This window comes from Pseudomonas sp. Irchel 3E19, assembly GCF_900187585.1.
GTDB classification, from domain to species: Bacteria; Pseudomonadota; Gammaproteobacteria; order Pseudomonadales; family Pseudomonadaceae; genus Aquipseudomonas; species Aquipseudomonas baetica.
This window is the reverse complement of sequence record NZ_FYDT01000030.1, coordinates 1-55,947: the sequence shown is the minus strand read 5'-3', so window position 1 is coordinate 55,947 and position 55,947 is coordinate 1. Positions and strand designations below refer to the sequence as shown.

The following is a 55,947-nucleotide window of genomic DNA, read 5'->3' as shown; positions in this document are numbered from 1 at the left end:
CATCAACATTCCGCCAAGTACCACGCCCCAGTTCTGGCCTAGCGTGCGGAATACTTCTTTCATGCTCGGGCGATGTTTGCGTGCGGCGAACTCTTCGGTTTCCGCCAGATTCCGCCGCAGGAAAAAGATGAACGGCACGATCATGCAACCGACGAAAAACGGAATGCGCCAGCCCCAATCGGCAATCACGTCCGGCGCCATCCACGCGTTCAGGGCGTAGCCCAAGCCTGCCGCGACAATGATCGCCACTTGCTGGCTGGCGGACTGCCAAGCGGTGAAGAAACCTTTGCGACCCGGTGTGGCGATCTCGGCGAGATACACCGAAACGCCGCCCAGTTCTGCACCGGCCGAGAAGCCTTGCAGCAAGCGCCCGATCAACACCAGCGCCGGGGCGAACAAGCCGATGGACTCGTAACCGGGCACCAGCACAATCAATATCGTACCGCTGGCCATGATCGACAGGGTGACGATCAAACCCTTGCGACGACCGACGTCATCGATGTACGCACCGAGCACGATGGCGCCCAGCGGACGCATCAAAAAGCCTGCGCCGAATACGGCAAAAGTCATCATCAGGGAGGCGAACTCGCTGCTCGCCGGAAAGAACACCGCCGCGATTTGCGTGGCGTAGAAACCGAACAGGAAGAAGTCGAACTGTTCGAGGAAGTTGCCCGAGGTCACCCGGAAAATGGCGCCGGCCCGCGAGCCGCCGTGTGGGATTGAGGCTGTCATAGAAAAGTACTCCACCGCTTTTATGACGTGCGCTAAGGGAGGGCGGCGCACGGTTTTTATTGAGGTGGATGGTGGCGCAGATGTAACAATCTGTTAATTGCATTGTTGGCATGGATTGATGCCAGAAGCGGATCAATCAGCAAGCCCGCTGAACCCTCGTGGGAGCTGGCTTGCCAGCGACGGCGGTAGTTCAGGCAATAAACCTGCTGGAGGTGCCGTCGCCTTCGCGGGCAAGCCCGCTCCCACGGGTTTTGGCAGGGTTCATAGAATCCAGGCGCAGCCACGACCCCTGTGGGAGCGAGCTTGCTCGCGAAAGCGGCGCGTCAGGCGACGCGAATGCTGGATGTGCCGGCCTCATCACGAGCAGGTTCATTCTCACGGGTATCCGTTTCTGGCAGCGGGGTCAACAGCGGCGGCAGCGGGCAATCGAGCAAATCCGCCAATGCGCGAAACAGTTCCGCTTCTGCCACGCTGATCACACCATCGTGCATCACGCATCGGGTCATGGCGTTGAGCAGGGTGGGGCGTTCCTCTGGCATCAGGTGGCGCAGGCGTTTGATGGCCGCTTCCAGCCCCGCCAGATCCTCCAGTTCAACCGGCAGTTCTTCCGGCTGTTCGAAAGGTAAGCCTTCCCAGGCAAAATCCAGCGCCAGCAGCGCCGCCTGCTGATTCTGCTGACCTGCGCGAGCCAATGCGTTCAATAAAACCATGAGCTGTTCGGCGCACTGGAACAGGCCGAATTTGAATTGCACTGGAGATGCGCCTTCGACATTGCGTTCAACGATGCGCAACAGCGTCCACTCCAACAACTCGGTTTCGTTATCGGCTTCGATCAGCAGATTCAGAGTGCGCTTGACCTTGGCAAAAGGCTTTTTATCCAACTGTCGCAGGCTTGGAATGGCCAGATCCAGCAAGGGCAGGCGCAGGCCGGGATTGAGCAATGACAGGGGTTCACGCAGCAGATTCAAAGCGTCGAACACAGCGCCGTCGACCTCCGACTGCAGAGCGTCAAGTTGAACGCCCAGCACAGACACCGAACGTGACAGCAGCAGCCCATAAACAATGGCTTGGGCGCCCTCGAGGCTGCGGGCCGCAACTCTGAGCGGTTGTGGAATGTCTTCCAGCACGCGACGCGCTTCAATCAGGTGTTCTGTTTGTGGAGCGCCGATGGCGGACACCGATAGCTGGGCCGCATTCAAGTCGTAGAGCACCGCCGTGGCCGCGGCGGGGATGCCACCGAAAGCATCGGGTACGGGCATTTTGGCGGTGGATTGCGTATCAATTGACGGTGCCGCAATTTTGATGAAGGTGCCATCCCATTGCGCATCGACCCGGCGGATCCGCTCACTCAGATCCGGATGCGAAGCCATCAAGTCAAAACTTGAAGTGCCTGACCCGAAATACAGGTGACTGAATTCGGCAGCGTGGGCAGCGTTGATTGTCGCCCCTAACTCATAACCGCCAATTTTCTTCAGCGCCCCGGCAATGCTTTGCGGGTTGCGGGTGTATTGCACCGCCGTCGCATCAGCCAGAAACTCTCGCTGCCGACCGATCGCAGCCTTGATCAGATTGCCGAAATACGTCCCCGCGAACCCGACAATGCACAACACAAAACCGATCATCATCGTGACCGCAACAAACTTATTGCGACGTGCGGGCGTTTTACCGACACCTTCCCCGCCGCGCAGGATAACGCTGCCAGCCAGACCGACTACCAGAATCCCGTGGACGATGGCGACCAGGCGTGTGTTCAGACGCATGTCACCGTTGTAGATGTGGCTGAACTCATGGGCGATCACCCCTTGCAGCTCTTCACGCGTAAGCAGATTGATCGCACCCTGGGTCACGCCGATGACGGCATCCTGGGGCGTGAGTCCGGCAGCGAAGGCGTTGATCCCCAGGTCAGGCAGCAGGTACACCGAGGGAACAGCGGTACCGGAGGCGATGGCCATTTCTTCCACCACGTTAAGTAACCGCTGCTCTTCCAGTGTTTGCGCGCTGTGGTTGATCAGGCGCCCGTCGAGGCGCCGCGCAATCGCCTTGCCGCCAGCGGACAGCTCCGCATGTTTCGACAGACTGCCCAGCAGCACGATGCTGACGATCACTGCCGACACGGTTGCGAACAATTCCCAACTGAGTTTCAGATCCATCAGGATCTCACCGTCGTCACCCTTGACTGGAATGGTCATCAGCACGCAAGTCACAACGATCAGACTGAGCACCGCAAGCGCCATCAAAAAGATAAGCAGCAAGGTGCGGCGCCTGGCTTGGCGCTGTTGTTCAAAAAAATTCATGTCGCCATCCGTTGGCCAGGGTTAGAACGAGACTTTTGGCGCTTCCTGAATCGCCGCGCTGTCGGCAAATGTCAGCGGGGATGCGTCGGCGCCATGCCCAAACAGGGGCGCGAACAACGCAGCCGGAAAGCTTTGCTTGAGGGTGTTGTAGGTCATCACCGCATCGTTGTAGGCCTGGCGGGAGAAGCTGACTTTGTTTTCGGTGCTGCTCAGTTCTTCACTCAGTTGCTGCATGTTTTGCGAGGCTTTGAGATCCGGATAGGCTTCAACCGTTACGTTTAACCGGCCCATTGCATTGCTCAGTGCGCTGTCGGCCTGACCCAGTTGTGCCATGTTCTGCGCATTGCCCGGCTGCGCCTGCGCAGCCTGAAGCCCGGCGATTGCGTTGTTGCGCGCAGCAATCACGGCCTCGAGGGTTTCACGTTCATGGGCCATGTAGCCCTTGGCGGTGGCGACCAGATTGGGGATCAGGTCGTAGCGACGTTTGAGTTGTACTTCGAGTTGCGCGAAGGCGTTTTTGATCTGGTTACGTCGGGCGACGAGGCGGTTGAAGACGCTGATGGCGTAGAGGGCGAGGAGCCCGCCAACGACCAGGAGGATGACGAGGGTGCTGTTCACGGTGATCTCCTTGTTCACACGGCGGAATGGGGCGCGGCATGTTAGCGCAAAATGCGTGGCGCTGATTGTGAGACGGTCCCTTGAACACAACAAAACCACTGAGCATTCTCGCGCGCCAAGGCAGATGTTGAATGTGCCGGCCCCATCGCTGGCAAGCCAGCTCCCACAAGTTTTTGCGGCGTGCGTTTATTTCTGACACACCCTCTAACCCCTGTGGGAGCTGGCTTGCCAGCGATGGCGGCATTCGTGGCGCCTACAATCTCCCGGCCCGTTCAGGCGAAAAACAAGGAATGTTTTCAGAACCCGGTAGTCGGAGTTCAGGTAGCACACATCTCAGGAGGTTCACCGATGAACAGCAAAACCCTAATCGCCAGCCTGGCCCTGGTCGCCGGCATTGCCGGGATCAGCCCACTTGTTCAAGCGGCGCAAACCTCAAGCGAACCGGCCGTCCAATCCCCGACCAGCGACCGTGAGTTGAAGGTCAATGATCGTGCTCCCGACGTTTATCAGCGCAGCGACAAGGCGTTGAAAAACTGGAAGCAGAAAGGCTTGAAAGCACCGATCGAACAGGCGCAGTGGGTGCAGATCAACGATCAGTACGTGATGGTGATGATCACCAACGGGACGATTGTCGAGATGCAACCGGTCGAGCGTTAACTTCGCGATTCAAAGCCCTGCGCCTTTACGTGCGCAGGGCTGTGCCCCCCAACCGATACTGATTATTCCCACTGCGTTTAGCCTCATACATCGCCAGATCGGCAATGTGCAGCAGCCGATCCATGGTCGGTGCATGATCGGGGAACACCGCCACCCCAAGGCTGGTGCCGATGTGGCGCTGGTCGTTGCCGATACTGATTGGCGGCGACAGTTCGATGAAAATCTTTTGGCAGATGCTGCGCGCTTCGTCCTGCAGATTGAGGTTCGGTGCCAGGCCTTGCAGGATCACCACGAATTCGTCGCCGCCAATCCGCGCGACGGTGTCGGTGGCGCGCAGGATACGTTTGAGGCGAGTGGCGGTGGTGATCAACACGCGGTCGCCGGCGGCGTGGCCGTAGTGGTCGTTGATGTTTTTGAAACCGTTCAGGTCGACGAACACCAGCGCCATTCGGGTATTGGTTTGTCGCGCCTGATCCAGTGCCTTCGAATGTGTAATGTTAAAAATTTCGGGGGATGGAATACTTCCAGAGCAGGGTGAGGCAATCTGCCATTCTGCTTCTGCTAGAGTGTCCCCTTTTTTCCAGTGAGGTGGCCATGAAGGCAAAGGGTGTGTGGGGATTCGCTATCGCTGGACTGGTCGGCATAGCTGGCTTGATCGGGGCGCCTATTGCAGATTCGCTTGTCAAGGAAGGAAAACTGCCTGATTGGATTTCACCCAAGCTAGTCGAGTTTGTCGCTTGGCTCTCGGCTGATGTACCTGTTCCTGTATGGTTGCTTGTCTTGATTCTTGTGGGCATCGTTGGGGCCGCATGTTTGTTTATCAGATTTCAGTCGGTAGTTACACGAAAGCAAAGTGCTTCTATTTCTGAAATGGGTATCGACTTGGACTCTTTCAAACAGCGTTGTATTGAACTTGGCAACAGGAATGTAGACCTCGTCCGGCAGGTTGATATTCTGACAGAAGAAATCGAGACTAAAAGTGCTGCTCTGGGGCTAAGTGATCGTACAGTATTGGTCTTCCTCGCGAGTCTGGAAAATAAACGCGTACCCGCAACGATGGAAGCTTTGTTAGATACTGGTTTGGATCGGTTAGTGATCAATGCCGGGCTTGATAAATTGATTGAGCGTCAGTTTGTGAAGAAACACTTAGCTTACTCGGCGTGGATTTATCATCTAACTCCAGCGGGTCGTGTTTATTATCTGGAGCATGTGCGTGCTGAGTTGACCGTAAGCTGATAAATCAGCCTGCATGCCACTTCTTCGCGGAAAAAGCAAGTTGCATGCTCGCAAATCTCTCTACTTTAGAACATGCAATAGAACGCCTCACTTACGAGTATTCTGTAGCTGAGTAGGCTAATACATTGCTTTGCCTTGAGCGGGCTTTTCTTTTTCTGTCAGTTCTTGAAGCCCGGTAGACTATTCGCACGGCAATAGTCACCGACAGTGCGTGTCACACCATCTGCTGAATCATCCTCGCCATTCTCTGGGTAGAAAAGTAAGTCGCTTCCTGCTGGATGGGGAACAATCTTGTTGAAGTGATCGACAAGTTCGCCCCGTTCATCCTCGGTCTTTGCGTCTTCAATCGACTGAATCAGAGACGTGAATTCCTGTTCGGTGTAGTCAGCCAGCTGGCTCTTCAATTCCATCACTCTACTCCCCTGTGAATGTCGATATGGCGTCTTGGGGTGACGACATTGATGTTGTCGGTATCGTAAACGGCACCACCATCCTTGATTAGTTCGATGTGGTGTAGCTCGAATGCGATTCGTTTTCCTGCATGTCCAGCCCTCGGTGTGACAGGTGCCATACCATTTAACATGCCTTTAAGATTGCGTTCGTTGAATTGCTGACTTAGCTCTGGATCTTTGGCTACAAGCTCCCAGAAGGTTTGTCGGAAAGCGTCGAAGTCCTTAAATTCCCGCCCCCGCAGTTGGTCTGCAATCTGTGAGGGAACAGGTACGCCAAGTCCTACACTAGCACCCGCAAGCCAGATTCCTACTACGTCCTGCCCTTGGCCTGTAACAGTGCCTGGCTTTCGACGGACGTTCATTACGATGTAAAGCGGCTGCACTCCCGAGTCAGCAGGGAATACCAGAATGAAGTCTTTGTACTCGGGCGGGTGGGTCGGGTTGACGATGATGCTATCCGCTTTTTCGGACGGCGGATAAATCCAGATCTGCGGGGCTTGAGGTGCAGCCTCTAACGGTGGGATTCCTGAAGCGCTGGACGGGTCAACGGCTGGCGTCCATATCAGGGTTACACCATCACCAAAGTCTGCCACCTGTTGAGAACCTTGCTCAACGAATTGCACCACCGGAATCATCTCCCAGTCAGTGCGGCTCTGGGTGTTGTACCCGTACCCCTTTAATGTGCCACCGGCCTGTTGTTCGACGTGAATCCGAAGCCGTGTGCGACCTTGCTTAAGGGATTGAAGTTGTTCGTCTGTGTACAGGCTGCTATCACCCAGACTGGAAGGCCACAGCAGCGCAACAAAGCCAGCTAACGCACCGGCAGCAACACCAGTAGTGATAACCGCGCCAGTTGCTCCAGTAGCACCCACGCCCGTTGCAACACTTCCGCCAGCAACAGCAGCACCACTAGCCACACCGGCAGTACAGAGACCACCACACGACGCGCCAGCAGTTGCGGCGGCCCCGCCTAACAGGAGAGTTCCAAGCGTTGCCGGTATTGCACCGCTCACTTTCTTTAGGGGAATGTTCCCCTGTGCGTCCGTCTCACGGCCACCGAGGATGGCAAGCTCGCCGTAGCTGCTCACTTTCTCGACAGGGATAAACCCGGCTGGCTTCTTATGGTCAATCACGCCGTCTGGAAGATCGCAGCTCTTGGCGAACACGCATCCCAAGCTCTTTGGCTTGGCATCATCTTTGGAGGGGAGGTCTTTGTACTCAGCCCAATGCTGAGCGTGAATATCAACAGGTTCAACACCACTGTTGCGGTAGCCCTTCGGTGGATTGGGTACATAACCAGACATGCAGCTTCCTTTCGTCCGTGTGGAATCCAGCCTTTGGCTGGGGCAGAACGACGTTACCGGTTAGCTCAGTCACTGGCTGTAGGACAAATACCAAAAGCCTTGCTGGTTATCCGTGTTCCGTGTTGTTTGCTGGTGGCGAAGGATAGCCGGTTAGGGCGGGGCTTTGAATGGTGGCTATTGGCTTGGTTGAAGAAGGTTTGGCGGGCGATTAGCAACCGGAATCATGGCATACGGCTACTCTGGTAACATCCGGCGTATCAGGCGACTAGGGTGAAGATATGCAGCAAAGCGGCACGAAGCAGAAACCGAAATTCCAGCTATTGAAAACACTCGGGGCATGGGCGCTAGTTCCCGGCCTAGGAGTTCCAGCTACCAAGCTCGTTGAAAGCTACTACGATGTGTCTTTTTTCAGTCCTGCAATTTCAGGGCTGTGGAACGGGATAAAGAACGTTGGCAGTTGGTTTGTGAGGGACGTTTCTCTCCCTTTCTGGGTGGTGATGCTCATGGTCGTATTGATTGTGTTGCTGATGGTGCCTGTTGCGGCGCTGGTGTATGCCCGGTATGAGAAGGTTGAGCCTGCGGCTGCGGATGGCGCGCCCTTAACGGATGACCAAAACCTTGTATTCCTCGTCGTGGGGAATGCGATCCAACAGGGTCTTCAGTTTGGATTCGAGGAAGTGCTAGATCACTCTGGGCTCTCCAGAATCGCAACGCAGAATGCTTTAGACCATCTTGCAAGCGTGAACCTGATTCGCCCCGTCCGGAGCCGTTATGGGGGTAACTATGCTGATCTCACTCCGCTAGGCCGTGGATATTTTCTTGAGCTGGAGGCTCTTGGCAAGCCCTAACTAGTTTGGGTCATATAGAAAAAGGTTGCGATCAAGGCTTGATGGGCATGCAGGTTGGCGGCAAGCGTAAGTTGCGGGTGCCGGCACATCTTGGCTATGGCGAGCGAAGCATGGGCAAGATCCCGCCGAATTCGAATCTGGTCTTTGAGATCGAGTTGCTGGAGGTTTTGACGCGGGAGGATTGAGGCGAAATGTGTGTTTATTGAATGCTTTCAGGGCTCAGGGCAATGGATGTCGAACACATGATTTATCGCGCCGCCGAATGGTTGACCACCCGCCAGTCAACCGGTCGCCGGACGATTTCCGGTTTCCGGTTCGTTGTTGAAGTCCTCCAGCGAATTGTTGCATTCGCTGGAGAACGTCGAGATTTATCTCAGGGCTCACACGCCGTTTATCCTGGCAGATGTTGCCCATCTGCCACAGCGTCACAGCCTGACGCACTGCTAATACTGAACGACGGAATTCGCCCATTCAGGGAAGGGCGGTAGCGCCAGGTGAGCTGTGTCAGGTCGATGTCATTGGCAAGGATTTGGTTGACGGTGGCCGCGGCAATACTCATCGCCAGGCTCTGTCCGGGACATTGATGCCGCCCGCTGCCAAAACTGAAGCTGCGGCGATTCGGTCGTTCCAGCAGAAACCGGTCAGGTTGTTCATTCAATAAGGGATCGCGGTTGGCCGAGGCCAGCAGCACCAGTATCACATCGCCGGCCTCAACGCGGACACCGTCGATTTCGCAGGATTGCGCCGCAAAACGCCGGGTGTTCTGCACTGAAGGGTCGAAGCGCTGAACTTCAGCCAGCAGCGCGTCCATCGATGCATCGCGCAATGACGGCTGGCGTTGCAGTGCGATCAATGCATGACCAATCAGGCCGGCAGTGGCTTCATGGGTCTGCGAGCAGAGGCCGATCAGGTTGGCGATGAGGGTTTCCTCGTCGCCTGTAAACCGCTTCCGGATACCCCTCAGCAAAGCGCTTTCAGGCTCAGCGAGCAACTCAATGAAACAACCGCGCAACTGTTCCGCCGCCGCGTGGGCCGCCGCCAGTTGCAGGTCGTTGCTCAAGGGCGACAGGCACGCTACGAATTCTGCGGTCAACTCGCTGATCGCTCGGCCTTGCGCCGGAGTGAAGCCGAGCAACGCGGCGACCACGCACACCGGGCCGCGAAACATTGCCTTATATAAGCCGTGGGCATCTGCGCTGATCAGGCGCGCGGCCACCAGCGCGTTAACGGCGTCGACATCGATCCGTTCCAACTCGGGCTCGACCGCTGAGCGCGGGCAGCGCTGACGCTCACCGTCATTCATCCGCATCAACAGCCCGAACACCTTGCCCGCCGTACCCTCGGCAATTGCGTTGGGCACCGGTTCCTGTACCGGACGCACTCGGCAATCGGCATGTGCCAACACCGCACACACCGCGCGGGCGCTGCTGGCGATCCACAATTTCAATCCGTGATGGAAGGTCAGCCCACCTTCGGCGCGCAATGTGGCGTAGTAGGGGTAGGGGTAGGGGTAGGGGTAGGGGTCGGCATGGGTCGCAGCGATGATGGGGTCCATGGTTCACAGCCTTGTCGGTGGGAAAGTCATGCGAGTATCTTCAGTCCAAGGCGGCGATGATTCGTCGGGGAGCGAAATATGCACGCAGAAGATCAAGACATTGGCGTCTCGCAGGTGGCCGCCGCCATCGCGGAGCCAGCACGGACCAAAATGCTCTGCTCACTGATGGACGGCCACGCCCGCACCAGCACTGAACTGGCAGCCATTGCTGAAGTCAGCGCCTCCACTGCGAGCGCGCATCTGGCCAGGCTCAAGGATCTGGCGCTGGTGCGTGTGCATGTGCAGGGGCGCCATCGTTATCACAGCCTCGCCGACCAACGCGTGGCCCAGGCGCTGGAAGCCTTGATGGTGATCAGCCAAAGCGCCGCGCCCACCTTCAAACCGCACACGCCGGATCGCCTGCAATTCGCCCGCACCTGTTACGACCATATGGCCGGGACGCTGGCGGTGTTGCTGCACGATCGCCTGATCGAGGCGGGATGGCTGGTGCAGATTGACGAGCAGGCATATCGCTTGAGCGACAGTGGTGAGGCTTTGTTTGAGGGGTTGGGGGTTGAGGTCGCGAGTTTGTCGACGCAGCGTCGGCGGTTCGCCTGCCCGTGCCTGGACTGGAGCATGCGCCGGCCGCATCTGGGTGGGTCGCTGGGGGCCGCGCTGTTGCAGACGGCGTTGAAGAGCAAGTGGGTAACGCAGGATCTGGACAGTCGGGCGTTGGGGTTGACGGCTTTGGGGCATAAGGAGATTGCAGGGCGATTGGGTGTTGAGTTGCCGATGGAGGCAAAGATCAAAAGATCGCAGCCTTCGGCACCTACAGGAGGTGTGTACACCCGATAAATTCCGACCCTGCCGAATCCATGCAGGAGCTGCTGAAGGCTGCGATCGCTTGATCTTGAGCGTCTGGCCGACGAGGGGCGCATTTGCCACCTTGTGTCGCTGCGGTCGGCCCTATACTGTATGTACAAACAGTATAGGGTTCGCGCCATGCAAATCATCGACAAGCTCAGCATCCTCGCCGACGCCGCCAAATACGACGCGTCCTGCGCCAGCAGCGGGGCGCCCAAGCGCAGCTCCGAGGGCAAGAGCGGTCTGGGCTCGACTGACGGCATGGGCATTTGCCACAGCTATACGCCGGACGGGCGTTGTGTCTCGTTGTTGAAGGTTTTGCTGACCAATTTCTGTCTCTACGATTGCCAATACTGCGTCAACCGCCGTTCCAGCGACGTGCCGCGGGCACGGTTCACGCCTGAAGAAGTGGTCAGCCTGACCCTGGACTTCTACCGCCGAAACTGTGTCAGCGGGCTGTTTCTCAGCTCGGGGATCATCCGTTCGGCGGACTACACCATGGAGCAACTGGTACGCGTGGCGAAGTTGCTGCGCGAAGAGCATGAGTTTCGTGGCTATATCCACCTCAAAACCATTCCCGAAGCCGATCCGGCCCTGATCGAAGAAGCGGGGCGATACGCCGATCGCTTGAGCGTGAACATCGAATTGCCCACCGATGCCAGCCTGCAAACCCTGGCGCCGGAGAAGCAGATCGGCTCGATCAAGCAGGCCATGAACACCATCTATACCGGTGTGCAAACGGTACTCAACGAACCTCGTTCGGCGAAGTTCGCCCCGGCCGGGCAGAGTACTCAGATGATTGTCGGCGCCGATGATACCGACGACAGCACGATTCTCCACAGCGCCCAGAGCCTGTACGGCAATTTCCGCCTGCGCCGGGTCTATTACTCGGCGTTCAGCCCGATCCCCGACAGCCCGAAAAGCGTACCGCTGGCCGCGCCGCCGCTGATGCGCGAACACCGCTTGTATCAGGCCGATTTCCTGTTGCGCAGTTACGGCTACAGCGCCGGTGAGCTGCTCAAGGGGCCGGGCAATCTGGCGCTGGATATCGACCCGAAACTGGCGTGGGCGCTGCAGAATCGCGAGGTCTTCCCGCTGGATCTGAACCGCGCCGAGCCCGCACTGATCGCCCGCATCCCCGGCATTGGCCTGCGCACCACCGAACGTCTGGTGGAACTGCGTCGGCAGCGGCGGATCCGCTACGAAGATGTCGCGCGCATGCGCTGCGTGCTGGCCAAGGCCAAGCCGTTCATTATCACCAGCGACTACCATCCGCAGCAGGCCGAGGTCACCAGCCACATGCTCTATCAGCAATTGCGCGACCGGCCGCAGCCGCAGCAAATGGGGTTGTGGGGATGATCAATCTGGATTGCGACGACCTGTTCGACACCTGGCGCCAGCAGGCGCGCTGGTTGCTGAGTCATGAGATCGATCCCAGTCTGGTGAGTTGGGCCGCGGAGGGCGTCGGCGACCTGTTTGCCAGCGATGTTTCGGTGCCCGAGGGCCAGGGACCGTTTCAGGCCCGCATCCCTCGCGCGCTGCTCGACACACTGGAGCAAGCCTCGCGTTATCGCGGCGATCAGCGCTGGAGTCTGCTGTACGAGGTGTTGTGGCGGGTCAGTCACGGCGACCGTACGGCGATGATGGCCGGGGACAAACTGGGCAGCGAGTTGCAACGTCGGATCAAGCAAGTGCACCGCGAAGCCCACCATTTGCATGCGTTCGTGCGTTTCATCGAACGGCCGAAAGATTTGCCGGGTCCACAATACGTGGCGTGGCACGAACCGGCTCACGACATTCTGCACAGCGCCAGTGAGCATTTCATCGGGCGGATGGGACAGCATCGCTGGCTGATCGCCACACCGCGTGACGGCGTCTATTACGACGGCGAACAACTGGTACACCAGCGCCAATGCCCGGTGGAGTGGCAGCAACTGGCGCAGAACGTCGACGATCCCCATGGTGATCTGTGGCTGACCTATTACAGCCATATCTTTAATCCGGCGCGATTGAACGAGAAGGTCATGCAGGGGCATTTGCCGGTACGGTTCTGGAAGAATTTGCCGGAGGGAGAATTGATCCCCGGGCTGATTACCCAGGCGCGGATGGGCAAGCAGCAGAATGGGCAGGCGAGCGGGATTGCCGGGCGCACCGGTAAACGCATCGCGTTGAAATGAAAGATCAAAAGATCGCTTTAAATAAAAACCCCCACCGGTTTCCCGGTGGGGGCTTTTGTGCATCAGCAGCCGTCAGATCAAACCTTGACGATCCAGCCCGCTGGCGCTTCGATGTCGCCGGTCTGCACACCGGTCAGCTCTTTGTAGAGTTTCTGGGTGACCGGGCCGACTTCGGTTTCGCTGTGGAACACGTGCAGGTGGTCGTTGTAGCTGATGCCGCCGATCGGGGTGATCACCGCAGCGGTACCGCAAGCACCGGCTTCCTTGAAGTCCGACAGCTTGTCGATCAGCACGTCGCCTTCAACCACTTCCAGGCCCAGACGCGATTTCGCCAGTTCGATCAGCGACAGACGGGTGATGCCCGGCAATACCGATGGCGAGTTCGGTGTGATGAACTTGTTGTCGTGGGTGATCCCGAAGAAGTTGGCCGAACCGACTTCCTCGATCTTGGTGTGGGTCATCGGGTCCAGGTAGATCGCGTCGGCGAAGTTGGCTTTCTTCGCTTTCGAGCCCGGCATCAGGCTGGCGGCGTAGTTGCCGCCGACCTTGGCTGCGCCGGTGCCTTGTGGGGCGGCGCGGTCGTAGCTGGAGATCTGGAAGTTGTGCGGGGTCAGGCCGCCCTTGAAGTAGGCGCCAACCGGAATGCAGAAAATCGAGAAGATGAACTCGGGTGCGGTGCGCACGCCGATGTTGTCACCCACGCCGATCACGAACGGGCGCAGGTACAGCGCGCCGCCAGTGCCATACGGCGGGATGAAGCGCTCGTTGGCACGAACCACTGCCTTACAGGCTTCGATGAACTGCTCGGTGTCGACGGTCGGCATCAGCAGACGCGCGCAGCTGCGTTGCATGCGCAGGGCATTCTGGTCCGGACGGAACAGGTTGATCGAGCCGTCCTTGCAACGATAGGCCTTCATGCCTTCGAAGCACTGCTGGCCATAGTGAAGGGCAGTCGAGCCTTCGCTGATGTGCAGCACGTTGTCTTCGGTCAGGGTGCCTTTGTCCCACTCGCCATCGCGAAAGTACGACAGATAGCGTTTGTCGGTCTTGATGTAGTCAAAACCCAGCTTGTCCCAATTGATGCTTTCGTTACCCATGACACCCTCTATCACTGAACAACCGTCGAAACGGTTCAAGGCTTCTGACGTTTTTTGGATGGGCACAACAATACTTCATTCTTGAGCGGTTTCGCAGCCCGGACTATCGGATGACACACAGATAAATCGTGTTGCTCTCAAGAATTCGCGAGCAAGCCCGCTCCCACAGGGAAATGCATTCCAAATGTGGGAGCGACGGTGCGACGATTCGACCTGCTCGCGAAGGGGCCTAGAGGTGCAGTGCATGCCCAAGCGCACGCAACGCCGCTTCCTGCACCGCTTCACCCAAGGTCGGATGCGCATGAATGGTCCCGCCGATGTCTTCCAGCCGCGCGCCCATTTCCAGACTTTGCGCGAACGCCGTGGACAACTCGGAAACCCCGACCCCCACCGCTTGCCAGCCGACAATCAGATGATTGTCCCGACGAGCGACCACGCGCACGAAGCCGGTTTTGGACTCCAGCGTCATCGCCCGGCCATTGGCGGCGAACGGGAAGCTGGAGACGATGCAGTCCAGCCCGGCAGCCTTGGCCTCGTCCGGCGTCTTGCCGACCACCACCAGTTCCGGGTCGGTGAAGCACGCGGCAGCGATGGCGGTCGGGTTGAATTCGCGATTTTTGCCGCTGATCAACTCGGCGACCATTTCACCCTGGGCCATGGCACGGTGAGCCAGCATCGGCTCGCCGCTCAAGTCGCCGATGGCGTAGACGTTGCGCATGCTGGTCTGGCAGCGGCTGTCGATCTTGATCGCCGAACCGCTCATCTCAAGATTCAGCGCTTCGAGGTTCCAGCCTTGGGTATTGGGTTTGCGACCCACGGCCACCAGCACCTGATCGGTTTCCAGATTCAGGGTGTCGCCGTTCGGGTCGCGCACTTGCAATCTGCCGTCGAAGCCCAGAACGCTGTGCTTGAGGTACAACTTCACGCCGAGTTGCTTCAGCGCGTCGTGCACCGGTTGCGTCAGTTCAGCGTCATAGGCAGGCAGGATGCGATCCTGCGCCTCGACCACACTGACTTCGGCGCCAAGCTTGCGATAAGCAATGCCCAGCTCCAGACCGATGTAACCACCACCCACCACGACCAGACGTTTGGGCACCAACTTCGGCGCCAATGCTTCGGTGGAAGAGATGATCGGGCCGCCAATCGGCAGGATTGGCAAGTTGACGCTGGTTGAACCGGTGGCGAGCACCAAGTGTTCGCACTGGATGCGCGTGTCGCCGACTTCCACGGTTTTGCCATCGATAACCTTGGCCCAACCAGTGATGACCTGAACCTTGTTCTTCTTGAGCAGTGCGGCGACGCCGGTGGTCAGGCGATCAACGATGCCGTCCTTCCACTCAACGCTTTTGCTGATGTCCAGCGTCGGCGCCGAAACACTGATGCCCAGTGCCGAATGCTGGCTGTGATGCTGTGTCTGGTGAAACTGCTCGGCCACATGAATCAGTGCTTTCGACGGAATGCAGCCGATGTTCAGGCACGTGCCGCCCAGCGATTGGCCTTCGACCAGAATGGTCGGTATGCCCAGTTGCCCGGCGCGAATGGCCGTGACGTAACCGCCGGGGCCGCCGCCGATGATCAGCAGCGTGGTGTTCAAAGTCGACATCACTTACTCCACAAACAGAGTGGCAGGTTGTTCGATCAGGCCACGAATGGCCTGGATGAAGAGTGCCGCGTCCATGCCGTCGACCACGCGGTGATCGAACGAGCTGGAGAGGTTCATCATCTTGCGGATCACCACCTGGCCTTTGACCACCATTGGCCGTTCGACGATTTTGTTGACGCCGACGATCGCCACTTCCGGCAGGTTCAGCACCGGTGTGCTGACAATGCCGCCCAGCGCACCGAGGCTGGTCAGGGTAATGGTCGAGCCTGACAGTTCATCGCGGCTGGCCTTGCCATTGCGCGCGGCATTGGCCAGGCGTGAGATCTCGGCGGCGCTGTCCCACAAGCTGCGGGCTTCGGCGTGACGCACCACTGGCACCATCAAACCAACATCGCTTTGCGTGGCAACACCGACATGCACCGCGCCAAGGCGAGTGATGACCTGGGCTTCGTCGTCGTAACGGGCGTTCATCTGCGGGAAGTCGCGCAGGGCGACGACCAGTGCGCGGACGAGGAACGGCAGCAACGTCAACTTGCCACGGCTGGCGCCGTGTTTTTCATTCAGGTGCGCACGCAGTTCTTCAATCGCGGTGACGTCGATTTCCTCGACATAGCTGAAGTGCGCGGCACGCTGGGTGGCGTCCTGCATGCGCTGGGCGATCTTGCGGCGCATGCCGATCACTTGAATCTGTTCTTCGTCGTTACGCTGGGCGTAAGCGGCGGATGCAGGCGCCGAGGCGTTGGACTGACCTTGCGCCAGATAGGCCTCGAGGTCATCGTGCAACACGCGACCGGCAGGGCCAGAGCCACGCACCAGACGCAACTGAATGCCCAGATCCAGCGCATGTTTGCGCACGGCCGGGGAGGCCAGTGGCCGTTCATCCGCTTCGCGGGCAACCATCGGACCCTGGCAAACAGCAGCCGGACGCGGTGCGGCGGCTGCGGCAGGTTTGCTCTCTACGACCGCTTCGACTTTCGGCGCAACAGGCTCTTTTGCAGCTACAGGAGCCGACTCTTTCAGATTGCCCGCACCTTCCACTTCAATGCTGATCAGCACACTGCCGACCGCCATCACTTCACCCGGCTGACCGCCGAGGGCAATGACCTTGCCATGAACCGGCGACGGAATATCGACCATCGCCTTGTCGGTCATCACGTCCGCCAGCACCTGATCTTCAACCACCAGATCACCGACCTTGACGTGCCACTGCGACAGTTCCACTTCTGCGATGCCTTCGCCAATGTCCGGCATCTTGATAACGTGCGTGCCCATTCAGACCTCCATGACCCGTTTCAACGCCGCGCCCACTCGGGACGGGCCTGGGAAATACGCCCACTCTTGCGCGTGCGGGTAGGGGGTATCCCAACCAGTGACGCGTTCGATTGGCGCTTCCAGGTGATGGAAGCAGTGCTCTTGCACCAGCGACACCAGTTCGGCGCCGAAACCACAGGTACGGGTGGCTTCGTGGACCACCACGCAGCGGCCGGTTTTCTTCACGGATTTGACGATGGTTTCCAGATCCAGCGGCCACAGGCTGCGCAGGTCGATGACTTCGGCGTCGACGCCACTTTCTTCAGCGGCAACTTGCGAGACATACACGGTGGTGCCGTAGGTCAGTACGGTGACGTCCTTGCCCGGACGGGTGATCGCGGCAACGTCCAGCGGCACGGTGTAGTAACCGTCCGGGACCTGGGCTTGCGGGTGTTTCGACCACGGCGTTACCGGGCGGTCGTGGTGGCCGTCGAACGGGCCGTTGTACAGGCGTTTCGGTTCCAGAAAGATCACCGGATCATCGTTTTCGATGGAGGCGATCAACAGGCCTTTGGCGTCATACGGGTTGGACGGCATGACCGTGCGCAAACCGCAGACCTGGGTGAACATCGCCTCGATGCTCTGGCTGTGAGTCTGGCCACCGTAGATGCCGCCGCCGCAAGGCATGCGCAGGGTCATCGGTGCGGTGAACTCGCCGGCCGAGCGATAGCGCAGGCGCGCGGCTTCGGAAATGATCTGGTCGGATGCCGGGTAGACGTAGTCGGCGAACTGGATTTCAGCCACCGGGCGCAGACCGTAAGCGCCCATGCCGACGGCGACGCCGACGATGCCGCTTTCCGAAATCGGCGCATCGAACACCCGAGAGGCGCCGTACTTGGTCTGCAGGCCTTCGGTGCAACGGAACACGCCGCCGAAGTAGCCGACGTCCTGACCGAACACCACCACATTGTCGTCACGCTCAAGCATCACATCCATGGCCGAGCGCAGGGCCTGGATCATGGTCATGGTGGTCGTGGTCATGGCGGTTTCCAACTGGATATTGTTGTTGTGATCGTTCATGTCAGATCCCCAACTGCTGACGCTGGCGCTTCAAGTGCTCCGGCATCTCTTTGTAGACGTCTTCGAACATGGTCGCGGCGCTCGGAATCTGGCCGCCGGCTAGGGTGCCGTATTGTTCGGCCTGTTTCTGCGCGGCAATCACTTCGGCTTCAAGCTCGGCGCTGACGGCAGCGTGCTCTTCTTCCGACCAGTGGCCGACCTTGATCAGGTGCTGTTTCAGGCGGGCAATCGGGTCGCCCAGCGGGAAGTGGCTCCAGTCATCGGCAGGACGGTATTTCGACGGATCGTCGGAGGTGGAGTGCGGGCCGGCGCGGTAGGTGACCCATTCGATCATGGTCGGGCCGAGGTTGCGGCGGGCGCGTTCGGCAGCCCAGGCGGAAGCGGCGTACACAGCGTAGAAATCGTTGCCATCGACGCGCAGCGAGGCGATGCCGCAACCGACGCCGCGTCCGGCGAAAGTGGTGGCTTCACCACCGGCAATCGCCTGGAAGGTGGAAATTGCCCATTGATTGTTGACCACGTTGAGGATCACCGGCGCCCGGTAAACGTGAGCGAATGTGAGGGCGGTGTGGAAGTCCGATTCGGCGGTGGCGCCGTCGCCGATCCACGCCGAGGCGATTTTCGTGTCGCCCTTGATCGCTGAAGCCATGCCCCAGCCAACCGCTTGAATGAACTGGGTGGCGAGGTTGCCGGAAATGGTGAAGAAACCGGCTTCCTTGACCGAGTACATGATCGGCAACTGACGGCCCTTGAGCGGATCGCGCTCGTTGGACAGCAGTTGGCAGATCAGGTCGACCAGCGGCACTTCGCGGGCCATGAGGATGCTTTGCTGACGGTAGGTCGGGAAGCACATGTCGTCGATGTTCAACGCCAGAGCCTGGGCGCTGCCGATGGCTTCTTCGCCAAGGCTTTGCATGTAGAACGACATTTTTTTCTGACGCTGGGCAACCACCATGCGGTTGTCGTAGATCCGCGTCTTGAGCATGGCGCGCATGCCTTTGCGCAGGATCTCGACCGGGACGTTCTCGGCCCACGGACCGAGGGCATTGCCTTTGTCGTCGAGCACGCGGATCAGGCCACGGGCGAGGTCGGCGGTGTCGGCGGGTTCTACGTCGATGGAAGGTTTGCGCACCGTGCCGGCATCGGTCAGATGCAGGTAGGAAAAGTCGGTTTTGCAGCCTGGGCGGCCCGAGGGTTCAGGGACGTGCAGACGCAGCGGTTCATACGCTTGGGTCATGGCTTCTACGCTCGATCTTGTGAATTTCTTGTAGTGAGCTGGCAGTCATTCTTCGGTAGAAGAAATCTTGTCCTACAACAATCATAGGCCCGGGCAAGAAGAATATTTATCTCTGTTTCGTTGCGCTGGCGATCATTTGCAGATAGAAATTCTGCATAAACATAAAAAACAGGTGGTTTTGTCTCATGCGCAAACTGGACCGTACCGATATCGGCATTCTCAACAGCCTTCAGGAGAACGCGCGCATCACCAACGCCGACCTCGCACGCTCGGTAAATCTGTCGCCGACGCCGTGCTTCAACCGGGTCAAGGCGATGGAAGAATTAGGGCTGATTCGCGAGCAGGTAACGTTGCTGGATGCCGATTTGCTGGGCTTGCATGTGAACGTGTTTATTCACGTCAGCCTGGAAAAGCAGGTGGAAGAGGCCCTGCAACATTTCGAGGAAGCGATTTCCGACCGCCCCGAGGTGATGGAGTGCTACCTGATGGCCGGTGACCCGGACTATCTGATCCGGGTGCTGGTGCCGACGATTCAGTCGCTGGAGCGATTCATGATGGACTTCCTGACCAAAGTGCCGGGGGTGGCGAATATCCGGTCGAGCTTTGCGCTCAAGCAGGTGCGCTACAAGACGGCGTTGCCGCTGCCGGCGAATGGGTTGACGCTGGGGGCGTGAAGATCAAAAGATCGCAGCCTGCGGCAGCTCCTACATTGGATTCGCATTTCTCCTGTAGGAGCTGCCGCAGGCTGCGATCTTTTGACGTTAAAGCTTATTGATCGGAATCTTCAGATACACCACGCCATTGTCTTCCGACGCCGGAAAATTCCCCGCCCGAACATTCACCTGTATCGCCGGCAGCAACAGCGTCGGCATGCCCAACCCGGCATCACGCTTCGTGCGCATTTCGACGAACGCGGCTTCATCGATGCCGTCATGCACGTGAATGTTACTTTTGCGCTGCTCACCGACAGTGGTCTGGCACTGCGGTTCTCGACCCTGCGGCGGGTAATCGTGGCACACGTAGAGTTTCACGCCGGCCGGGAAGGCCAGCAGTTTCTTGATCGAGTTGAACAGTTGATGAGCGTTGCCACCGGGGAAGTCGCAGCGCGCGGTGCCGACGTCGGGCATGAACAGCGTGTCGCCGACCAGGATCTGTTCGCCGTCGATCAAATAGGCCATGTCCGCCGGGGTGTGGCCAGGCACGTGCAGTGCGGTGGCGTTGAGATTGCCGATCTGGAATGACTCGTTCGGCGCGAACAGGTGATCGAACTGCGAGCCATCAACACAGAATTCCGGCTCCAGATTGAACAACGCCTTGAACACGTTTTGCACTTTGCTGATCGACTCGCCGATGGCGATCTTGCCGCCCAGCTCCCGGCGCAGATACGGCGCGGCGGACAAGTGGTCGGCGTGGGCGTGGGTTTCCAGCAGCCATTGCACTTGCAGGTGATGCGCGCGGACGAAGGCGATGAGCTTGTCGGCCTGGGCGGTGCAGGTACGCCCGGCGGCGCCATCGTAATCGAGCACCGGGTCGATGATCGCGCATTGTCCGCCGTCGGCCTCGTAGACCACATAGCTGTAGGTCGAGGAGGCGGGGTCGAGGAAAGCTTCAATCAGCGCGGGCATGGACGTGGACCTGTACGGGAGGACGAAAAGTCAGTCGGGGTTGCAACACTTTATGTAAAAACATAATGTTCGCAGCTTAAGTGACGTTGAAGGCATCATGCAAATGCAATCCAGTCTGACCGAGTGTGAAGTCGCGCAATTGCGCGCGTCGGCGTCAAAGGCCTGTGCGCTGCTCAAGGCGATGGCCAATGAAGACCGTTTGTTGATCCTGTGCCAGTTGACCCAAGGCGAGCGCAACGTCGGCGAGCTTGAAAAAATGACCGGCGTGCGCCAGCCGACGCTGTCTCAGCAGTTGGGCATCCTGCGCGATGAAGGGCTTGTCGCGACACGTCGTGAAGGCAAGTACATTTTTTACGGCCTTGCCAGCCCTGAAGTCATCCAGGTGATGAAAACCCTCTCCGGCTTGTATTGCGGCGCGGTGCTGAAAAGCCTCGGTCACCCATAAATACCTGCCAGAACACATCAACCCTGTGGGAGCGAGCCTGCTCGCGAAAGCGGCGGTTCAGTCAATACTTTATTCGACTGATAGTCCGCCTTCGCGAGCAGGCTCGCTCCCACATTGGGATTTGTGTGATGGCCGAAAATCCTTGCGTGCAGCCATAAGGAACAAGCAATGAACGATCAACACTGGGGCCCATCCATCAGTGCAGATATCGTGGTCATCGGCGGCGGCACTGCCGGCATTGGCTTCGTCGCCAGTCTGCTCAAGCGCGATCCGCACTTGAACATTACCGTGATCGAACCGAGCGACAAGCACTATTACCAACCTGCCTGGACGCTGGTCGGGGGTGGCGCTTACGACGTCAAAGACACCGTAAGACCGATGAGCAAAGTGATGCCGCGTCAGGCAACTTGGGTTCAGGCAGCGGTTACGAGTATTGATCCCGACAATCGCCAACTCACCCTCAACGATCAGCGCACCGTCAGCTACCAAAACCTGATCGTCTGCCCCGGCCTGCGTCTGGCCTGGGAAAAAATCGAAGGCTTGCAGGAAAGCCTCGGCCAGCACGGCGTGACCTCCAACTACAGCTATCAGCACGCGCAATACACCTGGGACCAGGTGCAGAAACTGCGCGGTGGCAAGGCTCTGTTCACCCAACCGGCGATGCCGATCAAATGTGCCGGTGCACCGCAAAAGGCGTTGTATCTGTCCTGTGATTATTGGCGAAAAAACGGCGTGCTGAACAAGGTCGAGGTCGAGTTCAACCTCGCTGGCGCGGCGCTGTTCGGTGTGGCGACGTTTGTGCCGCCGCTGATGAAGTACATCGAAAAGTACAACGCGCAACTGGCGTTCAACGCGAATCTGCTCAAGGTCGACGGCCCGACGAAAACCGCGTGGTTCGAGGTCAGGGACGCCGACGGCAATGTCAGCCAACAGGCGAAAACCTTTGACCTGCTGCACGTCGTGCCGCCGCAGGTTTCGCCGGATTTCATCGCGCAAAGCCCTCTGGCGGACGCCGGCGGCTGGTGCGAAGTCAATCCGCACAGCCTGCAGCATCCGCGCTACCCCGAGGTGTTCGCGCTCGGCGATATCTGCGGCACCAGCAACGCAAAAAACGCGGCGGCCGTGCGCAAGCAGGTCGTCGTGGTCGCGGAAAACCTGTTGGCCTTGCGCAAACAACAGCCGCTGCCGCTGAAGTACGACGGCTACGGTTCCTGCCCGCTGACGGTGGAGAAGGGCAAAGTGATCCTCGCCGAGTTCGGCTACGCCGGCAAATTGTTGCCGACCTTTGCACTGGACCCGACCGTGCCGCGTCGTTCGGCCTGGTGGCTCAAGGCAACGTTGCTGCCGTGGTTCTACTGGAACGGCATGCTCAAGGGCCGCGAGTGGCTGACCGGTTTGTCGAAGGTTGACTGAGTACTCCCTATGTTGCTGGCAAGTCTGTTTGGCGTAGTGATGGGGCTGGTTCTCGGGTTGACCGGGGCCGGCGGCGGGATTCTCGCGGTACCGGCGCTGGTGCTCGGGCTCGGCTGGACGATGACCCAGGCGGCGCCGGTGGCGTTGTTTGCCGTCGGCAGTGCGGCGGCGGTCGGCGCTATCGATGGCTTGCGTCATGGTCTGGTGCGTTACCGCGCGGCGCTGTTGATTGCCGCACTGGGCGCGGTGTTTTCGCCGCTGGGGATCTACTTCGCGCATCAGTTGCCGGAGAAGATCCTGATGATCCTGTTCAGTCTGCTGATGGTCATGGTTGCCTGGCGCATGCTGCGTCGCGAGCGTCAGGAAGCAGGGCCGAGCGATCACGGTCACGGCAGTTGGGGGCAGAAGAACTGCATGCTCGATGCAGAGACCGGGCGCTTCGACTGGACCGCCAAATGCACCGCGACGCTCGCGGCGTTGGGGGCGGTCACCGGGGTGGTGTCCGGGTTGCTGGGTGTGGGGGGCGGCTTCCTGATCGTGCCGGCGTTCAAGCAACTGACCGACGTGCAGATGCGCGGCATCGTTGCCACGTCGTTGATGGTGATCAGCCTGATTTCGGCGATCGGGGTGATCGGCGCGTTTCATGCCGGAGTGCGGATCGACAGCCTTGGTGCGGCGTTCATCGTCGCCAGCATCGTGGGGATGATCATCGGTCGCAAGCTTTGTGCGCGGGTGCCGGCGCGGGCGTTGCAGGTGGGGTTTGCCAGCGTGTGTCTGGTGGTGGCGGGGTATATGTTGTTGCGGGCGTGAGGTAAACATTGTGGTGAGGGAGCCTGCTCCCTCACCACAATTACAGCGTTACAACACCAAATGCGGCAACCACAGCGAAATCGCCGGAACGTAGGTCACCAGCATCAACACCAGAAACAGCACGGCATAGAACGGCAGCAGCGCCTTCACCGTGCTTTCGATGCTGACCTTGCCCACTGCCGAACCGACAAACAGCACCGCACCTACCGGCGGCGTTATCAGCCCGATCCCCAGGTTGACCAGCATGATCATGCCGAACTGCACCGGGTCGACGCCGATGCCGAGAATCACCGGCATCAGGATCGGCGTGAGGATCAGGATCAGCGGCGCCATGTCCATCACCGTGCCGAGCAACAAGAGCATGACGTTGATGCACATCAGGATCACATAACGGTTGTCCGACAGGGTCAGGAACAGCGTGGTGATTTTCGCCGGGATCTGCATCAGGGTCATGATGTAGCCGAAGCTGGCGGCGAAGCCGATCAGGATCATCACGATCGAAATCGTCCGCACCGTGCGGTGCATCAGTTTCGGCAGTTCGCTCCATTTGTAGTCGCGATAGATGAACATGGTGACGAAGAATGCCCAGAGCACGGCGATGGCCGCCGACTCGGTTGCAGTAAAGATCCCCGAAAGAATGCCGCCGAGGATGATCACCATCGCCATCAGCCCCCACAACGCTTCGCCGCAGATCTTCAGGGCCTCACGCAGCGGGATGACTTCGCCTTTGGGGTAGTCGCGTTTGCGCGCGAAGATCAGGCACAACACCATCAGGCACGCGCTCATCAGCAGGCCCGGCACCACGCCGGCCATGAACAGCGAGGCAATCGACACAGTGCCGCCAGCCGCCAGCGAATAGAGCACCGAGTTGTGGCTCGGCGGCGTGAGCAACGCCTGCACCGAACCGCTGACGGTCACCGCCGTGGAGAAATCCCGTGGATAGCCTTTGCGCTCCATTTCCGGAATCAGCACCGAACCCACCGACGCAGTATCGGCTACGGAGGATCCGGAAATCGCCCCGAAAAACGTCGAGGCCATGATGTTGACCAGCGACAAGCCGCCCCGCACGAAACCCACCAGCACACCGGCGAACGCCACCAGCCTGCGTGACATGCCGCCTTCGGCCATGATCGCCCCGGCGAGGACGAAGAACGGAATCGCCAGCAACGAGAATTTGTTCACCCCGCCCGCGACCTGAATCATCAGCGCCTGGAACGGAATGTCGATCCACCAGGCACCGATCAAAGCCGATAGCCCGAGAGCGTAAGCGACCGGCATGCCGATCAGGATCAGTGCGATAAAACTGCCCAGCAGAATCAATGCGTCCATCAGGCAGCCCCTTCGTTTTCTTCAACCAGGTCGAAGCGCACCACGCGACGGTTGCTCTGATCACCGAGAATGAGTTTTTCCAACACGAAGACCAGCGTCAGCGCGCCACCAATCGGGATCGGCATGTAGGTGATACCGACGCGCAAAGTGGGCAGGGCGCTCATGAACTGGTTCCAGGTCGACAGACACAACTTGGCGCCCCAAATGGTCATGAACAGACAAATAGTGCCCATCAGCAGTTGCGAAACAATGCTCATGGTTCTACGCATGTTCGGTTGCAAGCGGTCGGTAACCATCGCCACGGCCATGTGCGCGCCGGCACGATAACTGGCAGCGGCGCCGATAAAGGTGAACACCATCATCAACAGGATGGCGGTGGGCTCCGGCCAGCTCGAGCCGGTGCCGAGGGCGTAACGGGCAAAAACACCCCAGGGAATAATCAGGGCGATGGCCAGAACGGACAGGCCGGCGACCCAGATGCAAGCCATGTAGATCCGGTCATTGATGCGCAACAGCAAATTCTTCATCGGGTTCCACCGTAACCGGGCCGCGCGGACGTCGAGTGACGCCAGCGCTGCCGGGCCTTTCATTGAGGGCTGGGGGGGTTACTGCACGGCTTCGATGCGCTTGATCAGGTCGGCGTAAGGCGCGCCGTACTTCTCGCGAACCGAGGCGGTGGCCTCGTAGAAGGGTTTCTTGTCGACGGTGATGAACTCGACGCCGGCGGCCTTGAGTTTTTCTTCACTGCTGGCGGATTTCGCATCCCACAGTGCGCGCTCTTCAAGCTGGGCAGCCTTGGCGGCTTTCTTCACCAGCGTCTGCTGGTCGGGGGTGAGTTTTTCCCAAGTGATCTTCGACATCACGATCGGCTCGGGCAGGATCAGGTGCCCGGTCAGGCTGTAGAACTTGGCGTTCTGGTAGTGGTTGTGTTCGAGCAGGGTCGGCGGGTTGTTCTCCGCGCCGTCGATCACCCCGGTTTGCAGGGCGCTGAAGATTTCGCCGGTGTCCATGGCGATGCCGTTGCCGCCCATGGCGTTGATGGTCTCGATGAACATCGGGTTGCCTTGCACGCGGATCTTCATGCCCTTGAGGTCTTCGAGTTTGCGCACTGGTTTTTTGGTGTAGATGTTGCGCGTACCACCGTCCATCCACGCCAAGGCCACCAGGCCGAATTCAGAGTTAGTGATCCGGTCGAGAATCGCATCGCCGACTTCGCCATCGATCACCGCGCGCATGTGCGCCTGGTCGCGGAAGATGAATGGCATGTTGAATACGTTCACGTCCGGCACCACGGGGCCGACGATACCCAGGCTGACACGGGTCATCTGGATTGCGCCGACCTGTGCCTGTTCAATCACCTCTTTTTCCGAGCCGAGCACGCCTCCGGGGAAATACTTGAAGGTGAGATCGCCATTGGTTTCCTTGGTCAGGGCTTTGCCCATGCTTTGCTCGGCAACCACCGTCGGATAACCCGCGGGATGGATGTCGGCGAATTTGATTTCCAGCGCCTGAGCGGCACTGCTGAGGGTCAACGCGAGGGGCAAAGCGGCGGCGAGCAACGTGCGTTTGAGGTCCATGGGGGTGTCTCCAGTCTTGTTATTGTTGTGTTCAAGGCACAGCGATGTAGCAGAGGCGGGTTAAAGCAAATCATCGAAAAGCGGTTCCGGCATACCTTTGACCCCGGTGTTCAAAGCGAACACGCCGCCGGCCAGGGACTGCGGATCGTGGTCATCGCCGGGTCGAATCGAGGCGACGAACAGGGTGTCCATTGCACTGCCGCCGAAGGCGCACATGGTCGGTTTTTTCACCGGCACCGCCAGTGAGTAATCGAGACGTCCGTCGGGGGTGAAGCGGTGGATGAGACCGGCATCGTTGGCGCAGATCCAGTAGCAACCGTCGGCATCCACGGCGGCGCCGTCAGGGCGACCGCTGTAGTGATTCATGTCGACGAATATGCGGCGGTTCGACGGCGTGCCGCTGGCGGTGTCGTAGTCGAACGCCCAGATCAGTTGCACGTTGGGGTGCGAGTCGGACAGGTACATCGTCTTGCCGTCGGGACTGAAGCCCAGGCCGTTGGGCACGATGAAACCATCGAGTTGCGCTTCAATCGCACCCGACTGCCCCGCGCTGTAGCGATAGAGCCGACCTTCGGGCGCATTCAGGCCCATGTTCAGCACCATGCTGCCGGCCCAGAACCGGCCCTGACGGTCGCAGCGGCCATCGTTGAGGCGCATGTCGTCGCGACTGTGCTCAACCGGTGCGAGCCGTTCGGTATCGAGGCTGCCATCGTTGTGCGGATGCAGATGGTAGAAACCGCTTTCCATGCCGGCGATCCAGCCACCACGGCTGTGGCGGGCAATGCAGGCGAGCATCTCGGGAGCTTTCCAGGCGTGGACATGGCCGCTGTCGGCGCTCCAGCGTTGCAGGCCGCCATTGGGAATATCCACCCAATACAGGGCGTTTTCCTGGGCGACCCAGACCGGGCTCTCACCGACCGCGTTGCGGGCGTCGACGATCAATTCGGCTTGCATACTCATTCCCTTGGTTTTTATTGGAGGGGGATCAAGTGGACAACGCTGGGCTCAGTCGCCGAACGGACCGGCCGCGACGAACGCGCCGCCCTGATAGATCCGCGCCGGGTCATCCGCCGCTGGCATCGGCTGCGCTTCGACCTTGTCGCGGAACACTTCGGAACTGTCTTTGGCTTCGAAACCCAGGTGGCAGGCCAAGCGGTTGTCCCACCACACATCCTTGTTGTCGGACATGCCATACACCACGGTGTGGCCGACGTTCGGGGTGTAGAGCGAGTGTTCGAGCAGTTGGGTGAGGTCGTCGAAGCTCAGCCAGGTGTGCATCATTCGGCGGTTCTGCGGTTCGGGGAACGAGGAGCCGATGCGGATGCTGACGGTCTCGATGCCGTAGCGATCGAAATAGAAACTGGCCATGTCTTCGCCGTAGGACTTGGACAAACCGTAGTAACCGTCGGGGCGCCGGGCAGAGCTGGCGTCGAGTTGTTCGTCCTGTTTGTAGAAACCGATGACGTGGTTGGAACTGGCGAAGATCACCCGTTTCACACCATGCCGGCGTGCTGCCTCATAAATGTGGAAGACGCCGCAGATGTTGGCACCGAGGATTTCTTCGAACGGCCTTTCAACGGACACTCCGCCGAAATGCAGGATGGCATCGACGCCTTCGACCAGTTGATGCACGGCCTGCTTGTCGGCGAGGTCGCAGACGACGATTTCTTCGCGATCATCGATGGCCGGGGTGAGGGCGGCGATGTCTGAAAGACGCAGCACATTGGCGTAGGGGCGCAGGCGTTCGCGCAGCACTTTGCCCAGGCCACCGGCGGCACCGGTAAGCAGCAGCCGATTAAACGGCGCGCGGGGGGTAGAGGTAGACGTCATGGCAATCCCTTACACGTATTGTTTTTAGGGTTGTTGTAGGTTGTCGTATGACTGCGCTGAAGTATCGGTAGGGTTTCCGGATATTGTCAACGCGACTTTTGGTGTAAATGACGGAAGGGGCTCATTCACTTTTCAATCACCACGAACTCCTTCGTCGCAATGCAATCTCCTTGTGGGAGCGAGCCTGCTCGCGAAAGCGCTGTGTCAATTAACATCAATGTTGAATTTGCCGCTGCCATCGCTGGCTTGCCAGCGATGAGGCTGATCCAGGCATCTCTTGCATCGACTGACACGCCGCCTTCGCGAGCAGGCTCGCTCCCACAGGGTAAAGAGAGATCTGCTTACAACAACGAAATCGGATAGCTGATAAAGATCCGGTTCTCATCGAATTCGTTGGTGCTGAAGTCCCGGCGAATCGTTGCATTGCGCCATTTCACATTGAGGTTTTTCAACGGCCCACTTTGTACGGTGTAGGCCAGCTCGGATTCGCGGCCCCATTCCTTGCCATCGGTGATGGTTGCGGTGTGGACGTTATCGCCGCTGATATAGCGGTTCATCATCGTCAGTCCGGGGATGCCGAGGGCGACGAAGTTGTAGTCATGACGCACCTGCCAGGAGCGCTCCTTGGCGTTGTCATAACTGGCGTTGTAGCTGTCGTTGGCCAGGGTGCCGCCGCTGGTGCCGTTGACCCGCATCCACGCGTCGTCACCGCCGAGTTTCTGCAGGCCGACATAAAAGGTGTTGCCGCCGTACCTGGCCGAGAGCATGGCAAACGCGGTCTTGTTGTCGAGGTCGCCGGCATGGGCGCTGCCGTCTTCCTTGCCGGTGAAGAAACCGAGGTTGGCGCCCAGGGTCCAGTCGCCCAGCGGTTGACTATGGCTGAGGTTGAAGTACTGCTGCTGGTAGATGTCAGTGAGTTCGGCGTACCACACGCCGACCATCGTGCGCTTGTCGTTGAAGGTGTATTCGCCGCCGCCGAAGTTGAAACGATCCGAGGTAAACGCACCGCGGCCGTTCATCGACATGTCTTCCATGCTCGCGTCGTTGCGCGGGCTATTACCGCGGAACTGGCCGCCATAGAGGCTCAGGCCGTTGATCTCGGTGGAGGTAATCTGCCCGCCGCGAAAAGTCTGGGGCAGGGAGCGACCATCGTCCGAGCGCAGAATCGGCAGCACCGGCATCCATTCGCCGACTTTCAATTCTGTCTTGGACACTTTGGCTTTCAGCGCCACACCCATGCGTCCGAAATTGTCAGCCGGCCGCCCGTCATCGTGGATCGGCAGCAATTGCGTGCCACCGGTGCCTTTGCCGCCATCGAGCTTCTGCGAGTACAGCCCGAGGATGTCCAGACCGAAGCCGACGGTGCCTTGGGTGAAACCCGACTTGGCGTCGAGAATAAAGCTTTGCGTCCACTCTTCGGCTTTGCCTTGCGGGTAGGCGGGATTGACGAAGTTGCGGTTGAAGTACGCATTGCGCAGATTCAGCGTGGCTTTGCTGTCTTCGAGAAAGCCTTCGGCATCGGCGCTCATCGGCAAGGCGAGGACAAGGCTGCTGCAGCCGATCAGGCTTAGGGTGGAACGCGGGCGGGTGATTGAGAAACGGGAATGGCGGACAAAATTGCAGACGAATGTGCTCACTGTAGCGCTCCCTTATTGTTCTTGTTTTTATTAGTGTTGTGCGTTGTCGTACAACATTGGGGGCGATATTTACGGAGCTTTCGGGGAATGTCAACTGGAAGTTATACGATGACTTTGCGGGCCTCGGCAGCCCTCATCAAGGCGTGAAGGGGGCTGCTTTCGGCGCAATCAGTTGTTGTAGAGCGCTTCGCTGTTATCGATCAGCGGATTTTTCTCGGTCAGTACGATTTGCGCAATTTTATCCTTGCGCATAAAGCTGACTTTCGGGTGCGACTGTGCATAACGGATGAACCGCTCCATCGCCTCAGCCATCGCCGGCGTGCCGCCGATGCGGTCGTGCAGACTCACCGACATCATCCGCCGCTTGTTTGCACCTTCGGCGTAGAGGCGATCAAATTCCAGCACCAGTTGCTGGTAGAACTGGTCGGCGGAGAAATGCCGGCCTTCGACCAGGACGATGTCGTTGTTGCGCAGGGTGTAAGGCACAACGGCGAATTTGCGCCCGCGCACCATTGTCACGAAGGGCTCGTCGCGGCTCACATCATCGATGTGATAGGTGAAGTTCAGATCCTGCAGGACTTTCAGGGTATTGGGACTGCGCCGCAGCCAGTTGGCGTTGTAGCCGACCGAGCGTTGGCCGGTGAGTTTTTCCACTGCCGCGACACCATCGCCGATGAAGTGTTTTTCCTGCTCATAACTCATGTTGTAGGAGTCGGCCCAGCGCATGCCGTGGGCGGCCAGTTCATGGCCACGTTCGGCAATCGCTTTGGCCAGTTCCGGGTGTTTCAGCGCGGCTTCGCCGACCACGTGGGAAGTGACTTTGATGCCTGTGCGATCCCACAGATCGAGCATCCGCCACAGGCCTTCCTTGTAGCCGTAATCGAACCAGGTTTGCGCCGGTAGATCCGGGTAGCCTTTGGGCAGCGGGCTACCGGAAAATGGACTTTCGGCGCCCTCGGGCTGGCCGCCGGTCTCGAACTGCATCGAAACCGAGATCACCAGTTGCGAGCCATCGGGCCACGGGCGTTCCTGGGCGAAGGCGAGGGCGGGCAGAAGAAGGGCGGCGGCCAAGAGGTTTTTCAGCAAACGCGGGGAGCGTTGTCGGTGGAGAGTGGTCATAACGGGCACCTTGAGGTTAGAGAAGTGCCGCAAGGTTGGCAGTTGCCCGGCGCGGGAAAAATCCCTCGCGGGCGAGATGACTTTTAAAAAATTTTTACGAATCCAGCCTAAAAGCTCCGATTCAATAACCGGTCCTTGTGGGAGCGGGCTTGTCCGCGATAGCGATTTGTCAGTCACGATGATGCCGTGCCTAATGCCCTCATCGCTGGCAAGCCAGCTCCCACAGGGATATGGGTTTACCGGCAGTTTTACGGCAAACTTCAGCAACCTCCAGCTCAAGGTCTTTTAATGGATCGATACGCCCCGCGCGACTGGCAGCCTCACGAGAAGCCCAGTCTGCCCGGTTCCCCCTCGACGCCGCTGCACTCCAACCCCAAGCGCCTGGCCTATGCGCTGGTCGGGTTGCTGGTGGCGGTGACCGGTGGTTTGGGCAACTCGTTGGTGGTCGCCAACCTGCCTTACCTGCAAGGCGCACTGGGCGCGACCACGGCGGAGATGGCCTGGCTGCCGGCCGCCTACGTGATGACCAACGTGTCGATGAACCTGCTGCTGGTGAAGTTTCGCCAGCAGTTCGGCCTGCGTGCGTTCACCGAAGTGTTTCTGGTGCTGTATGCGCTGGTGACCTTCGGCCACCTGTTCGTCAACGACCTGAGCTCGGCGATTGCGGTGCGCGCGGCTCACGGCATGGTCGGTGCCGCATTGAGCTCGCTGGGCCTGTATTACATGGTCCAGGCGTTTCCGGCCAAGTGGCGGCTGAAGGCACTGGTGCTGGGCCTCGGCGCCTCGCAACTGGCCCTGCCGCTGGCGCGCTTGTTCTCCGAAGACCTGTTGCAGATCGCCGAATGGCGCGGCTTGTACCTGTTCGAATTGGGCATGGCCCTGTTGTCGCTGGGCTGCGTGCTGCTGCTCAAGTTGCCGCCCGGTGACCGCTTCAAAACCTTCGAACCGCTGGACTTTCTCACCTTCGCGATTCTCGCCAGCGGCGTGGCACTGCTCTGCGCGGTGTTGTCGCTGGGGCGGATCGATTGGTGGCTGGAAGCCAACTGGATCGGCTATGCGCTGGCTGGCTCGATTGCCCTGATCCTCGCGGGTCTGGCGATTGAGCACAATCGCAGCAACCCGATGCTGATGACCCGCTGGCTCGGCAGTGGCACGATGATCCGCCTGGCGCTGGCGGTGACCCTGATTCGGATGGTCACTTCGGAACAATCCACCGGCGCCGTCGGTTTCATGCAGAACCTGAACATGGGTTATGAGCAGTTGCACAGCCTGTACGTGGTGATGCTGATCGGCAGCATCGCCGGGTTGGCGACCAGCGCGCTGACCATCGACCCCAAACACCTGCTGATGCCGTTGATCATCTCGCTGGCGCTGATGGCGACCGGTTCGGTGATGGACAGTTTTTCCAACAACCTGACCCGCCCGGCGAACCTGTATTTCAGTCAGTTTCTGCTGGCCTTCGGCAGCACGTTTTTTCTGGGACCGACCATGGTGTTCGGCACCCGCAACGTGCTGACCAATCCGCGCAATCTGGTGAGTTTTTCGGTGTTATTCGGGATCTGCAACAACCTGGGCGGCTTGCTCGGCGCGGCGTTGTTGGGCACGTTCCAGATCGTGCGCGAAAAATTCCACTCCAGTCATCTGGTCGAACACCTGACGCTGTCCGATCCGTTGGTTGCCGCCCGTGTTCAGAGCGGTGGTTCGGCCTATGGCTCCTTACTGGCCGACCCGAGCTTGCGCAATCTGGCCGGGATTCGCAGCCTGTCGAATGCCGCGACTCGCGAAGCCAACGTGCTGGCCTATAACGATGTATTCATGCTGATCGCCGTGATTGCTGTGCTGACCATGATCTGGCTGTCCATTCGCGCACTGTGGCTGATGAGCACCACCAAGGCTATCGCCCCAGCGCCTTCCGTACCTTCCAGCGGTGCCACTTCTTCATGACCGAACCGACCACCACAACCACCAATGCCATTGCCGCCACACCCGAGGGTGTCGCGCCGCCGTCATCGCCGAACACCGAGCCGCGCTCACTGCGGGTGCGGATTATTTCTTCGCTCGGTTTTGCCGCGATCGCCATCGTCGGTGTGCTGATTGTGCTCTACGCCTGGCAACTGCCGCCGTTCAGCAGCGCTGTAGAAACCACCGAAAACGCCTTGGTGCGCGGACAGGTGACGATCATCGGCCCGCAACTCGCCGGGTATGTCCATGAAGTGCCGGTGCAGGATTTCCAGTTCGTGAAGGCCGGCGATCTGCTGGTGCGCCTGGACGACCGCATCTATCAGCAACGTCTTGATCAATCGCTGGCGCAACTGGCGGTGCAGAAAGCCGCATTGGCCAACGTGGTGCAGCAGCGCAACAGCGCCGAGGCAACGATCAAGCTGCGTCAGGCAGTGGTGGCTGACAGCGAAGCGCAGTTGCGCAAAAGCGAGGCGGATCTGCGGCGTAACAAGGAGCTGGTGGGTGACGGTTCGGTGTCCAAACGAGAGATGGACGTGGCGCTGGCGGCCAATGCACAAAGTGTCGCGGCAGTGGCGCAGGCCAAGGCCAATCTGGAAATTGCCCGTCAGGATCTGCAAACGGTGATCGTCAATCGCGGTTCGCTGGAGGCGGCGGTGGCCAGCGCCGAAGCGGCGGTGCAACTGGCGCGGATCGACCTGTCGAACACCCGCATCGTCGCCCCGCGCGACGGCCAGCTCGGGCAGATCGGCGTGCGCCTGGGCGCCTACGTCAACTCCGGAGCGCAGTTGATGGCGTTGGTGCCGAACCAGAAATGGGTGATCGCCAACATGAAGGAAACCCAGATGGACAACGTGCGAGTCGGGCAACCGGTGCGCTTCACCGTCGATGCGTTGAACCACCGTAAATTCGCCGGGCACGTGCAGCATATTTCGCCGGGCACCGGTTCGGAATTTGCCTTGTTGCAGGCGGATAACGCCACCGGCAACTTCGTCAAAATCGCCCAGCGGGTGCCGGTGCGGATCACTATTGATCCGGATCAGCAGGAAGAGGATCGGTTGCGGCCGGGGATGTCGGTGGTGGTGAGTATCGATACGGCGGCCGGTGACACACAACCGCATTGATCCACACATAACCCTGCGGGTGTGCAAAAGTAGTGGGCATCACGCGAAGCACGGTGGGAGGGGGCTTGCTCCCGAACGCGGCGGTCCAGTGAATAATGATGCCGGTTGATACACCGCCTTCGGGAGCAAGCCCCCTCCCACAGTCGGGCTGTGTTTATCCAGTGATCATCGGTGGCAGTGTGCCGAGCAGTGAAACGGCAGCGACAGCGCCAATCCCGAGCAACCACTCCATCAGCACACTGCGCTTGAGCGCGCCTGTGCGTTGTTCGCAATCGTCGATCCGCAGTCTGTTGAACAGCGCCAGCCCGAGCATCCCCAGCACGATCATCGCCTTGATCAACAGAATCAGCGCAAACCCCGTGAACAGCGGTGTCGGCCACCATTGCCCCGTCAGCACGCGAACGTTGATCAACCCGCTGATCAGCAGCCCGGCAACCAGCGCATAGCCGATCCCGCTGAAGCGTCGCAGAATCTCGCGCATCGGTTCACTGGGCTGGCGCACAATCATCACCAGCAGCAACAACCCGCCAAGCCACGCCGCCACGCAGGTCAGGTGGACGATCTGGTTGAGAATCAGCAGTTGGCCGCTGAGACCATCGAGCATCGCGCCATGACCGACCGGCGCCAGCGTCGCCAACAGCAGCGCGCTCAAGCCCAAGCGTAGCGGCAGGTTCGAACGCCACGGCGTAAACAGCAACGCCAGCAGCACCGCGTTGATCAGCAGGTGCCAGCGCCAGACCTGACCGAAAAACGTATTACCCAACACCAGCGCAACCGTGTCCGGATCAAACGCTGCCGCCGCCGAACCGGCCATGCTCGCGGTGATTAACAGCGCCCAAACGATGCCACTGGCCAGCGCAACGGCGGCGAGCCAACGAGCCAGCCGCGCCAGATGCCGATCCAGCTCCGGCGCGTCACCCTTGAGCAGCAATGGCCGGAACAGCCAGGCGCCGAACAGCATCAACACCACGGTGAAATGCAGAAACCGGCACAGCACCAGCGCTTCACTCATGAATTACTGGCCAACCTTGAACTGGTAGGCGCCTTCGCTTTTATGTGTGTCGACCGACACCGCGTGCCATTCGACTTTGTATTCACCGGCAGTCAGTGGCGCTGCCGGGGTGACGATCAGGGTTTTCTTGTCTTTGCCTTCGGTGGTCAGCGGTTTGACCGCGACTGGCGCGCCATCCTTGGTCAGGGTGACTTTGGTGAAGGTCGCTTCAACGCCTTCGGAAAACGTCAGACGAAGATCCGCCGGAGCGACGACGGAGCTGTCGGCAGCCGGGGTCTGGCTTTTCAGGTGGGCGTGGGCAAATACCGAGGATGCGGCGCACAGCGAAGCGAGCAGGGCAGTGGTGGTCAGAACGTTCTTGAGCAGCATCGCGGATACCTCTGAGGCAGGATCGAAGAAACCGCCAGTTTAGCCATCCGGCCAGCGCTGTACGAAGTTTTGTTTTCAGCGGTCGCCTCGGTGATAGAGCGGGTGCTAGTCTTCAACAACGTTGTTGTCAGGGAGCCCACATGGGCAATCACAAGATCGAGATTCGTCGCAGTAACGTCGAAAAAATTCTTCTGGCGGCGGAAAAAGTCTTCGCCGAAAAAGGCTTTGGCAGTACCGCCATGGCCGACATCGCCGCCGAAGTGCAACTGCCGCGTTCCAATCTGCACTACTACTTCTCAACCAAGAGCGAGCTGTACAGCGCGGTGCTGTTTGATCTGTTGGAAGTGTGGAAACAGGACGCGTTGTGCTTCGAGATGTTCGATGACCCGCGCGTGGTGCTCAGCAGCTACATCCGCGCCAAGATGAACCACTCGCGCAGCCGGCCTTACGGCTCGAAAGTCTGGGCCAATGAAATCATCCACGGCGCGCCGACCTTGGGCGAGGCGCTGGACGTCAGCCTGTATGACTGGGCGAAGATGAAGGAAGCGAAGATCCGCCAATGGGTCGAGGACAAGCGCATCCTGCCGGTTGAGCCGTCGAGCCTGCTGTACATGATCTGGGCGTCGACCCAGCATTACGCCGACTTCGATCATCAGGTGAATATCTTGAATGACCACCAGCCGCTGTCGGACATGCAGTTCGAACGGGCGGTGCAGACGGTGACCAGTGTGATTTTGCGCGGAATCGGCCTGGAGCCCTGAGTCTTGCGGTGAACAGGCTGGCCTCTTCGCGAGCAGGCTCGCTCCCACAGGGGAATGCATTCCAACTGTGGGAGCGAGCCTGCTCGCGAAAGCGTCAGTTCAGACGCTACCTGCCTTAAGGTGAGACATGGTACGGATTCCTCGGATCATGATTCCAGTCCAGAAACGGCTTGCCCGAATCCATCGGTACCATCTCGATGCAGTCCGCCACCGGACAGGTGATCTGGCACAAATTGCACCCCACACATTCATCATTAATCACTTCATATTTATGTGTCCCGTCCGCCTGCTTCAGACTGCTGATCGCCTGATGTGAAGTGTCCTCGCAGGCAATGTGGCAACGCCCGCAGCCAATGCACGCCGCCTGATCAATCTTGGCGATGACCTGATAGTTGATGTCGAGATACTTCCAGTCCGTGGTGTTGCCCACCGCGCGTCCCGAGAACTCGGCGATGTTGGCGTAACCCTGACTGTCCATCCACCGTGACAAGCCGTCCTTCATCTCCTCGACAATGCGGAAACCATGCAGCATCGCCGCCGTGCACACCTGCACTGCGCCGCTGCCCAGCGCCATGAACTCCGCGGCATCGCGCCAACTGCCGATGCCGCCAATGCCGCAGATCGGCAAGCCCTGGGTCTGTGGATCACGGGCGATTTCCGCGACCATGTTCAACGCAATCGGCTTGACTGCCGAACCGCAATAACCGCCGTGAGTGCTTTTGCTGCCGACGGTGGGCAGGGCGACCATGTGTTCCAGGTCGACGCTGGTGATCGAGTTGATGGTGTTGATTAGCGACACTGCATCGGCGCCACCGCGATGGGCGGCGCGGGCGGCGACGCGGATGTCGGTGATGTTCGGCGTCAGTTTGACGATCACTGGCAGCGAGCAATACGTCTTGCACCAGCGCGTCACCTGTTCGACATACTCCGGCACCTGACCGACCGCCGCACCCATGCCGCGTTCGGGCATGCCGTGCGGGCAGCCGAAATTCAGTTCGATGCCGTCGGCACCGGTCGCTTCCACCAGCGGCAGGATGTGTTTCCACGATTCCTCGACGCACGGCACCATCAGCGAGACGATCAGCGCGCGATCTGGCCAGTCCTTCTTCACCTGGGTGATTTCGCGCAGGTTGATTTCCAGCGAGCGGTCGGTGATCAGCTCGATGTTGTTGATGCCCAGCACTTCGCGATTGTTGCCGTAGTGCGCCGAGTAGCGCGAGGAGACGTTAACCGCCGCCGGATCTTCCCCGAGGGTTTTCCAGACCACGCCACCCCAACCGGCCTCGAAGGCGCGAACCACGTTGTAGGCCTTGTCAGTCGGCGGCGCGGAAGCCAGCCAGAACGGGTTAGGGGCTTTGATGCCGGCGAAGACTATCGAGAGATCGGCCATTTACGCAGCCTCCACGTTGAGCATCAGTTGAGCGTTGATGGCCTCGGCGGCCAGTTTGCCGTGCTGCACCGCTTGCACGGTGAGGTCTTGATCGAGGCTGGTGCAGTCACCACCGGCATACACACCGGGAATGCTGGTGCGCAGGTTCGAGTCGACCTGAATCCGTTCGCCCTGACGCTTGAGTTCGCGCGCCAATGGGTCGGCGAGAGCGCTGCCGTCGAAGGCCTGGCCGATGGCCTTGAAGATTGCGTCAGCGGCCAGTTCGAAAGTTTCTCCGGTGGTTTGCAGGCGACCCTCGACCAGATCGGTGCGGGCGAAACGCATGCCGCGCACATGGCCCTGAGCGTCGAGCAAAACCTCCTCCGGTTGCGCCCAGGTCAGCAGGCGTACCTGATTGGCCTTGGCGATGTCTTGTTCGTGGCCGGTGGCGCCCATGTCGGCGGCACCGCGGCGATACACCAGATTCACATCGCGGGCACCCAGGCGCGCCATTTGCACGGCCATGTCGATCGCGGTGTTGCCGGCACCGAGGACGATGCAGCGCTCGGCCAATGGCAGCTGGGTGAGGTCATCGGCCTGGCGCAGTTCGCGGATGTAATCGGTGGCGGCGAGCAGGCCGGGGGCGTCTTCATGGGTCAAACCAAGTTGCTTGCTGGCATTGAGGCCGAGGCCAAGGAACACCGCGTCGAACTGCTGATGCAGGTCGCTGAGGGTCAGGTTGTCGCCGAGTTTCTGCCCGTGACGGATTTCGATGCCGCCGATCTGCAGGAGGAAATCCAGTTCCTTCTGCGCGTAGTCATCGACCAGTTTGTACTTGGCGATCCCGTATTCATTCAGGCCGCCAGCCTTCTCGCGCGCTTCGAAAATCACCACGTCGTGACCGTGCATGGCGCTGCGGTGCGCGCAGGACAGACCCGCCGGGCCGGCACCGACCACGGCAATGCGTTTGCCGGTGGCGGCGGCGCGCTGGAACGGGTGTTCAGTGAAATTCGCGTTGTCCACGGCGTAGCGCTGCAACAGGCCGATCAGCACCGGCGCGCATTCCTGGGCGTTGTTGCGCACGCAGGCTTGCTGGCAAAGAATCTCGGTCGGGCAAACCCGCGCACAACTGCCGCCAAGGATATTCGCCGAGAGGATTTTCTGCGCCGCACCGGGCACGTTGTCCTGATGGATATTGCGGATGAACGAAGGGATGTCGATTTCGCTCGGGCACGCATTGACGCACGGCGCGTCGTAGCAATACAGGCAGCGCGAGGCTTCCAGATGCGCCTGCCGGGCATTGAGCGGCGGCGCCAGATCGGTGAAATGGCCGGCGAGGGCGGCCGCGCTTTCGTGCGGGTGCGGGAGATGGTTCAGGGTCTCGATCACGGTTTTTTGCCTCACGGTTATTGAGGTGCTCTGCCTCTGACGGGCAGTGGTTTTTGTATTGCCTGGACTGGCCTCTTCGCGAGCAGGCTCGCTCCCACAGGGGAATGCATTTCAAATGTGGGAGCGAGCCTGCTCGCGAAGGCCGAAGGCCTGGATTTCAGCGTTTAACGGCAGTTGGCTTGTGCAACTCAGCCCGCTTGCTCAGCAAATCAAACACCGCCGGATACGCCGGCCGTTCGATGTACCTTCCGGCCCCGCGCTCGGCGCGCAGGTCGCCGTCGGCCCAGACCACGCGGCCCTGGCTGACGGTGTGGCTCGGCACGCCGCGCACGGTCTTGCCTTCGAAGATGTTGAAATCCACCTGCTGATGGTGGGTCTTGGCGGAAATGGTCCGCGTGCCTTGCGGATCCCACAGCACCAGATCGGCATCGGCGCCAACCCGGATCGCACCCTTGCGCGGGTAGAGGTTGAAGATTTTTGCAGTGTTGGTGGAGGTGAGGGCGACGAAGTCCTGCATCGAAAAGCGGCCGCTGTTCACGCCCTCATCCCACAGCACCGCCATGCGGTCTTCAATGCCGGCGGTGCCGTTGGGAATCTTGCTGAAGTCGTCGCGCCCGGCGGCTTTCTGCTCGGCGCAGAAGCAGCAGTGATCGGTCGCGGTGGTGTGCAGATTGCCGTTCTGCAAACCGTGCCATAGCGCTTCCTGATGCCCGCGTGGGCGGAACGGCGGGCTCATCACGTAACCGGCAGCGGTCTGCCAGTCCGGGTGTTGATACACGCTGTCATCGAGCAGCAGATGCCCGGCCAGGACTTCACCGTAAACCGGTTGCCCCTTGCTGCGCGCATAGGTGATTTCGTCGAGGGCTTCCTTGGTCGAAACGTGTACCAGATACAGCGGCGTGCCGATGGTTTCGGCAATCCGAATGGCCCGGCTCGCCGCCTCGCCTTCAACCTGCGAAGGACGCGACAGTGGATGCGCCTCCGGCCCGGTGATGCCTTGGGCCATCAATTTGCGTTGCAGGTGGTAGACCAACTCGCCGTTTTCCGCGTGCACGGTCGGTACGGCGCCGAGTTCCAGACAACGCTCGAAGCTCGCCACCAGCGTGTCGTCGGCGGCCATGATCGCGTTCTTGTAAGCCATGAAATGCTTGAAACTGTTGATGCCGTGATGGCTGACCAGCTCGGCCATTTCCTCGCGCACCTGCTCGCTCCACCAGGTGATCGCGACGTGGAAGCCATAGTCGGATGCGGACTTCTCGGCCCAACCGCGCCACTGATGAAACGCCTCCATCAACGACTGCTGGGGATTGGGAATCACGAAGTCGATGATCGACGTGGTGCCCCCGGCCAGACCCGCAGCGGTGCCGCTGTAAAAGTCTTCGCTGGCCACGGTGCCCATGAACGGGAGTTGCATGTGCGTGTGTGGGTCGATGCCGCCGGGCATCAGGTATTGGCCGCTGCCGTCGAGCACTTCGGCACCCGCGGGAATATCAAGGTTTTCACCGATGGCTTTGATCACGCCGTCAGCGCAATAGACGTCGGCGCGATAACTTTCATCATGGGTAACAACGGTGGCGCCACGGATCAACAGAGACATTCCGAGTTCCTCGCAGGCATGACCGACTTGTGCCGGTTCTAAATGTTTTATTGATGTACAGCGGTGAAGGGCGTATTCCTGTCAGCGCTGTCAGGAATAGAAACTAGTCGCTGTCTTGCAATAGATCAAGATTATTTTTTATAAGCTTATGACTGTTTTAAGCTATTGAAAAATAAAGATAAAAAATGAAAATCACCAAAATGGTGAGGCTGTTCACCATTTTGACGCACTTGACAGGATGGAAATATGAGCAAGATTTCCTATGTGAAATCAGCCGCTTGAAGTTGAGCTGCGGTTGATCGCTCATGAAGAAAAAAAGTGCAGTGCACCAGTTTGAGTCCTGACAGTTCGGATAACTTGCCCGGCGTTTAGTCTGAGCGTTCAGACAAGTTTTCCAGGACTCACCGGTAAATAATTAAAACTGATGAATATCAGAAAGTTGCAAAGCGTTTAAAGCATCGCCCGAGCGTTGAGTGGAGTACCCGGCACGTTTATTGATGCCGCCGCTGACACCATGGCCGGTGCGTGAAAGTTGTCAGTTCCTCCGGCCATCGTCCGGCTCGCACCGTCATGTGCAGCCGCCTGATGAGCAAAAAAATAATCAGAAGAACAGTGGAGCGGCCATGCAACAGATCAGATCGCAAGTGACCGAGCGCGACGGCTTGTTCGAGCTTGAAGCCGGTAGCGACGTCCTCGACAGTCCCCGTTACAACCACGACATGGCACCGACCAAGGTGCGCGAACGAACCTGGAACAAATGGCACATCACCGCGCTGTGGGTCGGCATGTCGATCTGCGTGCCGACCTATACCCTCGGTGGCGTGCTGACGGCGTACTTCGGCCTGACCGTCGGTGAAGCGCTGCTGGCGATTCTGTTTGCCAACATCATTGTGTTGATTCCGCTGACGCTCAATGCGTTTCCCGGCACCAAGTACGGCATCCCGTTCCCGGTGTTGCTGCGCTCGTCATTCGGCATTCTCGGTTCCAACGTGCCGTGTCTGATTCGCGCGCTGGTCGCCTGTGGCTGGTTCGGCATTCAGACGATGTTTGGCGGCCTGGCGATTCACCTGTTTCTCGGCTCGATTTTCGACGGCTGGAAATCCCTCGGCGGCACCGGGGAGGTGATCGGCTTCATGATTTTCTGGGCGTTGAACCTGTGGGTGGTGATTCGCGGTGCCGAGTCCATCAAGTGGCTGGAAACCCTGTCGGCGCCGTTGCTGGTAGCGGTTGGCATCGGACTTCTGGTGTGGGCGATGCCCAATGTGTCGATGACCGAGTTGCTGGCGATCCCGCCGAAACGTCCTGAAGGCGCGAGCGTGGTCAGTTACTTCGCCGCCGGGCTGACGGCGATGGTCGGCTTCTGGGCCACGCTGTCGCTGAACATTCCTGACTTCAGTCGTTACGCCAAAAGTCAGAAGGATCAGATCCTCGGGCAGATTTTCGGCCTGCCGCTGACCATGTTCCTCTTCGCCTCCCTCGGCGTGATCATGACCGCAGCGTCGGTGAAACTGGTGGGCGTAACCGTCTCTGATCCGGTCAGCCTGATCGGCCACATCCAGAGCCCGGTGTGGGTTGCGGTGGCGATGGCGTTGATCATCATCGCCACGCTGTCGACCAATACGGCGGCGAACATCGTGTCGCCGACCAACGACTTCCAGAACATCGCGCCCAAGGTCATCAACCGCACCAAAGCGGTGTTGCTGACCGGTTTTGTCGGGCTGTTGCTGATGGGCCATGAGCTGCTGAAAAAACTTGGCCTGATCGTTTCCGATGTCAGCCTGGAGACCGTGTATTCCAACTGGTTGCTGGGCTATTCCAGCCTGCTCGGGCCGATTGCCGGGATCATGGTGGTGGACTATTTCCTGATCAAGAAACAGCAACTGGACCTCGCCGGGTTGTACCGCGACGACGTCTATCCGGCATGGAACCGGGCCGGGTTCCTGGCGTTCGGCGTGCCGGTGGCGCTGACGCTGCTGTCGCTGGGTAGCGACGCGTTCAGCTGGTTTTACAGCTATGGCTGGTTTACCGGCTCGGCGCTGGGCGGAATCATTTATTACGGGTTGTGCGTGATGCGGGCGCAGCCTTCTGCCGTGAAAACAGCGGTGTAGCGGAGGGCCCTTTCGCGAGCAGGCTCACTCCCACATTTGAATGCATTCCCCTGTGGGAGCGAGCCTGCTCGCGAAGGCGATCTATCCGACACCACAGCAATATCCATAAGAAACTAGCCTGAGGAGATCCCCATGAACGCAGCCGTAGACGTTCTGCAATCGACCCATCAGCACATCAACCGCGACCGCCTGTGGGCATCGCTGATGGAACTGGCCAAACTCGGCGCCACGGTCAAGGGCGGGGTCTGTCGCCTGGCCCTGACCGACCTCGATCGCCAGGCCCGCGACCTGTTCGTGCAATGGTGCAAGGACGCCGGATGCAGCGTCACGGTCGACGAGGTCGGCAACATCTTCGCCCGTCGCCCCGGCCGCAACCCGAACCTGCCCCCGGTGATGACCGGCAGCCACATCGACACCCAACCCACCGGCGGCAAGTTCGACGGCTGCTTCGGCGTGCTCGCCGGCGTCGAAGTGCTGCGCACCCTTAACGACCTCGACGTGGAAACCGAAGCGCCGCTGGAAGTAGTGGTGTGGACCAACGAAGAAGGCTCGCGCTTTGCCCCATGCATGATGGGCTCCGGGGTGTTCGCGGAAAAATTCACCCTCGAGGAAACCCTCGCCAAAGTCGATGCCGATGGCGTCACCGTTGGCGAGGCGCTCAATGCGATCGGCTATGCCGGTTCGCGCAAAGTCATCGGACACAAGGTCGGCGCCTATTTCGAGGCACACATCGAACAAGGCCCGATCCTCGAAGACGAACAGAAAACCATCGGCGTGGTGCTTGGGGCGCTGGGGCAGAAGTGGTTCGATCTCAAGCTGCGCGGCGTCGAAGCTCACGCCGGCCCGACCCCGATGCACCTGCGCAAAGATGCGCTGGTTGGCGCCTCGGTCATCGTCGGTGCGGTCAACCGCGCTGCCCTCGGCCATCAACCCCATGCCTGCGGCACCGTCGGTTGCCTGCAAGCCTACCCAGGCTCGCGCAACGTCATCCCCGGTGAGGTACGCATGACCCTCGATTTCCGTCATCTGGAACCGGCGCGCCTGGACTCGATGATCGCCGAAGTGAAGCAGGTCATCGAAGCCACATGCGAAGAACACGGCCTCACGTATGAACTGACACCCACCGCCGACTTCCCGCCGCTGTACTTTGAAAAGGGTTGTGTGGACGCCGTACGTGGCGCCGCCAAGGGTTTGGGCCTGTCGCACATGGACATCGTCAGCGGTGCCGGCCACGACGCCATCTTCCTCGCCGAACTCGGCCCGGCCGGGATGATCTTCGTGCCGTGCGAAGGCGGCATCAGCCACAACGAAATCGAAAACGCCGCGCCGGATGATCTGGCAGCGGGGTGTGCGGTGTTGTTGCGGGCGATGCTGGCGGCTTCGGCGATGGTGGCTGGGGGGCAACGCGCGGCCTGAAGATCAAAAGATCGCAGCCCAATGTCATGAAAATGTGCGACGTTTGCGCCCCATGAAAATCATCACCTCCGGCGCGTCCTATCTGGACATCGACGCCTACGCCTGCTGCATCGCCTACGCCGAATTGCTCAACCTGCAAGGCCTTCCCGCCCGCGCGGTCAGCAGCGCAAAGCCCAATAGCAGCGTGTCTCCAACCGTTCTGAGTTGGGGCGCTGCGTTTCAGCGTTACACGCCGCAAGCCAATGACGGATTCGTGCTCGTCGATGTGTCCGACCATCACCACTTCGACCCGCTGGTGGTGCTCGACCAAGTGGTGGAGGTTATCGACCATCATCCCGGTTTTGAGCAGTACTGGGCTGAACGACTGGGTTGCGCCGCCGATATCCGCCCGATCGGCGCGGCAGCGACGCTGGTTTTTCAGCGCTGGCAAACCGCCGGCCTGCTCTCGCGAATGAGCGAGCAAAGCGCGGCATTGCTGGCCACGGCGATTCTCGACAACACGCTCAACTTCACCGGGCAGATGACCACCGAGCTGGATGTTCGGGCTTATGACCTTTTGGCCCAGCGGGCGAATCTGGCGGCGAACTGGCCCGAGCGGTACTTCCTCGAATGTCAGGCCGCCATCGAAGCAGACCTGCAGGCCGCGTTGGCAGCGGATCTGAAACGCTTCAAACCGGACAGCAACCTGCCGCAGGTTTTCGCACAGATGACGGTGTGGGACGCCGATGGGTTGCTGCACAACCATTGCAACGAGATCTGCGGCTGGATGGCCGGGCAGGGCGATGACTGGTTGCTCAACGTCATCAGCATCCGTGACGGCAAGAGTTGTTTGCTGGCGGAGCCTGAGGCCAGCCAGCAGACGTTGAATCGGTTGCTGCCGCTGCAATGGCAGGCGGCAATGGCGGTTGTGAAATCGTCGATGCTGCGTAAAGAATTGCTGATGCTGGGGCTGAACCTCAACGCTGTCTGATGCGCTGATCAACCTGGGCGATCATTTCTGCTCGCAGTGCCCTGGCGCCGCTCAGCGCCATCCGGGTTGCCGGTGTCCAGCAACCTTCTTTCCACCAGCACATTCTCCAGCGCCTGACGCTCGAGCGGCGCCATTTGGTGTTCGCGCTTTTTCAGCTCCAGCAGGATGGGGCTGGACCAGGTGCGATAAGTCTGTTCGATGTTGCGACGCGACGTCATCAGTCTCTCCTTGATCAAGAGCCCGGTTTTGCTGGCAGGGGCTCAGTCCGATGAGGGATTAACCTTAGTCGAGAATCCCATATCGCGCGAATGCGCACGCCCGATGTAGGAGCTGCCGAAGGCTGCGATCTTTTGATCTTGATCTTGAAAAACAGGATCAAAAGATCGCAGCCTTCGGCAGCTCCTACACAGGGATTGCGGTAGGTGGGGGTCAATCGTCCACGTTCATCATCGCCTGCACACCTTCCCACGCTTCGGCGCGCATGCGTTCGATATCCAGTCCTGGAATCATGCCGTTATCCACGACCACACGACCACCCACCAAACTGTATTTCACTGTAATCGGCTCGCCTGCCACCACCGGTGCAACAGCGCTGTCGTGGAAGTCGAAGAAGCGTGGATGGTCGAGGCTGTAGATCACCAGATCCGCCGCCTGACCGACTTCCAGCGTACCCACCGCGCCTAAGCCAAGCACCTGCGCGCGGAACATCCGTTGGCCCGCCGCGAGGTGTTGGCCCCGGCAGATCTGGCACACGAGCCGTTTGTGGCACTGGAATTGAAGCAGTCGCGGTTTGCCCATTTTCTTTATCAGTGCTGTATTCAGGCTGGGTTCACGCCGCAGATTCGACAGCAGGTGATCGAGGTGCAGACTTTGCTCAGTCTGGTGCGCGCCGGGTTTGGCGTGGCGTTGTTGCCGGCTTCCATCGAGCAATTGGCGCCGGCGGGGCTGGTGTTTCGCAAGTTGACCCCGGCGCTGCCGGAGGTGCCGTTGTATGCGACGTATCGCGCGGACGATGCTTCCCCAGTCCTCAAACTCTTCCTCGACACCCTGCGCGAGTTGGTGGAATCCTCAAATCACCACTGATCCTTTGTGGGAGGGGGCTTGCTCCCGAATGCGGTGTGTCATTCAACAATGATGACAGCTGATCCACCGCCTTCGGGAGCAAGCCCCCTCCCACAGGGATCTTCAGTGTTTCGGGAATTAATGATCGGCACGATCACGGCGCGGCGCGGTCGTAACCTTCACATGCGCGTATCACTTGTGGAGAGCCAATGAGCCAGGAAGTCCTGACCCGCGAAACCAATCGTCGCCAGTTGCAGCAGATCATCGCCGGGCTGTCCGACGGGGTGATTTTGCTCGAGCTGGATCAGAGCATCCTCTGGGCCAACGAAGCGGCGCTGGCCATGCACGGTGTCAGCCGTATCGGTGAACTGGGCAGCAATGCCGACGAGTACGCCAAGCGCTTCAGCCTGCGCTATCGCAACAACCACGCGGTGCCGCCCGAGAATTACCCGATCAGCCGCGCGGCGCGCTGCGAAGCCTTCAGCGACGTGCTGATCGAGGTGTTCGCCGTGGATGACCCGGAGCGGGTCTGGGTGCATAACGTGCGCAGCATGGTACTGACTGATCGCGAAGGGCAGCCGGAGTCGCTGGTGCTGATCATGAGCGACGTCACCGACTGGGCCAGCGCCGAGCAGCGCTTCGAGAAAACCTTCAATGCCAATCCGGCGCCGGCGGTGATCTGCCGTCTGACTGATTTGCGCTACATCAAGGTCAATCCGGGGTTTCTGGAGATGACCGGTTACACCCGTGACCAGGTGATCGGCACCTCGGCTTACGAAATCGACATCCTCGAACAGGCCGAGCGCAAAGACCTTGCCATCCAGCGTCTGAAAGATGTCGCGACCATCCCGCAGATGCAGGCCGAGCTGCGGCTGGCCGATGGCAGCACCAAGCAAGTGATCGTTGCCGGACAACCGCTGCAACTCAATGATGAGCAGTGCATGCTGTTCTCGTTCGTCGACATGGAATTGCGCCACAAGGCTGAAGTGGCGCTGCGCCAGAGTGAGGAGCGCTTTGCCAAGGCGTTCCGGCTGACCCCGGTGCCGATCCTGATCTGTAGTGCTGATGAGCAGCAGGTGATCGATGTCAATCAGGCGTTCCTCGACACTTTGGCTTATGCCAGCGATGACGTGCTCGGCAAAACCATCACGCAACTGAATTTCATCGACGACGAAGGCGCCCGAGCCCGGCTGCTGACGGCGCTGGCGAAAAGCGGGCGGATTGATCGGGTCGATGTGCGGGTGCGCAAGAAGGATGTGGATCTGTTGGAGTGTGCGGTGTCCGCCGATACCGTCAACATTCAGGACACACGCTGTTATCTGCTGGTGCTGATGGACATCACCGAGCGCAAGCGCACCGAGCTTGAGCTGGTGGCGGCGATTGAAGAGGTGATGAAAGATGCCTCTTGGTTCAGTCGCACGCTGATCGAAAAGCTGGCGAATGTGAAGAAGGTCAATTCGCCGCAACTGCCGAGTGTGTCGTTCACCGACCTGACGGCGCGTGAGCGCGATGTGCTTGGGCTGATCTGCGAAGGCTTGGCGGACAAGGAGATCGCGGCGCGGCTGAAACTGGCACCGAACACGGTGCGCAATCATGTGGCGACGGTGTATTCCAAGCTGGATGTGCACAGCCGCAGCGAGGCGATTGTCTGGGCGCGGGAGCGCGGCTTGTTTTCCGGCGGGGGGACCAAGGGACAGCGGTAGGGTGCAAATGCACTAGTTCAATCGGTGCAAATTAGTGTGTTGGTGTGAGGGGGCTGTTCTTAGGCTGGTGGGGTGCGATACGAGTCTTTTCTGGCTTGGGATCGTGTCCCTTCGAAACAGCTAAAGGAACAGCCTCAATGATGAATCTTGCACAGTTGCGCGCTCAGCTTGAGCACAGTTTTGCGCCGCTGGCGTGTGAGTGTCTGGTGGATGGGGATCATTCGCTGACGGTGAAGCTTTATCACCCGGTGTCGGGGCAGGTGGATCTGGTGATCAGCGGGTTGAAGCTCAATACGCTGCGTACGCCGGAGTCGGTGGAGGCGTTGATTGAAGAGTTGCGGTATGAGTTGGAGAGTAACTCTTTGCGGTCTTCGACTGATGCTGACATGGCGTAGATCTCTGTGGCAGCCGGCTTGCCAGCGATGGCGTCGGTTTGGGCGATGGGGTTCCTGCTGATTGGGTACATATCCGTTGCTGGGGTAACGGCTGCTTGGGGTTCCGCCCTGACGGCGGGTCACTTTTTCCAGACGCCGAAAAAGTAACCAAAAAGGCTTTACCCTGACGTTCGGCCCTCGCTTAGGCTCGGGTTCCTTCGCTACGGGATTGATCCGGGCGCAGTCGCCTGCGGTTTGCTGCGCTGCACCTCCTCTCGATGTGTTTGGCTGCGCCAAACGGTCGCTGCGCTCCCACCCCCGGATTAACCCCTCCACTCAGCCTGCCGACGGGCTCCGAGATCAAGATCAAGAGCGGTACTCGAGCTTGCGCTCATTGTGTTGAGTGGGGCGGCATGCGCCGCGTGCGGGGTGTAGTCATTTTCTTGTGGGAGCTGGCTTGCCAGCGATGGCGGCCTGCCAGCCGACCAGGCTCTGGCGGGTGTACTCAACCCTTGTGGGAGCTGGCTTGCCAGCGATGACACCCTCACAGCCAATCACTCTTCTTCTAATACACCCGGATCCACCTGTGGGAGCCAGCCTGCTGGCGATGGCGTGCTATCAGCCGCCGAGTCTCTGTGGGATGTAAATCCATTCTGTGGGAGCGGGCTTGCTCGCGAAGGCGGCTGCCTGGTAACCAACTCCTGATTCCCAACGCAAAATCGACAGCCATAACCCTCTGATGCGTCCGCTTTACTGGCACTTGCGAGGCCGTCGTCTATAAAGAATGAGTGGTCAGGTCTTCTGTGATCGGTTCGGTTGCGGGAGTGGGTCGTTCATTTACCGCGGGTCGTCCTATGAACAATCTTGGGAAACGCGTGTTGCCGTTGGCTTTTTTTGCAGTTTTATTGGCCGGTTGTGCCAGTCCGCCGCCGCCTCCACCCGTAACGCCGCCTCCGCCGCCGGAACGTACTTGCCAGGTTCTCGAGAACACTGAGGTGTCTGGCGACAAGTATGTCGATGAGCAAGTGACTCGCCACACCACTACCACCCGTTGCGTCACTCAATAGCTGCGGCGGGGCGCAAGTCCCGGGTTGAGCGGATTGTGCTGGTGGCCGATCTGGTCGGCACGGCGGTGTTTGCCGTGGAAGGGGCCATTGCGGCGATGCGCAGTCAGCTCGACTTGCTCGGGGTGATGGTGATTGCGTTCATCGTCGCCCTTGGCGGTGGGGTCACCCGCGATCTGTTGATTGGTGCTACGCCCCCCAATGCCGTGGCCGATTGGCGGTATCCGGCGCTGGCGTTTTTTATGGGTGGGTTGGCGTTTGTTTGCCATGAGCAGGTGCTGGGTTGGTCCGGTTCGACGCTGATTGTGCTGGATGCGGCCGGTCTGGCGCTGTTCGCTGTGGCGGGGGCGCAGAAGGCGTTGAACTTCGGGATTACGCCGTTTGTGGCGATGCTGATGGGCACCATCACGGGCGTCGGTGGCGGGGTGATACGCGACATCGTGCTGGCGCGGATACCGGTGGTGTTGCAGGCGGATTTGTATGCGAGTTCAGCGTTTGTCGGCGCGGCGGTGTTGATTATCGCAAGGCGCTGCGGGGTGTCGCCGGTGGCGGCGGCGTTGCTGGCGGGGGCGGCATGTCTGGCCTTGCGATTGCTCTCGGTGCACTTTGGCTGGCAACTACCCAAAGTCATTGCCTGATCCTATCCCTGTAGGAGCCTTCGGCAGCTCCTACAGGGGATCAGAAATCACGGATCAGGACAGGAACCCCCCGTCCACATTCAGCGAAACCCCGGTGGTGTAGCTCGACGCATCACTGGCCAGATACAACACAGCCCCGGCCATTTCACTCGGATCGGCCACGCGCTTGAGCGGGATTTGCGTCAGCGCTTGCTTGAGGATCGCATCGTTCTTGACCAGCGCCGAAGCGAACTTGGTGTCGGTCAGGCCTGGCAGCAGGGCGTTGCAGCGGATGCCGAACTGCGCGCATTCCTTGGCGAAGACCTTGGTCATGTTGATCACCGCCGCCTTGGTCACCGAGTAGATGCCCTGGAAGATGCCCGGCGAAATGCCGTTGATCGACGCGACGTTGATGATGCTGCCGCCACCGTTTTCGCGCATCAGCTTGCCGGCTTCCACCGACATGAAGAAGTAGCCGCGAATGTTCACGTCGACGGTCTTCTGGAAAGCGCCGAGGTCGGTATCCAGTACGTTGCAGAATTGCGGGTTGGTCGCGGCATTGTTGACCAGGATGTCGAGACGGCCGAACTGTTCCTTGATGCCGGCAAAGACCTGGCTGATCTGCTCCATTTCACCGATGTGGCAAGCGACCGCAGTGGCCTTGCCGCCGGCGGCGACGATGGCGTCGGCGACGTGCTGGCAGCCGTCGAGTTTGCGGCTCGAGACGATCACATGCGCGCCTTGTTGGGCCAGCAGTTTGGCGATGGCTTCACCGATGCCACGGCTGGCGCCGGAAACGAAAGCGATCTTGCCGTCGAGGTCGAACAACTGAGTCTTGGACATAGGGGTTCCTTGGTGTGGGCCGTCAGAGGCTCGATTTCGCAATGACCTGCAAGCTCATCTGCTCCAGCAGTTTGTTCATGTGAATGAACTGCGCGAAGCGTTTGTCCTGGGTCTGGCCATGGTAGAAGCGGTAGTAGATCTGCTGCACGATGCCGGCCAGGCGGAACAGGCCGTAGGTGTAGTAGAAGTCGAAGTTATCGATCTGAATGCCCGAACGCTCGGCGTAGTAGTCGACGAATTCGCGGCGGGTGAGCATGCCCGGTGCGTGGCTTGGCTGGCGGCGCATCAGTTGCACCGGCGCCGGGTCGCCGGCTTCGATCCAGTAGGCGAGGGTGTTGCCCAGGTCCATCAGCGGATCGCCGAGGGTGGTCAGTTCCCAGTCGAGCACGCCGATGATCTGCATCGGGTTGTCCGGGTCGAGTATGACGTTATCGAAACGGTAGTCGTTGTGGACGATGCTGGAGGTCGGGTGGTCAGCCGGCATCTTGTCGTTGAGCCAGGTTTTGACCGCTTCCCAGTGTGGCGCGTCCGGGGTGAGGGCCTTTTCATAGCGCTCGCTCCAGCCTTTGATCTGGCGGGCGACGTAACCTTGCGGCTTGCCCAGATCGCCGAGGCCACAGGCTTCATAGTCAACGCGGTGCAGTTCGACGAAGCGGTCGATGAAGCTCTTGCACAGCGCTTCGTTTTTCGCCGAATCAAGGCCAAGTTCCGGTGGCAGTTCCGAGCGCAGGATGATCCCCTTGACTCGTTCCATCACGTAGAACTCGGCGCCGATCACCGCTTCGTCGGTGCAGTGCACGTAGGCTTTCGGGCAATACGGGAAGCCGTCGCGCAGCTGATTGAGAATGCGGAATTCGCGGCCCATGTCGTGGGCGGATTTGGCCTTGTGGCCGAATGGCGGCCGGCGCAGGACGAACTCCTGTTCCGGGTACTCAAGAAGGTAAGTCAGGTTCGACGCGCCGCCGGGAAACTGGCTGATCGCAGGCAAGCCGGTCAGGCCCGGAATATGGGCCTTGAGGTATGGATCAATCAGGCTGGCATCGAGTTCTTCGCCAGAGCGGATACGGGTGGACTGGTCAGTAAGCGCCATGCTTATCCCTTCTGCTTATTTTGGAGGCCAGACATCATTGGCTAATCTAATGGCGCGCCGGGTCGGCCACAAGCGCGCTGCGGTCTTATAGGTTAGCGTGTTGCCCGATAATCACCTGTGGGAATGTGCAGGGCGGGGTGGGTCAATGGCGGCGCGTGATCCTCTAATGCACGCGTTGATTGCTGATTTTCGGCGGCAACTGAATCGGCGTCAGTACTGGCTGCCCGGAGAAGAATGCCACAAGGTTTTTCCCCACCAGCTCCACGGTGCCTTGGGTGGCTTCCGGTGACAGACCGGCGACGTGCGGGGTTAGTAGCACGTTGCTCAGGGCTTTCAACGCATCCGGTACTTGCGGTTCATGGTCGAACACATCCAGCGCGGCGCCGGCAATGCGCCGTTGTTCAAGGGCGGTGATCAGATCCGCCGTGGCGATCACACTGGCCCGGGCGATATTGACGATAAAACCTTTAGGGCCCAGCGCGTCGAGCACAGGACGGGTCACCAGATGCTGCGTGCCGATCCCGCCCGGCGTGGCGACGATGAGGAAATCGGACGCCCGCGCCAGTTCAGTCGGGGTTGAGCAAAACGTGTAGGGCACCTCGCTGCGCACCTGACGGCTGTGATAGCTGATGTGCATGTCGAAGCCGAGGTGGGCACGTTTGGCGATCGCCAGGCCCACTGCACCCAAGCCAAGAATCCCAAGACGTTTGCCGGCCAGAGACGGGCGCATGATCTTCGGCCATTCTCCTCGGCGCACGGCGGCGTCGCAGCGCGGAATATCGCGCACCAATGCCAGCAGCATGGCCATCGCATGGTCAGCCACCGACGAGGCGTTGACCCCGGCGCCGTTGGTCACGGTGATCCCGCGATCGCTGGCGGCTTGCAGGTCGACATGCTCGTAACCGGCACCGATCACCGTGATGATCTTCAGCGCGGGCAGGGTGGCGATTTCCTCGGCAGTCAGGCCAAGCGGGCCACGGGTCAGAACGGCGTCGATACGTGGGCCATGGGTGGCGATGGCTTGGGCGCGTTCGGCAGGTGTCGGCGCGAGGATCAGGTGAAAGCCCTGATGCTCCAGAATCGGTAAATAGTCATTGATGGTTTCAACCAGTACCAGAACGGTGGCGGGCATTGCGCGGCTCCTGAGATCGTTAGTGGTTCGGTCGCGAAAGTCGTAGCAGAGTGCTGATTCCAGAGCGCTTTGGCAATGGTTGGGCGCTGCCCCGTTCCTGCCAGTGTAGGAGCTGAAACGGGGCATGCGCGGGCGCTTCGTCAGAAGGTCTTTGCGGAGACGGGCTTAGCGGATCAAGTGACGTACTGCGCGACGCCGTTGCCAAATGACCAGTTCTCTTTTTTCACTTCTACCAGATTGATGAACACGTCCTCCAGGCGCACCGCCAGTTGCGTGTGCAGACTTTCGGCGATGGTTTTGAACAGCAGTTGTTTCTTCTCCACCGTGCGTCCTTCGCTGATGGTGATCTGGATGAATACGACGCCGTCAGTGCGCGGGATGCCGAGGTATTGCGGGTCGTAGATCAAGTGCTGGCTGTCGTGTTCGGTAAGGACCTGGAAGTTGTCATGTGCGGGAACATCAATCGAACTGCGCAGGGCGTCGTAGATGAGTTCACCAACGTGTCTGGCGAAGGCGGGATCGGGGTTTTTCCTGATGTCGACGCGAACGAGGGGCATGGGCGGGGACTCTATGGGGGCAGGGGACTCATTCACGCTAGACCATTTGGCCCGGATTTGATGCATCCGGTATCTGGGCGGCCGCCATCGCTGGCAAGCCAGCTCCCACAGGGATTGGTGATGGGTCACGATTGTGTGAACAGCGCATGACCCTGTGGGAGCGGGCTTGCCCGCGAAGAGGCCGGCGGCCTTCACACAGCCCTTTTTTTACCTGCAACCTGTCAGGTGATTCGCCAGCTTCTGTGGCTGATAAACGCGATTTGCCGCACCTGTTTAAAGACACTCGAAGTTACGCGCCAATGCCCACAAATTCTTGCGCCGTTGCCTACGAAAACGCCGGATTCATCTGCTATCTGGCAGGTGCTGAATACGGAACTATGAAGGGAACAAAGCAGCCGCGGCAGTCGCTGCCAACAGCCAAGGAAGGCGCATGCTTCAGAATGATAGGGAAAATCTGGAACTCGAGAGGCTCCAAAATGAAACGAGCAAACTGATCGCCGAAAGAAAAAAGCTTCTGGCGCAAGCAAAAAAGCTAAACAGGGAAACGAATTTATACCCGCTCGCATTAGTAGGAGGTCTAGTGACTGCAATCGCTGCAGTAGCAGGTGTTTTTTTCAAGTTTTGAGTGTTCACGTTTCATCACAGTCAGACCCTGACCTAAAAAGGAAAATCAAATATGAGCACCTATGACCGCAAGGCCAGAATGGAAGCACTGGAACGAGAGCACGATGAGTGGGAGGAAAGAATGCACCTCAAGAACAAGGGCGATATGTACCCAATCTGGGCGATGCTAGCGTTCGGCATCTTTTGCATGTCACTTGGATTCATCCTGGCTCGATCAATCTGACCAAGCCCTGCCGACTGCATCAGGCGCTGTAACTTGCCAGAAAACGACACACTGCGTACCCGTCACCGACAGCTATTTTCCCAAAAACGACACTCCTCTAAACTGCTCCGCACAACCACTCCTCAGCTAAGTCTTTGCTTCTGCTCATTTATCGCGGAGAATCGCGCCCCTGTTTCGGCCGGAGCATGTCTGTCGGTTTTTTCCGACGCGTCCTGACCGAGTGGCAAGTGACCGGAATGCGGAGATCCGACCGGATGAATGATCAGGCCAAAAGCGTTGATCAACGCTTTGATGCAGCAGCACCCGCTGAACTTTCGAGCTGGAATCGCCAGGACACCACCTGGATGTTGGGGCTGTTTGGGACGGCCATCGGCGCCGGCACCCTGTTTTTGCCCATCAACGCAGGGCTGGGTGGCTTCTGGCCGCTGGTGATCCTCGCGCTGCTGGCGTTCCCGATGACGTTCTACGCACACCGCGGCCTGACCCGCTTCGTGCTTTCCGGTCGCGAAGGCGCCGACATCACTGACGTGGTCGAGGAACATTTCGGCATCAAGGCCGGTGCGCTGATCACGTTGCTGTACTTCTTCGCCATCTTCCCGATCCTGCTGATCTACAGCGTCGGCCTGACCAACACGGTCGCCAGTTTCCTCGAGCATCAACTGCACATCACACCGCCACCGCGGGTGATTCTGTCGTTCGTGCTGATTCTGGGGCTGCTGGCGGTGGTGCGTTGCGGCGAGCAGGCGATCGTCAAGGCAATGAGCCTGATGGTCTATCCGTTCATCGTCGCGCTGCTGTTCCTAGCGGTGTACCTGATTCCTCACTGGAACGGCGGCATCCTCTCCACCGCTTCGCAAATTCCCGCACCGTCGGCGTTGCTGCACACGCTGTGGCTGGCGATTCCGGTGATGGTGTTCTCGTTCAACCACTCGCCGATCATTTCGGCGTTCGCAGTGGATCAGAAGCGCCGTTATGGCGCGAACGCCGACCAGCGTAGTTCGCAGATTCTGTGCCGCGCCCACCTGCTGATGGTGGTGATGGTGCTGTTCTTCGTGTTCAGTTGCGTCCTGACCCTATCGCCGGAACAACTGGCCGAAGCCAAGGCGCAGAACCTGTCGATCCTGTCGTACCTGGCCAACCACTTCAGCAACCCGACCATCGAGTTCGCGGCGCCGCTGATTGCATTTGTGGCGATCTCCAAGTCGTTCCTCGGTCACTACATCGGTGCCAGCGAAGGTCTCAAAGGCCTGATCGTCAAGAGCGGCAAGCGTCCGGGCGCCAAGGCGCTGGATCGCATCGTGGCAGCGTTCATGCTGGTGATCTGCTGGATCGTGGCGACCCTGAACCCAAGCATTCTGGGCATGATCGAGACCATCGGTGGCCCGGTGATCGCGGCCATCCTGTTCCTGATGCCGATGTACGCCATCCGTAAAGTACCGGCGATGACCCGTTATCGTGGTCAGGCATCGAACGTGTTTGTCACCGCCGTGGGTCTGGTGGCGATTTCGGCGCTGATCTATTCGCTGACGGCGTAACGGCAAGATCAAAAAAAGCCGCTGCACATGATGTGTGCAGCGGCTTTTTTTTGGTTCTTCACGGAATCCCGGGAAACACAGAAACAAGAACGCCGATTTGCTTGATGATGTTCGTGCGAGCAAACACATCTAACAAACCGGCGTTCTTATGCGCGATATTAATACTTTCCTTCCTTTTTGGGAGGGCTTTTCTGTCGTCACGATCAAGCCTGATGGTGATGCCCTCCAGATCGATCTGACGCCCCACGCCACCCGATTCCCTTCCTGTGGTGGGTGCCAA

53 protein-coding genes and 3 pseudogenes (1 of these 56 only partly in view) are annotated in these 55,947 nt (G+C 59.5%); 24 read left to right on the top strand and 32 right to left on the bottom strand.

The features are described 5' to 3' along the window. The 3 genes from CKW18_RS18950 to CKW18_RS18940 all read right to left on the bottom strand — a co-directional run. A protein-coding gene (locus CKW18_RS18950; protein WP_095190203.1) for an MFS transporter crosses the window boundary here: on the bottom strand, nt 1–732 show its 5' portion. The gene continues 561 nt to the left of window position 1, outside the view; 732 of the gene's 1,293 nt are visible here — the first part of the coding sequence; its start codon is at nt 730–732; its stop codon lies off the left edge, out of view. A 323-nt stretch (nt 733–1,055) separates the two neighbouring features. Continuing rightward, complete coding sequence (locus CKW18_RS18945) at nt 1,056–3,026, bottom strand: M48 family metallopeptidase (protein WP_095190202.1); 1,971 nt, start codon at nt 3,024–3,026, stop codon at nt 1,056–1,058. 21 nt (nt 3,027–3,047) lie between these two features. Beyond that, nucleotides 3,048–3,644 carry a LemA family protein gene (locus tag CKW18_RS18940; RefSeq protein ID WP_170947284.1) on the bottom strand — a complete coding sequence of 199 codons (597 nt, stop codon included), beginning with the start codon at nt 3,642–3,644 and terminating at the stop codon, nt 3,048–3,050. Nucleotides 3,645–3,992: 348 nt separating this feature from the next. Between CKW18_RS18940 and CKW18_RS18935 the strand changes: the two genes are divergently transcribed. Continuing rightward, nucleotides 3,993–4,301 carry an RcnB family protein gene (locus tag CKW18_RS18935; protein ID WP_095190201.1) on the top strand — a complete coding sequence of 103 codons (309 nt, stop codon included), beginning with the start codon at nt 3,993–3,995 and terminating at the stop codon, nt 4,299–4,301. A 25-nt stretch (nt 4,302–4,326) separates the two neighbouring features. On the opposite strand, the pseudogene CKW18_RS18930 reads toward CKW18_RS18935, so the two are convergent. Further along, nucleotides 4,327–4,788, bottom strand: a pseudogene (locus CKW18_RS18930) (diguanylate cyclase domain-containing protein); the annotation flags it as partial. 107 nt (nt 4,789–4,895) lie between these two features. Between CKW18_RS18930 and CKW18_RS18925 the strand changes: the two are divergent. Then, entirely contained in the window at nt 4,896–5,537 is a 642-nt protein-coding gene (locus CKW18_RS18925) for a hypothetical protein (RefSeq protein WP_095190200.1), read from the top strand. Between the two features lie 158 nt (nt 5,538–5,695). Here CKW18_RS18925 and CKW18_RS18920 read toward each other — a convergent pair whose 3' ends face one another. Together CKW18_RS18920 and CKW18_RS18915 are read right to left on the bottom strand one after the other, a co-directional pair. Continuing rightward, nucleotides 5,696–5,947 carry a bacteriocin immunity protein gene (locus CKW18_RS18920; protein WP_095190199.1) on the bottom strand — a complete coding sequence of 84 codons (252 nt, stop codon included), beginning with the start codon at nt 5,945–5,947 and terminating at the stop codon, nt 5,696–5,698. Further along, nucleotides 5,947–7,293, bottom strand: a complete 1,347-nt coding sequence (locus CKW18_RS18915; RefSeq protein WP_095190198.1) for an S-type pyocin domain-containing protein — start codon at nt 7,291–7,293, stop codon at nt 5,947–5,949. The genes CKW18_RS18920 and CKW18_RS18915 overlap by 1 nt, the downstream gene beginning before the upstream one ends. A gap of 278 nt (nt 7,294–7,571) precedes the next feature. On the opposite strand from CKW18_RS18915, the gene CKW18_RS18910 reads away from it, so the two are divergent. Both CKW18_RS18910 and CKW18_RS18905 read left to right on the top strand, forming a co-directional pair. Then, a complete protein-coding gene (locus CKW18_RS18910; RefSeq protein ID WP_095190197.1) occupies nt 7,572–8,141 on the top strand; it encodes a hypothetical protein in 570 nt (189 codons plus the stop codon). A gap of 14 nt (nt 8,142–8,155) precedes the next feature. Next, nucleotides 8,156–8,326, top strand: a pseudogene (locus CKW18_RS18905) (FKBP-type peptidyl-prolyl cis-trans isomerase); the annotation flags it as partial. Nucleotides 8,327–8,532: 206 nt separating this feature from the next. Here the strand turns inward: CKW18_RS18905 and CKW18_RS18900 are convergent. Continuing rightward, nucleotides 8,533–9,696: a cytochrome P450 gene (locus tag CKW18_RS18900; protein ID WP_095190196.1), complete on the bottom strand. Its 1,164-nt coding sequence runs from the start codon at nt 9,694–9,696 to the stop codon at nt 8,533–8,535. Nucleotides 9,697–9,774: 78 nt separating this feature from the next. On the opposite strand from CKW18_RS18900, the gene CKW18_RS18895 reads away from it, so the two are divergent. The 3 genes from CKW18_RS18895 to CKW18_RS18885 all read left to right on the top strand — a co-directional run bounded on the left by CKW18_RS18895 (nt 9,775) and on the right by CKW18_RS18885 (nt 12,716). Further along, entirely contained in the window at nt 9,775–10,530 is a 756-nt protein-coding gene (locus tag CKW18_RS18895) for a helix-turn-helix transcriptional regulator (protein WP_095190195.1), read from the top strand. Nucleotides 10,531–10,677: 147 nt separating this feature from the next. Beyond that, a complete protein-coding gene (locus tag CKW18_RS18890; RefSeq protein WP_095190194.1) occupies nt 10,678–11,898 on the top strand; it encodes a putative DNA modification/repair radical SAM protein in 1,221 nt (406 codons plus the stop codon). After that, nucleotides 11,895–12,716 carry a TIGR03915 family putative DNA repair protein gene (locus tag CKW18_RS18885; RefSeq protein WP_095190193.1) on the top strand — a complete coding sequence of 274 codons (822 nt, stop codon included), beginning with the start codon at nt 11,895–11,897 and terminating at the stop codon, nt 12,714–12,716. The genes CKW18_RS18890 and CKW18_RS18885 overlap by 4 nt, the downstream gene beginning before the upstream one ends. A 77-nt stretch (nt 12,717–12,793) precedes the next feature. Here the strand turns inward: CKW18_RS18885 and CKW18_RS18880 are convergent, their stop codons facing one another. The 5 genes from CKW18_RS18880 to CKW18_RS18860 form a co-directional block, all read right to left on the bottom strand. Continuing rightward, complete coding sequence (locus CKW18_RS18880) at nt 12,794–13,813, bottom strand: branched-chain amino acid aminotransferase (protein ID WP_008086978.1); 1,020 nt, start codon at nt 13,811–13,813, stop codon at nt 12,794–12,796. 229 nt (nt 13,814–14,042) lie between these two features. Next, on the bottom strand, nt 14,043–15,416 hold the full coding sequence (lpdA, locus tag CKW18_RS18875; protein ID WP_095190192.1) for a dihydrolipoyl dehydrogenase: 1,374 nt from the start codon (nt 15,414–15,416) through the stop codon (nt 14,043–14,045). A gap of 3 nt (nt 15,417–15,419) precedes the next feature. After that, nucleotides 15,420–16,688, bottom strand: coding sequence for a dihydrolipoamide acetyltransferase family protein (locus tag CKW18_RS18870; protein WP_095190191.1), 1,269 nt, complete (start codon nt 16,686–16,688; stop codon nt 15,420–15,422). Further along, the gene (locus tag CKW18_RS18865) at nt 16,689–17,747 is read right to left on the bottom strand and encodes an alpha-ketoacid dehydrogenase subunit beta (protein ID WP_008086973.1); all 1,059 of its coding nucleotides are present in this window, start codon (nt 17,745–17,747) and stop codon (nt 16,689–16,691) included. A gap of 1 nt (nt 17,748) precedes the next feature. Then, the gene (locus tag CKW18_RS18860; protein ID WP_095190190.1) at nt 17,749–18,984 is read right to left on the bottom strand and encodes a 3-methyl-2-oxobutanoate dehydrogenase (2-methylpropanoyl-transferring) subunit alpha; all 1,236 of its coding nucleotides are present in this window, start codon (nt 18,982–18,984) and stop codon (nt 17,749–17,751) included. Nucleotides 18,985–19,169: 185 nt separating this feature from the next. Between CKW18_RS18860 and bkdR the strand changes: the two genes are divergently transcribed. Continuing rightward, nucleotides 19,170–19,658 carry a Bkd operon transcriptional regulator BkdR gene (bkdR, locus tag CKW18_RS18855; protein ID WP_025111414.1) on the top strand — a complete coding sequence of 163 codons (489 nt, stop codon included), beginning with the start codon at nt 19,170–19,172 and terminating at the stop codon, nt 19,656–19,658. Nucleotides 19,659–19,745: 87 nt separating this feature from the next. Here bkdR and CKW18_RS18850 read toward each other — a convergent pair whose 3' ends face one another. Then, the gene (locus CKW18_RS18850; RefSeq protein ID WP_095190189.1) at nt 19,746–20,609 is read right to left on the bottom strand and encodes an MBL fold metallo-hydrolase; all 864 of its coding nucleotides are present in this window, start codon (nt 20,607–20,609) and stop codon (nt 19,746–19,748) included. A gap of 103 nt (nt 20,610–20,712) precedes the next feature. Here CKW18_RS18850 and CKW18_RS18845 point away from each other — a divergent pair, with 103 nt between their 5' ends. The 3 genes from CKW18_RS18845 (at nt 20,713) to CKW18_RS18835 (ending at nt 23,277) form a co-directional block, all read left to right on the top strand. After that, nucleotides 20,713–21,054 carry a helix-turn-helix transcriptional regulator gene (locus tag CKW18_RS18845; protein WP_095190188.1) on the top strand — a complete coding sequence of 114 codons (342 nt, stop codon included), beginning with the start codon at nt 20,713–20,715 and terminating at the stop codon, nt 21,052–21,054. Nucleotides 21,055–21,222: 168 nt separating this feature from the next. Further along, a complete protein-coding gene (locus tag CKW18_RS18840; RefSeq protein WP_095190187.1) occupies nt 21,223–22,467 on the top strand; it encodes an FAD/NAD(P)-binding oxidoreductase in 1,245 nt (414 codons plus the stop codon). Nucleotides 22,468–22,476: 9 nt separating this feature from the next. Then, nucleotides 22,477–23,277: a sulfite exporter TauE/SafE family protein gene (locus CKW18_RS18835; RefSeq protein ID WP_095190186.1), complete on the top strand. Its 801-nt coding sequence runs from the start codon at nt 22,477–22,479 to the stop codon at nt 23,275–23,277. A gap of 48 nt (nt 23,278–23,325) precedes the next feature. On the opposite strand, the gene CKW18_RS18830 is transcribed toward CKW18_RS18835, so the two are convergent. From CKW18_RS18830 to CKW18_RS18800, 7 genes are all read right to left on the bottom strand, one after another. Further along, nucleotides 23,326–24,606: a TRAP transporter large permease gene (locus tag CKW18_RS18830; RefSeq protein WP_095190185.1), complete on the bottom strand. Its 1,281-nt coding sequence runs from the start codon at nt 24,604–24,606 to the stop codon at nt 23,326–23,328. Next, nucleotides 24,606–25,133: a TRAP transporter small permease gene (locus CKW18_RS18825; RefSeq protein ID WP_095190184.1), complete on the bottom strand. Its 528-nt coding sequence runs from the start codon at nt 25,131–25,133 to the stop codon at nt 24,606–24,608. Before CKW18_RS18825 ends, CKW18_RS18830 begins: the two co-directional genes overlap by 1 nt. 78 nt (nt 25,134–25,211) lie before the next feature. Then, the gene (locus tag CKW18_RS18820) at nt 25,212–26,183 is read right to left on the bottom strand and encodes a TRAP transporter substrate-binding protein (RefSeq protein WP_095190183.1); all 972 of its coding nucleotides are present in this window, start codon (nt 26,181–26,183) and stop codon (nt 25,212–25,214) included. 60 nt (nt 26,184–26,243) lie between these two features. Beyond that, a complete protein-coding gene (locus tag CKW18_RS18815) occupies nt 26,244–27,137 on the bottom strand; it encodes an SMP-30/gluconolactonase/LRE family protein (protein ID WP_095190182.1) in 894 nt (297 codons plus the stop codon). Nucleotides 27,138–27,188: 51 nt separating this feature from the next. Beyond that, nucleotides 27,189–28,013, bottom strand: coding sequence for an NAD(P)-dependent oxidoreductase (locus CKW18_RS18810; protein WP_095190181.1), 825 nt, complete (start codon nt 28,011–28,013; stop codon nt 27,189–27,191). A 341-nt stretch (nt 28,014–28,354) separates the two neighbouring features. Continuing rightward, nucleotides 28,355–29,650, bottom strand: coding sequence for an OprD family porin (locus CKW18_RS18805; protein ID WP_095190180.1), 1,296 nt, complete (start codon nt 29,648–29,650; stop codon nt 28,355–28,357). A gap of 168 nt (nt 29,651–29,818) precedes the next feature. Next, entirely contained in the window at nt 29,819–30,769 is a 951-nt protein-coding gene (locus CKW18_RS18800) for a polysaccharide deacetylase family protein (RefSeq protein ID WP_095190179.1), read from the bottom strand. Nucleotides 30,770–31,057: 288 nt separating this feature from the next. Between CKW18_RS18800 and CKW18_RS18795 the strand changes: the two genes are divergently transcribed. Both CKW18_RS18795 and CKW18_RS18790 read left to right on the top strand, forming a co-directional pair. Next, complete coding sequence (locus tag CKW18_RS18795) at nt 31,058–32,713, top strand: MFS transporter (protein WP_095190178.1); 1,656 nt, start codon at nt 31,058–31,060, stop codon at nt 32,711–32,713. Then, on the top strand, nt 32,710–33,852 hold the full coding sequence (locus CKW18_RS18790; protein WP_095190177.1) for an HlyD family secretion protein: 1,143 nt from the start codon (nt 32,710–32,712) through the stop codon (nt 33,850–33,852). The genes CKW18_RS18795 and CKW18_RS18790 overlap by 4 nt, the downstream gene beginning before the upstream one ends. Before the next feature lie 154 nt (nt 33,853–34,006). Here the strand turns inward: CKW18_RS18790 and copD are convergent, their stop codons facing one another. Both copD and copC read right to left on the bottom strand, forming a co-directional pair. After that, nucleotides 34,007–34,864 carry a copper homeostasis membrane protein CopD gene (copD, locus tag CKW18_RS18785; protein WP_095190176.1) on the bottom strand — a complete coding sequence of 286 codons (858 nt, stop codon included), beginning with the start codon at nt 34,862–34,864 and terminating at the stop codon, nt 34,007–34,009. Nucleotides 34,865–34,867: 3 nt separating this feature from the next. Beyond that, nucleotides 34,868–35,233, bottom strand: a complete 366-nt coding sequence (gene copC / locus CKW18_RS18780; RefSeq protein WP_095190175.1) for a copper homeostasis periplasmic binding protein CopC — start codon at nt 35,231–35,233, stop codon at nt 34,868–34,870. A gap of 140 nt (nt 35,234–35,373) precedes the next feature. Here copC and CKW18_RS18775 point away from each other — a divergent pair, with 140 nt between their 5' ends. Further along, nucleotides 35,374–35,994, top strand: coding sequence for a TetR/AcrR family transcriptional regulator (locus CKW18_RS18775; protein ID WP_095190174.1), 621 nt, complete (start codon nt 35,374–35,376; stop codon nt 35,992–35,994). A gap of 115 nt (nt 35,995–36,109) precedes the next feature. Here CKW18_RS18775 and preA read toward each other — a convergent pair whose 3' ends face one another. The 3 genes from preA to hydA all read right to left on the bottom strand — a co-directional run bounded on the left by preA (nt 36,110) and on the right by hydA (nt 40,349). Continuing rightward, a complete protein-coding gene (gene preA, locus CKW18_RS18770) occupies nt 36,110–37,384 on the bottom strand; it encodes an NAD-dependent dihydropyrimidine dehydrogenase subunit PreA (RefSeq protein WP_095190173.1) in 1,275 nt (424 codons plus the stop codon). Continuing rightward, nucleotides 37,385–38,752, bottom strand: a complete 1,368-nt coding sequence (locus CKW18_RS18765; protein ID WP_095190172.1) for an NAD(P)-dependent oxidoreductase — start codon at nt 38,750–38,752, stop codon at nt 37,385–37,387. A gap of 157 nt (nt 38,753–38,909) precedes the next feature. Then, nucleotides 38,910–40,349, bottom strand: a complete 1,440-nt coding sequence (gene hydA / locus CKW18_RS18760) for a dihydropyrimidinase (RefSeq protein WP_095190171.1) — start codon at nt 40,347–40,349, stop codon at nt 38,910–38,912. 623 nt (nt 40,350–40,972) lie between these two features. Between hydA and CKW18_RS18755 the strand changes: the two genes are divergently transcribed. From CKW18_RS18755 to CKW18_RS18745, 3 genes are all read left to right on the top strand, one after another. Beyond that, nucleotides 40,973–42,457, top strand: coding sequence for an NCS1 family nucleobase:cation symporter-1 (locus CKW18_RS18755; protein ID WP_095190170.1), 1,485 nt, complete (start codon nt 40,973–40,975; stop codon nt 42,455–42,457). Nucleotides 42,458–42,589: 132 nt separating this feature from the next. Beyond that, nucleotides 42,590–43,873, top strand: coding sequence for a Zn-dependent hydrolase (locus CKW18_RS18750; RefSeq protein WP_095190169.1), 1,284 nt, complete (start codon nt 42,590–42,592; stop codon nt 43,871–43,873). Nucleotides 43,874–43,925: 52 nt separating this feature from the next. Then, on the top strand, nt 43,926–44,843 hold the full coding sequence (locus CKW18_RS18745) for a bifunctional oligoribonuclease/PAP phosphatase NrnA (RefSeq protein WP_095190168.1): 918 nt from the start codon (nt 43,926–43,928) through the stop codon (nt 44,841–44,843). Nucleotides 44,844–44,851: 8 nt separating this feature from the next. Here CKW18_RS18745 and CKW18_RS18740 read toward each other — a convergent pair whose 3' ends face one another. Together CKW18_RS18740 and CKW18_RS18735 are read right to left on the bottom strand one after the other, a co-directional pair. Continuing rightward, nucleotides 44,852–45,061 (bottom strand): hypothetical protein, encoded by a 210-nt coding sequence (locus tag CKW18_RS18740; protein WP_095190167.1) that lies wholly within the window; start codon nt 45,059–45,061, stop codon nt 44,852–44,854. 211 nt (nt 45,062–45,272) lie between these two features. Further along, nucleotides 45,273–45,542, bottom strand: a pseudogene (locus tag CKW18_RS18735) (amidohydrolase family protein); the annotation flags it as partial. 12 nt (nt 45,543–45,554) lie between these two features. On the opposite strand from CKW18_RS18735, the gene CKW18_RS18730 reads away from it, so the two are divergent. From CKW18_RS18730 to CKW18_RS18710, 4 genes are all read left to right on the top strand, one after another. Further along, nucleotides 45,555–45,926 (top strand): LysR substrate-binding domain-containing protein, encoded by a 372-nt coding sequence (locus tag CKW18_RS18730; protein WP_238156219.1) that lies wholly within the window; start codon nt 45,555–45,557, stop codon nt 45,924–45,926. 188 nt (nt 45,927–46,114) lie between these two features. Continuing rightward, a complete protein-coding gene (locus CKW18_RS18725; RefSeq protein ID WP_095190166.1) occupies nt 46,115–47,608 on the top strand; it encodes a helix-turn-helix transcriptional regulator in 1,494 nt (497 codons plus the stop codon). 137 nt (nt 47,609–47,745) lie between these two features. Further along, nucleotides 47,746–48,003: a DUF1652 domain-containing protein gene (locus tag CKW18_RS18720; protein ID WP_095190165.1), complete on the top strand. Its 258-nt coding sequence runs from the start codon at nt 47,746–47,748 to the stop codon at nt 48,001–48,003. A gap of 1,087 nt (nt 48,004–49,090) precedes the next feature. Beyond that, the gene (locus tag CKW18_RS18710) at nt 49,091–49,684 is read left to right on the top strand and encodes a trimeric intracellular cation channel family protein (protein WP_238156220.1); all 594 of its coding nucleotides are present in this window, start codon (nt 49,091–49,093) and stop codon (nt 49,682–49,684) included. A 54-nt stretch (nt 49,685–49,738) separates the two neighbouring features. Here CKW18_RS18710 and CKW18_RS18705 read toward each other — a convergent pair whose 3' ends face one another. The 4 genes from CKW18_RS18705 to CKW18_RS18690 all read right to left on the bottom strand — a co-directional run bounded on the left by CKW18_RS18705 (nt 49,739) and on the right by CKW18_RS18690 (nt 53,285). Beyond that, entirely contained in the window at nt 49,739–50,506 is a 768-nt protein-coding gene (locus tag CKW18_RS18705) for an SDR family oxidoreductase (RefSeq protein WP_095190162.1), read from the bottom strand. Nucleotides 50,507–50,528: 22 nt separating this feature from the next. Further along, nucleotides 50,529–51,596, bottom strand: coding sequence for a phosphotransferase family protein (locus CKW18_RS18700; RefSeq protein WP_095190161.1), 1,068 nt, complete (start codon nt 51,594–51,596; stop codon nt 50,529–50,531). Between the two features lie 163 nt (nt 51,597–51,759). After that, nucleotides 51,760–52,728 (bottom strand): 2-hydroxyacid dehydrogenase, encoded by a 969-nt coding sequence (locus CKW18_RS18695; RefSeq protein ID WP_095190160.1) that lies wholly within the window; start codon nt 52,726–52,728, stop codon nt 51,760–51,762. A gap of 173 nt (nt 52,729–52,901) precedes the next feature. After that, on the bottom strand, nt 52,902–53,285 hold the full coding sequence (locus tag CKW18_RS18690) for a tautomerase family protein (protein WP_095190159.1): 384 nt from the start codon (nt 53,283–53,285) through the stop codon (nt 52,902–52,904). Between the two features lie 430 nt (nt 53,286–53,715). On the opposite strand from CKW18_RS18690, the gene CKW18_RS18685 reads away from it, so the two are divergent. The 3 genes from CKW18_RS18685 to CKW18_RS18680 all read left to right on the top strand — a co-directional run bounded on the left by CKW18_RS18685 (nt 53,716) and on the right by CKW18_RS18680 (nt 55,667). Next, entirely contained in the window at nt 53,716–53,910 is a 195-nt protein-coding gene (locus tag CKW18_RS18685) for a hypothetical protein (protein ID WP_095190158.1), read from the top strand. Between the two features lie 51 nt (nt 53,911–53,961). Next, a complete protein-coding gene (locus tag CKW18_RS30630; protein ID WP_170947283.1) occupies nt 53,962–54,132 on the top strand; it encodes a hypothetical protein in 171 nt (56 codons plus the stop codon). A gap of 254 nt (nt 54,133–54,386) precedes the next feature. Then, a complete protein-coding gene (locus CKW18_RS18680; RefSeq protein ID WP_095190157.1) occupies nt 54,387–55,667 on the top strand; it encodes an HAAAP family serine/threonine permease in 1,281 nt (426 codons plus the stop codon). A 58-nt stretch (nt 55,668–55,725) separates the two neighbouring features. Here the strand turns inward: CKW18_RS18680 and CKW18_RS30625 are convergent. Further along, nucleotides 55,726–55,947, bottom strand: a 222-nt coding sequence (locus tag CKW18_RS30625; RefSeq protein ID WP_218274340.1) for a hypothetical protein, incomplete at its 5' end; no start/stop codon positions are given.

What these genes read in the sequence shown, in the direction of transcription:
- CKW18_RS18845 (WP_095190188.1), top strand. Translation starts at nt 20,713, where the DNA reads ATGCAATCCAGTCTGACCGAGTGTGAAGTCGCGCAATTGCGCGCGTCG.
- CKW18_RS18925 (WP_095190200.1), top strand. Translation starts at nt 4,896, where the DNA reads ATGAAGGCAAAGGGTGTGTGGGGATTCGCTATCGCTGGACTGGTCGGC.
- CKW18_RS18745 (WP_095190168.1), top strand. Translation starts at nt 43,926, where the DNA reads ATGAAAATCATCACCTCCGGCGCGTCCTATCTGGACATCGACGCCTAC.
- CKW18_RS18790 (WP_095190177.1), top strand. Translation starts at nt 32,710, where the DNA reads ATGACCGAACCGACCACCACAACCACCAATGCCATTGCCGCCACACCC.
- CKW18_RS18820 (WP_095190183.1), bottom strand. Translation starts at nt 26,183, where the DNA reads ATGGACCTCAAACGCACGTTGCTCGCCGCCGCTTTGCCCCTCGCGTTG.
- CKW18_RS18935 (WP_095190201.1), top strand. Translation starts at nt 3,993, where the DNA reads ATGAACAGCAAAACCCTAATCGCCAGCCTGGCCCTGGTCGCCGGCATT.
- CKW18_RS18705 (WP_095190162.1), bottom strand. Translation starts at nt 50,506, where the DNA reads ATGTCCAAGACTCAGTTGTTCGACCTCGACGGCAAGATCGCTTTCGTT.
- CKW18_RS18865 (WP_008086973.1), bottom strand. Translation starts at nt 17,747, where the DNA reads ATGAACGATCACAACAACAATATCCAGTTGGAAACCGCCATGACCACG.
- CKW18_RS18795 (WP_095190178.1), top strand. Translation starts at nt 31,058, where the DNA reads ATGGATCGATACGCCCCGCGCGACTGGCAGCCTCACGAGAAGCCCAGT.
- CKW18_RS30630 (WP_170947283.1), top strand. Translation starts at nt 53,962, where the DNA reads ATGAGCACCTATGACCGCAAGGCCAGAATGGAAGCACTGGAACGAGAG.
- CKW18_RS18920 (WP_095190199.1), bottom strand. Translation starts at nt 5,947, where the DNA reads ATGGAATTGAAGAGCCAGCTGGCTGACTACACCGAACAGGAATTCACG.
- CKW18_RS18755 (WP_095190170.1), top strand. Translation starts at nt 40,973, where the DNA reads ATGCAACAGATCAGATCGCAAGTGACCGAGCGCGACGGCTTGTTCGAG.
- hydA (WP_095190171.1), bottom strand. Translation starts at nt 40,349, where the DNA reads ATGTCTCTGTTGATCCGTGGCGCCACCGTTGTTACCCATGATGAAAGT.
- CKW18_RS18810 (WP_095190181.1), bottom strand. Translation starts at nt 28,013, where the DNA reads ATGACGTCTACCTCTACCCCCCGCGCGCCGTTTAATCGGCTGCTGCTT.
- CKW18_RS18880 (WP_008086978.1), bottom strand. Translation starts at nt 13,813, where the DNA reads ATGGGTAACGAAAGCATCAATTGGGACAAGCTGGGTTTTGACTACATC.
- lpdA (WP_095190192.1), bottom strand. Translation starts at nt 15,416, where the DNA reads ATGTCGACTTTGAACACCACGCTGCTGATCATCGGCGGCGGCCCCGGC.
- bkdR (WP_025111414.1), top strand. Translation starts at nt 19,170, where the DNA reads ATGCGCAAACTGGACCGTACCGATATCGGCATTCTCAACAGCCTTCAG.
- CKW18_RS18800 (WP_095190179.1), bottom strand. Translation starts at nt 30,769, where the DNA reads ATGACCACTCTCCACCGACAACGCTCCCCGCGTTTGCTGAAAAACCTC.
- CKW18_RS18870 (WP_095190191.1), bottom strand. Translation starts at nt 16,688, where the DNA reads ATGGGCACGCACGTTATCAAGATGCCGGACATTGGCGAAGGCATCGCA.
- CKW18_RS18830 (WP_095190185.1), bottom strand. Translation starts at nt 24,606, where the DNA reads ATGGACGCATTGATTCTGCTGGGCAGTTTTATCGCACTGATCCTGATC.
- CKW18_RS18750 (WP_095190169.1), top strand. Translation starts at nt 42,590, where the DNA reads ATGAACGCAGCCGTAGACGTTCTGCAATCGACCCATCAGCACATCAAC.
- CKW18_RS18885 (WP_095190193.1), top strand. Translation starts at nt 11,895, where the DNA reads ATGATCAATCTGGATTGCGACGACCTGTTCGACACCTGGCGCCAGCAG.
- CKW18_RS18725 (WP_095190166.1), top strand. Translation starts at nt 46,115, where the DNA reads ATGAGCCAGGAAGTCCTGACCCGCGAAACCAATCGTCGCCAGTTGCAG.
- CKW18_RS18900 (WP_095190196.1), bottom strand. Translation starts at nt 9,696, where the DNA reads ATGGACCCCATCATCGCTGCGACCCATGCCGACCCCTACCCCTACCCC.
- CKW18_RS18850 (WP_095190189.1), bottom strand. Translation starts at nt 20,609, where the DNA reads ATGCCCGCGCTGATTGAAGCTTTCCTCGACCCCGCCTCCTCGACCTAC.
- CKW18_RS18815 (WP_095190182.1), bottom strand. Translation starts at nt 27,137, where the DNA reads ATGCAAGCCGAATTGATCGTCGACGCCCGCAACGCGGTCGGTGAGAGC.
- CKW18_RS18895 (WP_095190195.1), top strand. Translation starts at nt 9,775, where the DNA reads ATGCACGCAGAAGATCAAGACATTGGCGTCTCGCAGGTGGCCGCCGCC.
- CKW18_RS18840 (WP_095190187.1), top strand. Translation starts at nt 21,223, where the DNA reads ATGAACGATCAACACTGGGGCCCATCCATCAGTGCAGATATCGTGGTC.
- CKW18_RS18740 (WP_095190167.1), bottom strand. Translation starts at nt 45,061, where the DNA reads ATGACGTCGCGTCGCAACATCGAACAGACTTATCGCACCTGGTCCAGC.
- CKW18_RS18685 (WP_095190158.1), top strand. Translation starts at nt 53,716, where the DNA reads ATGCTTCAGAATGATAGGGAAAATCTGGAACTCGAGAGGCTCCAAAAT.
- CKW18_RS18680 (WP_095190157.1), top strand. Translation starts at nt 54,387, where the DNA reads ATGAATGATCAGGCCAAAAGCGTTGATCAACGCTTTGATGCAGCAGCA.
- CKW18_RS18690 (WP_095190159.1), bottom strand. Translation starts at nt 53,285, where the DNA reads ATGCCCCTCGTTCGCGTCGACATCAGGAAAAACCCCGATCCCGCCTTC.
- CKW18_RS18695 (WP_095190160.1), bottom strand. Translation starts at nt 52,728, where the DNA reads ATGCCCGCCACCGTTCTGGTACTGGTTGAAACCATCAATGACTATTTA.
- CKW18_RS18910 (WP_095190197.1), top strand. Translation starts at nt 7,572, where the DNA reads ATGCAGCAAAGCGGCACGAAGCAGAAACCGAAATTCCAGCTATTGAAA.
- CKW18_RS18915 (WP_095190198.1), bottom strand. Translation starts at nt 7,293, where the DNA reads ATGTCTGGTTATGTACCCAATCCACCGAAGGGCTACCGCAACAGTGGT.
- CKW18_RS18775 (WP_095190174.1), top strand. Translation starts at nt 35,374, where the DNA reads ATGGGCAATCACAAGATCGAGATTCGTCGCAGTAACGTCGAAAAAATT.
- CKW18_RS18825 (WP_095190184.1), bottom strand. Translation starts at nt 25,133, where the DNA reads ATGAAGAATTTGCTGTTGCGCATCAATGACCGGATCTACATGGCTTGC.
- CKW18_RS18860 (WP_095190190.1), bottom strand. Translation starts at nt 18,984, where the DNA reads ATGACCCAAGCGTATGAACCGCTGCGTCTGCACGTCCCTGAACCCTCG.
- copC (WP_095190175.1), bottom strand. Translation starts at nt 35,233, where the DNA reads ATGCTGCTCAAGAACGTTCTGACCACCACTGCCCTGCTCGCTTCGCTG.
- CKW18_RS18700 (WP_095190161.1), bottom strand. Translation starts at nt 51,596, where the DNA reads ATGGCGCTTACTGACCAGTCCACCCGTATCCGCTCTGGCGAAGAACTC.
- preA (WP_095190173.1), bottom strand. Translation starts at nt 37,384, where the DNA reads ATGGCCGATCTCTCGATAGTCTTCGCCGGCATCAAAGCCCCTAACCCG.
- copD (WP_095190176.1), bottom strand. Translation starts at nt 34,864, where the DNA reads ATGAGTGAAGCGCTGGTGCTGTGCCGGTTTCTGCATTTCACCGTGGTG.
- CKW18_RS18890 (WP_095190194.1), top strand. Translation starts at nt 10,678, where the DNA reads ATGCAAATCATCGACAAGCTCAGCATCCTCGCCGACGCCGCCAAATAC.
- CKW18_RS18720 (WP_095190165.1), top strand. Translation starts at nt 47,746, where the DNA reads ATGATGAATCTTGCACAGTTGCGCGCTCAGCTTGAGCACAGTTTTGCG.
- CKW18_RS18835 (WP_095190186.1), top strand. Translation starts at nt 22,477, where the DNA reads ATGTTGCTGGCAAGTCTGTTTGGCGTAGTGATGGGGCTGGTTCTCGGG.
- CKW18_RS18945 (WP_095190202.1), bottom strand. Translation starts at nt 3,026, where the DNA reads ATGAATTTTTTTGAACAACAGCGCCAAGCCAGGCGCCGCACCTTGCTG.